This is a genomic window from Alteromonas sp. R7 (assembly GCF_055755235.1).
This window is the reverse complement of record NZ_JBVTQX010000014.1, coordinates 1-57671: the sequence shown is the minus strand read 5'-3', so window position 1 is coordinate 57671 and position 57671 is coordinate 1. Positions and strand designations below refer to the sequence as shown.

Genomic DNA, 57671 nt, shown 5'->3' with positions numbered 1-57671 from the left:
TCTTGTCGTCGTCTTTCACTTCTTCGAATTCAGCGTCAACAACGTCATCGTCTGCTTTACCAGAAGATGCTTGCTGCTCTGCACCTTCTGCGCCACCGGCTGCAGCTTGCTGAGCTTGCGCCGCTTCCATCAGCTTGCTAGATGCTTGGATAAGCTCTTGCGTTTTCGCCTCGATGTCCGCTTTGTCTTCGCCTTTAACTGCAGTTTCAAGTGCTGAAAGTGCTTCTTCGATTGGCGCTTTGTCTTCTGCACTTAGTGCATCGCCAACTTCTTCAAGCTGTTTACGTGTGGCGTGAACCATACCGTCAGCTTGGTTACGCGCTTGAATCAGCTCTTCAAACTTCTTATCAGACTCTTTATTCGCTTCCGCGTCAGCTACCATTTTTTCTACTTCTTCATCGCTTAGGCCTGAAGAGGCTTTGATAGTGATCTTCTGCTCTTTACCTGTGTCTTTGTCTTTCGCAGACACGTGTAGGATACCATCAGCATCAAGATCGAATGTTACTTCGATTTGCGGTACACCGCGTGCTGCTGGACGAATACCTTCTAGGTTGAACTGACCAAGAGACTTGTTGCCACTTGATTGCTTACGCTCACCCTGTAGTACGTGTACTGTTACCGCAGACTGGTTGTCTTCAGCAGTTGAGAACGTTTGCGACTTCTTCGTTGGAATTGTCGTGTTCTTCTCGATAAGCACAGTCATCACGCCACCCATAGTCTCGATACCTAGAGACAGAGGTGTAACGTCTAGAAGTAGTACGTCTTTAACGTCACCTGACAGTACGCCACCTTGAATTGCTGCGCCTACTGCAACTGCTTCGTCAGGGTTTACGTCTTTACGTGGCTCTTTGCCAAAGAATTCAGTCACGTACTTTTGTACTAGCGGCATACGAGTTTGACCACCAACTAGGATGATGTCGTTAATGTCGCCTACAGAAAGATCTGAATCAGCTAGTGCCTTCTTAAGCGGCTCAAGTGAATTCTTAACTAGGTCTTCAACCAAAGACTCAAGTTTTGCACGAGTAAGCTTAATAGCTAAGTGCTTAGGACCTGTTGCATCAGCAGTGATGTATGGCAGGTTAACTTCAGTCTGTTGTGAAGAAGAAAGCTCAATCTTCGCTTTTTCACCGGCTTCTTTAAGACGCTGCATAGCAAGCGGATCTTTACGAAGGTCGATACCTTGGTCTTTCTTAAATTCTTCAACTAGGTAGTTGATAACGCGGTTATCGAAGTCTTCACCACCAAGGTGAGTATCACCATTAGTTGCTAGTACTTCAAAGGTGTGTTCGCCGTCTACTTCATCGATTTCGATGATAGAGATATCGAACGTACCACCACCTAAGTCGTATACTGCAACAACGTTGTCGCCTTGCTTTTTGTCCATGCCGTAGGCAAGAGCAGCTGCAGTTGGCTCGTTGATAATACGCTTAACTTCAAGACCAGCAATGCGACCCGCGTCTTTAGTTGCTTGACGCTGAGAATCGTTGAAGTAAGCAGGAACAGTGATAACTGCGCCAGTAACTTCTTCACCAAGATAATCTTCAGCTGTCTTTTTCATTTTCTTAAGTACTTCAGCAGAAATCTGCGGAGGCGCCATTTTCTCGCCTTTCGCTTCTACCCACGCATCACCATTATCAGCACCTACAATTTTGAAAGGCATGATGTCGATGTCACGCTGTACTTCTTTATCTTGAAAGCGACGACCAATTAGACGCTTAATTGCGAATAATGTGTTAGTCGGGTTAGTTACCGCCTGACGCTTTGCAGACTGACCAACTAATGTTTCCCCATCGTTTGTGTAAGCGATGATTGAAGGGGTTGTACGATCGCCTTCCGCGTTTTCAATTACGCGAGGTTTGTCGCCGTCTAGAACTGCGACACATGAATTCGTTGTACCTAAATCGATACCAATGATTCTACCCATTTCGTGTCTCCGAAAAAGTTTCTTAATTCTGTACTTTTAGTGGGGTTATTCCCCAGCCTTTTCAATAGATGTCAGTAAAAAAACTGACATTTTTGTGTGTTTATCGCAAAAAGCGTGACTTACGCTTGCGTGTCCACACCACCACTTGGCGCACGCGATACCATAACCATGGCAGGGCGTAACAAGCGGCCGTTAATTTGATAACCTTTCTGCATAACCGCCATCACCGTATTTGGCTCGTGGTCTGCACTTTCTTGCATAGACATTGCCTGATGCAAGTCAGGGTTGAAGGTTTCGCCCTGCGGATCAATAAGGCTTAATCCAAATTTCTCAATAGTGCTTAAGAAAGTTTTGTGGGTCATTTCCACACCTTCTAAAAGCGGCTTAACCGCTTCATTGTCGCCATCGGTCATTTCGATAGCACGCTCTAGGTTATCGATAACCGGAAGCAACTCGCCAGCAAAGCGTTCAAGGGCAAATTTACGCGCCTTTTCTACTTCACCTTCAGCACGACGACGTGCGTTGTCAGCATCTGCACGCGCGCGAAGCACGCCATCTTGCTGCTCTTTGATTGTGGCTTGCGCCTCAGAAAGTGCCGTTTCTAGCTCGTAAATGCGTTGTGCATTTTCATCAAGCTCTACGCCTTCTGCTTGTGACGCTTCTACTTGCGCTTCTTCAGCATTTTGTACAGTTTGATCAACTGTATTTTCTTGTTCTGCCTGCACGTCGCGATTATCGCTCATGCCTACCTCCAAACGTTTTTCTTAATTAGGCATTGCCCAATAACGTTAAAATTATTGGGAATAAGTCTGTTGCGCTTAGTTATGGGGCTAGATTTAAGGTGATCAAGGGTATCCACATTATTTTTGTGGGTGATTTTAAAAAAATATAAAAAAAGCCAAACTTCAATACTAAGTTTGGCTTCCTAACGCTTTAATGAGTTTCTTTAATTTAGTTACCTAGTGGTACCAACTTGCCAAAATGTTGGCGTTCGTATTGAACCACTATCTAGGATAACACACTGAGGGTCACCTCTTTTGCAACCATTCCCTTTTATCCTGCTTCCCGTTTGCCCATGGTGCTTTCTGAGTTCACTTAGCATCAACCCGTGAACATCGCCCATATTGATACTAATTCCAGTCACCGTAATAGTTTCAATGCTGCTATCGAGACCAGCAGTAGACTTAGGGTTCTCATTATCCTGCGCTATAACTTTCTCTCCACTTAATTGTTGAAGTAGCTCTACCGAATTGGCGTATTTACCTGACGCTGGAAATGCTAATAGAGACTTCGCTTTCACCATATCCTTTTCCACAAACTCTCCATTGATATAAAGAACGGCTAATACATAGTTAGCGAGGTAGCTCATTCCTTCTTCAACTTCGGCTTCCAAAAATTCAACCGCAGTCGCTTTTTCTTCGTCGGTAGATTCATTATCAGAAAAGACGAGAACAGCATATTCCTCTGCCGTTCTATTAACGCCTTCATCTGCAGCAAATTTCATCAATCGCTTGGCTTCAGCCATATTCTTTTGTGTACCTATTCCCTGTGCAGCCATCCCCGCTGCTTGTCGGTAAGCTGGCAGGAAGCCCTGTTTGGCAGACTTATCAAAATAATAATAGGCATTTTCTAAATCTGTCTTTACCCCAGATTCAGGGTTCATAAAGATGTGACCAAGGGAGAAGCTGGTTTGTTCATGACCTCTGGACGCCAAAGCTCGAAGTGTATTCAGCTTAGCAAGTGAACAATCTTCGTCTGCGCATTCAGGTTGATTCGGAATAGCCCAAACAGATGCAGATATTATAGTTGAAATTAGTAGTGAGATTCGCAGAATACGTGTGCTTGCTGAGTTTTGTTTCATTAAATTCCCTTTTTATTATTTCGGTCATGGCTAAGACCGACTTATGTGTAAATCCTACTGCTCAAAAAGACGTCGCCTTGTATAAAAACCTATCACTTATCGTTCAAATTGCAAATAATTAACTCCGAAATATTGCTTGTGTACCAACAGAAGATACCTCGCATGTGAAAACTATGTTAATGTAAATCAACAATAAAACGCGCTTTCAATTGCGCTAATAAATGCGTTCAACTACACGGAATATCTATGCTAAGTATCTGGACGGTTGGCACTATTGTTGGTTGTTATCTCCTCGCGCTTTTCGCTTTAGCATTTTGGGGCGATAAGCGTTTACGTGACAACCGGCAACACCCAATATTGTACAGCCTTGGATTGGGCGTGCATTGTACATCTTGGGCATTTTTCGGCACTACCTCTCAAGCAGCACAATATGGCTGGGCAGTTATCCCTACTTATTTAGGGATTATGCTGACTATGGCATTTGCGTTTCCTGTGGTGCTTCATATAAGCAGACTGTGTCAACAACACAACATCAGCTCTTTAGCAGACCTCATCTCACTTAAATACCAGCACTCCCACTTGATTGCCGCGCTTATCACTTTACTGTGTTTTTTCGGTGTAGTGCCCTACATTGCCCTGCAGTTAGACGCCATTACGAAATCAATAAATTTGTTGACTGACGACGCGCATACAAGCACGCCATGGTTAAGTATCTACGTAGCTATCTTGCTCGCATTATTTGCCATTATCTTCGGTACCCGTACACTCAACTTGACCGACAAACACCCCGGTCTGCTACTTACTATAGCGTTTGAATCGGTTATAAAGCTTGTTGCCCTGTGCGCTGTAGGTGTTTTCGTTTGCTTCTACCTGTTTGATGGTGTGTTGGATTTGGTGTCTAACGCCGCTTCAAATGCCAGTGCTCGAGAAGTCATTTATGCTGATAGCGCACCCTGGGTTTATGTATCACATGTTGTTTTGGGCGTTTGCTCTATGTTCGTTTTGCCACGACAGTTTCATATGAACTTCGTTGAGCAGAACGGTGAGGGGGAGCTTAGAACAGCAAGGTGGCTATTTCCCCTCTATTTATTTGGCATGACCCTTTTTATTATTCCTATTGCACTTGCAGGAAAAATGCTGCTGCCAGTGGATACGAGCTCTGATGCGTATGTGCTTGCCCTACCTTTATATGCTGAAAATATCGCGCTGTCGTCATTTGCTTTCATAGGAGGTCTTTCTGCAACCACCAGCATGGTGATTGTTGCAACCTTGGCGCTGGGAATAATGATCTCGAACAATGTTGTTACGCCACTTTGGCTAAAAGCGCGACTAAAGACTTCGCCCAATCGTTCAATGCAGCCAAACAAAATACTGTCTATACGTCGTATTACCGTTGTGGTCGTACTTAGCATTGCGCTCTGGTATCACTTGAATATAAGTCAGGCTGCACCTCTGGTTAAAAGCGGGGTGATTGCTATTGCATTATTAGCACAGTGCATGCCTGCACTTATGTTTGGTCTTTACTGGCCGAAAAGCAACAAAGCTGCCGCTATTTGCGCCTTATTGGTAGGGTTCACATGTTGGGCAGCATTCCTCCTCTACCCAAGCTTACTGTCGAGTTATTATTTCAACCCAGCACCCACTGACCAAGCGCTTGGTTTGGGCTTTGCCTTTTCCTTATTGGCTAATTGCCTAACATTCGTTACGGTTGCATCGATTACATCAAGACGTGGCATGAAGCCAAATGATACGCTCCTCACAGATCACGACACACCTCGTTTACTGGTAAAAGTGAGGGACTTAATTGCACTCACCGAACGTGTGCTCGAAAGTGCCACGCACTCTCAACTGGTTAAGCAGCTATCAGTTGACGTCAATCGCGCCGCTAGCAGTGGTTATGCCAGTCAGGCGCTTATCGACAGGGTAAATAAGTTGCTTGCCGCACAAGTAGGAGCACCTAGTGCTCGTATATTACTGGGTGCCATCGCAGATACAGGCAGCGATAGCTTTCCAGAACTGGTTGACTGGGTAGAAGAAGCTTCTCAGTCATTTCAGTTTAACCACGAGGTACTTCAATCGTCAGTGCAAAACATTGAGCAAGGCATAAGTGTGCTTGATGACAAACTGCAGCTACTGGCGTGGAACGAACGTTACGTGGAGTTATTTGCCTACCCTAAAGGATTTCTAAAAGCGGGCATGCCCATTACCGATATACTTAGCTACAACGCAAACCGAGGGTTGTTTAGCCCCTCATCTATCGAAAAGCGCGTTAGCTACATGCTGGAAGGCACCCGTCATAAACATATTCGCAAACAGCCTGACGGAAAAGTGATTGAACTTAACGGCGCGCCGCTACCTGGTGGCGGCTACGTGACTACCTATAGCGATATCACTGAATACATAGCAATTCAAAAAGAATTAGAAAGTGCAAAAGAAGACTTGGAGGCAAGGGTTGCGCAGCGTACAGCAGAATTAGAAGAAGCCAAACAACACGCTGACAAAGCTAACGAGAGCAAAACCAAATTTCTTGCCGCGGCTGGGCACGATCTCATGCAACCTTTCAACGCCGCAACATTATTTGCCAGCATGCTCAGCAAAAAGACGCAAGGTAGTGAACTGGCCACACTATCTGAAGGCGTGGTGAATTCTTTGGACAATGCTCAGAGCTTACTTTCAATGCTACTTGATATGACGAAATTAGACGCTGGCGTACTTACCCCTCAAAAGACTGAATTTCCAGTCAGTGATATGTTGTCTTCATTGGTGCAGGAATTTAGTGTCATTGCAAAGCAAAAAGGTATTGAGCTCAGGTATGTACCGACCAGAGTTATGGTGTACTCGGACAAAGTGCTACTGCGACGGGTGCTTCAAAACTTGCTGTCCAACGCAGTCCGCTATACCGCAAAAGGCCGTATTTTGGTGGGCGTGAGACGCACAAGAGTCACAAATACCGAGCAGGTTATAAAGCTTTGTGTTTACGATACCGGACTAGGTATCGCCGACCACCAACAGCATGAAATATTTAGTGAATTCCACCAGCTAGAGAGCAACAACAAAGGCGAAGGAATTGGATTAGGCCTGACTATTGTAGATAAGATATGTCGACTACTCGGTCATGAAGTCGGGCTGACTTCATCGCCAAATAAAGGAAGCTGCTTCAGTGTGGCTGTATCTAGAGCATTTCAAAGCGAAGCCTCGATACCCACCGCGCACGTAAGTAACACTAACCATGTTGACTCTCCTTTTAATAACTCGGTATTAACGAAGAACTCAGCAAGTGCGCCAAATAATTCAGTAAGCGTTCAAAAAAGCGCATTAGACAGCCGTTCTCGCCCTGTCTCCTCGCACTCCCATCAAATGCCCTCTTTAGACTCAGCGAATAAAAACAACAATGCATTTTTAAAAGACACCCGTTTTCTACTTGTAGAAAATGACGAGCAAGTGGCAAATGCAATGTGTACCTTACTGAGAGATTGGGGAGGGAGTACAACATTGATAGCGGGCGGAGCAGAAGTGTCGAGTATTTCACAAGAACACTTTGATGTGCTCGTCGCCGATTATCACCTAAATTATGGCGAAACCGGTTTTGACGTTGCAGCGATTCTTTCTGAAAATAACGTGAGTTTTGCCTTAAAGATTTTAGTCACTGCCAATAGAAGTAACGATATAAGAGAAGAAGCGGCGGAGCAACAATTTAGCTACCTGCCAAAACCGTTAAAGCCTGCGGCACTTAAGCGACTGCTAAAGCAATCGCTTGTTTAATAGAGAACTCGTGATCGCATTTGTAGTACGGCAGTAGGTATTTCGCCTTCTTTTGATAGCAGGTTTGCATCAAGATGCGTTTTACTTTTGCGGTAACGCGATGTGAAGTTTCCCGTAACGATAATCAAGTGTTACAACGAAGTCTTTCAACAAATCATAGCCTATTAAGCCAACTACCCGCTTTCCACCTATCCGGCTACCCGTTCTTTCATACTGACTTTCTAAGTTTGTCTTTTGCCCTTCAGCAGGAAAGCTAACCTTAACGTCACTAATCTCGAATGGACCAAACTTCACGACATCAGACGTAGCGAACTCATTGACCCCAGAACTATTGGCACCAAATGACGTGCTTGCGCCTTCCACTTTTTCAAGCAACCCAACCTTGGACGCCGCTCGACGGTTAATCAAAATTGTACCGGCGTTACCAGTATCGACTAATAGCCACAACGCAACACCGTTAATTTCTACTTGCGCGATAGGCATTCCACTACCCTGTTGAGAGTTGGCTCGAACATTTGCCACCTCCCCCATATCTATCGAATCACGCGTCACCAGACGAATTTTTCTGTGGGGGTAGTCCAATTGAACGATGAAGTTATTGAAAAAACCTGCCCCCAGTAACATACCATTGGAGTGATGACCTAAGCTGGATTCGACAAGGGAATCCAGCTCGAAATCACTACCAAATATTTCAACGTTTACATTGTTGTAAGCGTTTCGCCTTTCAACGTCGTACACCCCTTTAACGGTCACGGGGCGCCCTTTATCAAGGTCTAAATTATGCTTCCCGATAAACGCGCGATTGATACTGTTTATTTGTGCTCCTGAATCCAGCATGACCCGAGATTCGATGCCTTCTATGGTAACAGGCAAAAAAACGTGACCGTTGTCTAGGGTGAAATCTGTCCATACTGTAACGGCACTAAACGCATTGAAAGAACTAAAAAGAAGGGAAAGTAAAATAAATCGCGTCATAAATATCCTTTTACGCCAGTAAACTAATCCTTTGAAATCTTACGCTAGCACATGAGCTGATTGAGATCGAATTAGCACGATGAACCGAACGTGCGAAAATCCCTAATCTAGTGGAAAGCATCTAATACATGTTAGTGCTTAAACGATATCAATATGATCATAGTCTTGAAGACGTCTTTCGCTTTCCGTTTAGCTTAAATGCATTGCATTTTTGAACGCGATACCGGCCTTGGTTCTGTTAATAACACCAAGCTTTCTCAATACTGCAGATACATGCTGTTTAACGGTGGACTCAGAAATGGCCAGTTCGTAAGCAATCTGCTTGTTAAGCAAGCCGTCTGATACCATTCGCAACACTTTAAGTTGGTGAGGGGTAAGTTGCTTTAATCGGTTTGTGAAATCATCTTGGCCAGAGTGGCCATTCGCATTCGATGCAGTGGCATTTGGCATCGTAGCTGATGCATTGTGAACTGAAGGCGGGATCCAAGTTTCACCGTCTAACACCGTGTTTACCGCGTCAATAATGCAATCGACCGAAGCTGATTTGGGTATAAAGCCGCTTGCGCCTAACGCAAACGATTTTGCCATAACATCAGGCTCTTCTTGTGCGGTAATAACAACAACAAGTACATCAGGATAGAGCGCATGTACCTCAGCAAGGCCATTTAACCCTTCATTGCCTGGCATAGTGAGATCTAAGAAAAGCAGATCGATGTCGTCATTTTCTTCAAGACTAGCGAGCGTATCGGGGAACGTGGAAGTTTCTACAAGTTCGATATGCTCCACACTAGCTAACGCATGGCACATCGCAGCCCTGAACAGAGGATGATCGTCAGCAATCAAGATTTTCACAGACATAATGCTATCAACTTGTAACTACCTTGTTAATCAACATACTATCACGCCGGTAAAAAAAGGTTAATCTTATTGGCGTATCTGTTATTGGTGCATCTGTTATTGAGTAAGGCTCCGCACCACGCCCTTCACTACTCGACATATCCGCCGGCCAACACAATCGAAAGAGGTCGAGCAAACGTCAGCACGCCTAAGCGCAATTGCCTAGGCGTGAAACGTGTTGCTGGTCTTCTTCAGAACATACCGTTTAGAATCGATAACCTACCGTAAGGTGAACTGTACGTGGGTCACCGTAATAACCGATAAGTGTCGTATCGCCACCAAGGCCCGGACCAAAGTTACCTTCATCGTCTTGCGTGACAAAGTCATAACCACCAACCAGATACTCTTCATCGGTCAGGTTTTTGACGTGTAGTCCAGCATACCAGTCGCCTTCAACGCTTTCCCAGCGCGCGCTTAAGTTCACCATACCATAGGCATCTTGTTGAATAAGATCGCTGGTTTCAAAGATAAGATAATCATCGCGATAGTAGTAGTTGGCGTTGAAAGTAATATCCCCGAAACTCGTTTCTAGTAGGTAGTTGGCATTAAGATTAAAGGTATTCTCTGGCGTACTTGCTAGACCAATCAACGGAGGGATTGCATTGTTTTTCTTAATCTCAAAGTCAATATAACCATAAGCAACGTCAAACTGAAGGTTATCCGTGGCTACCCACGTCATCTCCAACTCGGCGCCTTTTGCAGCCGTTTCTGCAGCATTGCGCAGTCGCTGGTCAAGGGCTGTTGGATCAGACAAATCTCCTTCTACACCAATATACTGACGATCTTTGTGGTCGTAAGAGAACAATGTGATATTCATACGAAGTGCGTCGGTTAAGTCACTCTTCACACCCACTTCGAAGCTGTCAACGACTTCTGGTTCAACACCAGGCTCATTAGTCTGAGCACGAGGGTTAAACGTGCCCGATTTGAAGCCTTGTGAATAGCTCGCGAAGAACATGGTATCGCGGTCCATTTGATACTCCACGCCCACTCGAGGGGTGAAGCGCGACCAACTCTCTACCGCTGGCGCATCTAACACGTCATCGCCATCGGTGTCTGTCCCAAGTACTTGAGGTACTAATTGTCCGTCGGGACGTACGTACCCATCAATCCAGTCGGTATAAGGATAAACATTGGCGAATACCAGACCGTTATTTACAAACGCGGTCTTTTCTTCATCGGTGTATCGGGCACCAAGCGAAAGCGATAGCTTATCGGTTACGTCATAGTTCATCTGCGCATAGGCAGCCCAGCTTTCTGAGTTGTTGCAGCCCGTCACTTCCCGCGTCAAGCCTGGGGCGCCAAGCGATTGACCTAACACACCTAAAATGGCATCAAAATTACCGCAACTCTCACCATCGTAAAAATAGAGCCCTGACACTAAGCTAAACGCGTTCCCGGTATAATTCGCTTGAATCTCGTGAGTATCATTACTGTCGTCATACTCTGCCGGTACATCAAAAATAGGCAGAGGCGTATTGTCAAAATCAATGTTGGTAGGTGAATAGCTCTCTCTATGCGAACCAATATATTTAAGCTCTAAATCATCATTCACTCTGTATCGTGCCAGCCAGTTATAGCCTTCTAACTCGACTTTATTCCATGTAGGTAAGCTGGTGTACGAATCGAAAACCGAATCAGGCACGGGCGCATCAGTTAATATACTTGGGATTAAACGGTAGCCGCCTTTCGCATTTGATGTGTCTTCGGTCTTATCCCACCCAATACGGAAAAACAAATCTTCACTCGGGTGAACTTCTAGCGTTACACGGGCTGCCCAGAGATCTTTGTTGTAGTTCTCTTTATCTTGATTGGGCAACGCGCTTACCAGATATTCGCCGAAGCCGTCGCGGTTTAAGTTGGCATAACCCACGCCTAGATACACCGTGTCTTCAATCAGCGGTATTTGACCTGTCACTTTGATATCACGCTGACTGTAACTACCTACCGTAGCTTCAACGTTCATCTGTGTATCGCCGGTCATTTCTTTCGTAACGTATTTAACCGCGCCACCAATAGTATTCTTTCCGTAAAGCGTCCCCTGCGGGCCACGTAACACCTCAATACGCTGTACGTCTAACAAATCAAGTACGGCCCCTTGTGGGCGAGCAATATAAACATCGTCAACATAAATACCCACGCCTGGTTCATAGCCCCAAAGCGGGTCTTGCTGACCCAATCCGCGAATAAATGCCGTCAAGGTGGAGTTGGTACCGCGACTGGTTTGTAGCGTAGTGTTGGGCGAAAACTGCTGCACTTCAGTCAGCACGCTAATCCCTTTCTCGCCAAGTTCAACCGCACCAATAGACGTGATAGCTACCGGCGTTTCCTGTAGCGACTCTACAGTTTTTCGCGCTGTCACCTCAATGCGTTCTAATTTTCCTTTTTGCGCTTCGGCATCGGCATCAGCTTGACTATCCTGAGCAAATACTGGCGCTGTGCTTAAAACGCTAGCCACCGCTAGGGCACAAAGGCTGCGAATGGGGAGCCTAACTGAATCGCCTTTGCGTTCTACTGTGCTAACAGAGGCTGAATGTGATTGGTAGGGTAAAACCAAGCCATTTGTGTGTATTGATTGAGACATAGTGAGTCCTTGTTGTTCTAAGTTCTGGTCACTGCCGGATGTATTGCCTACGGTCAAAATCACTTTAGTTAATTAATTGTTAATAGTATGTAGTACCATCGTACTATGGGATTTTGATAAAAGTAACGTCAAACTTTATGTCTGTTATGAACGCTTTTTATCTGATTTGTATACACTTTGTGGTTTTAAGTGTAAGCAAATCTTAAATCGACTTAACTGTTTCGGATCATCTGCGGTCACAGATTTTTTAAGGAATAATAACTATGTTAAGTATGATTGGCTTAGTAGGCGGTCTGTTGTTGCTTATTGTTTTGACAATACGCGGAATGAACCTCTTTATTGCCGCACCTTTGTGTGCGCTTGTAGTTGCCATTACCAATAATATCGGCGTCTTCACCGGCGACGTAAACTTCGTTCAAACCTATATGAGTGGTTTCTCTGGCTTTATCGCCTCTTGGTTTTTCATGTTTTTACTTGGTGCGTTATTCGGTAAATTCATGGAAGACACAGGCGCAGCAGATGCTGTTTCTCGCTGGATTATCACCAAAATTGGTTACAAGCGTGCCGTATTAGCTGTTGTGCTAGCTTGCGCTATTTTGACTTACGGTGGTGTAAGCGTGTTTGTGGTAGCGTTTTCTGTTTACCCTATGGCGGTGAGTTTGTTTAAAGATGCCAACCTACCCCGTCGCTTCATACCTGCTGCCATGGCATTCGGGTCGGTAACATTTACGATGACCTCCGCGGGCTCGCCAGAAATCCAAAACTGGATCCCTATAAAGTATTTGGGCACCTCCCCTTTTGCCGCGTGGGAAGTTAGCCTTGTCGTCGCCATATTCATGGCATGCTTCGGGTACTGGTGGCTTGCTAAGATGATCAGAAAAGCCGTTAATAACGGCGAGGTGTTTGAAGCCAGAGCAAGCGACCCTGAAGTGCGAGACAGAGCGCTACCCCACCCGCTTACCGGAATTGTGCCGTTAGTCGTGGTGTTAGTCATTTCGTTTCTATTTCATGAAGAACTCGCTCAGCTCGCGCTTATTCTGGCGTTAGGCGGCGGCGTACTGTGTTTGCTGGCTATTAACTACAAACATTTTCACAGTTTACCGGTTGCCATAAATGCGGGTACCACCGGCGCATTGATCGCCATAGGTAACACCGCCGCTGTTGTAGGTTTTGGTTCAATAGCAAAAAACACCGAAGCGTTTCAAACAACAGTAGCGCTTATGACTCAAATTCCTGGTAACGAGCTTATTGGCGCGGCCATTGCCGTAAGCGTGATTGCAGGGTTAACAGGAAGTGCATCTGGCGGACAAGCCATTGCCTTGCCCTTGGTGGCTCCGCATTATCTTGACCAAGGCGTAGAGCCAGAGCAGCTACATAGAATTGTGTCTATATCATCAGGCGCATTAGATTCGTTACCTCACAATGGCTATGTGGTTACTACCATACGCGCCATTTGTAACGAAACCCATCAGGCTGCTTACTGGGCGGTTGGTGCGCTAACTGTTGTGGTGCCAGTCATTGGCCTTGCCATGGCCATTGGCCTGTTTAGCATTATGTAGCATTAGTCAAAGCCAACGATATGGCCTAAGGCCGCACGATATATAAGTCACTTTAGCAAAACATTGCCATCTAAAAATGCGGCCAGAGAAAGGGATAAGAAAGTATGAATTGGAAAAAGACGCTAGCTTCCACGTTAGTATGGAGAAAGAGCAAAGGCATCAATAAGCTATTGAAACAGCTCAGCTCACAACGAGTGCAGAAACAGTTAGCATTAGCAAATTTGTTTGAGGTGTATTTAGTTAAAAAGCAGCGCTCCTTGGTGGGGTTATTTGCCACACTAATGTTGACGGTACATTGCCAGGGCATTGCTGGCGAATCCGACGATGCATCGCCATTGCTCAGTTCTTCAAAAGCACCTACTTCTGAGCCCGTTTCTTCCTTGCCAAGCGCTTCGCTGATGGTAGAAAAACGCGTTTTTGAAATGCCTCATTTCACAACCTTTGGTGGTAAACAAATTAAAAACGTAAAAGTTGGCTGGGAGGCGTACGGAACACTAAATGATGCTAAGAGTAACGTTATACTGATTACCCACTATTTTTCTGGATCTTCTCATGCCGCTGGAAAGTACGATGAAAACGATCCAGCGCCAGGCTACTGGGATAGTATTATCGGCCCCGGCAAGGCGATTGATACAGACCGCTTTTATGTAATAAGCGTTGATACGCTGGCCAATCTAAATGCTTACGACCCTCACGTTATTACAACCGGTCCTACGTCAATAAATCCAGATACAGGCAAACCCTATGGCTTAGACTTTCCCGTCGTGACAATACGTGATTTTGTCAATGTTCAAAAAGCACTTCTCGAAAGTTTAGGTATTAGCAAACTGTATGCGGTTATTGGGCCTTCTATGGGCTCTATGCAGGCTATCGATTGGGCGAGCGCTTACCCAGACTGGGTTGAACGTATGATTTCAGTTATCGGCGCAGGTCAAAGCGATGCATGGACTACCGCGGCATTGGAACACTGGGCAACGCCAATCACTCTAGATAAAAACTGGAACAACGGCACTTATTCCAAAGAGCAAGCGCCTCTTAATGGCTTAGCTGCCTCGCTCATGTTAATTACGCAAAATGCCCTTACCCCTTCTTTTTTCAACCAAACCGGCAACACGTTAGGGTATAAAAATGTTGAGTCGGCGCCGCTTAATGACATACGTCAATCACACAGTATTGTGAACTGGCTGCGTGAGCGAGCAAAGACCCGGGCAAAATCCATGGACGCAAACCACCTTTTATATTTGGTTCGAGCTTGCCAGCTCTTCGTTGCTGGACATCAAGGTAATCTTGAGCAAGGGCTGGCGTCGATAAAGGCGAAAACGCTGTTTATTCCAGCTCAAACTGATTTGCTTCTTATGCCCTACTTATCGCAAAGTGCACACCAAGGTTTAACTGCAATGAATAACGACAGCACATTGGTTACGCTAAATGGCAAATTAGGTCATTTAGAAGGCGTGACGAATGTATCCGCTCAGGCTCAGGCTATTCGCCAATTTTTAGAAAATGATAAGGCAGCAATGCAATGATGAAATCTACCCCCTTTTTACGCCACGCGCTTTGTCTGTCTGTATTAAGCGCACTTGCCGTTAGTGTACCGGTATACGGTAACGAGTCATCTGCGCAAGACGCGCTCCCTTCACTCACCATTGATTTAAATAACGTTACCGTATCTGGCTTATCGTCAGGCGGTTACATGGCAACACAATTTCAGTTAGCACACAGCGACTGGGTAAAAGGCGTTGGCGTTATTGCTGGTGGCCCGTACTTCTGTGCACAAGGTGATATAACCACTGCCCTGGCACAGTGCGTGAACAAGGTAGAGGGAGAAATTAACCTTGAAGCGCTGAATGAAAAAGCCAAACAGTATGAAACTGAAGGAAAAATTGCGTCGCTTTCCAATATGAAAGACACAAAAGTCTGGCTTTTTCACGGTACGCAAGACACCAGAGTGATTGCACCAGTGAGCGATTTATTATTTGAGCAATACAAATTGTGGACAGACACACAAAATATTGCCTATATCAATGACAAACCGATGGCTCACCTTTTTCCCACCAAAAACAATGGGGTTAACTGCATGAAATCAGAGAGCCCCTTCATTGGAAACTGCGATTACGATGCAGCAGGTGCCATGCTCTCTCATCTTGTTGAAGATGTTTCGACACCCGACGAGTCACTGTCAGGGCAAATTCATTCAATTGATCAGCAAAAAATAGCGGGTGGCGATGCCAAAACATTAGCAAGCGAAGGTTTTGTGTATGTGCCTGAAAGCTGTGCACAAGGCGAGCCGTGCAGAGCCCATATTAGTTTCCACGGCTGTAACCAGTATGCCGATGCCGTAGGCGATGCCTACACTACACAAACAGGGCTGAATGAATGGGCTGATGACAACCATATTGTTGTGCTTTATCCGCAAACTAAGAAGTCGTTATTCATGCCGTTAAATCCACAAGGCTGTTGGGATTGGTGGGGCTATGCCTCTGGCGATTACGCCAACAGGAACGGCGCACAAATAAACGCAGTAAAACAGCTGCTGTTTTCATTAAATAGTGCACCTTCACTAAATAAATCCAACGGAAGTAACAATGACTAAGCGCACAATATTTATCACGGGTGGAGCAAGCGGCATTGGCTTTGGCATTGCTGAGTCAATGATGAAACAAGGGCACCATGTGATCATCGCCGACATAAACGAACAGGCAGCAAAAGAGGCTGTGACTCGACTTGCGCATTTAGACGGATCGGCCAGCGCAGTAGCGGTAGACGTATGCGATGCAGAACAAGTCGCAGCGCTACCTGAGGTACTAGGGAAACATACCGTTGATGTGCTTATAAACAATGCCGGTATTCAGCACGTTTCGCGCATCGAGGACTTCCCTGCAGATAAGTGGCAGCAGCTTATAAATATTATGCTTGTTGGCCCTGCTCTTTTAACCCAAGCGTTTTTACCTGCCATGCGTAAGCAAAATTACGGGCGCATTATCAATGTAGGATCTATTCACTCGTTGGTAGCCTCGCCCTATAAGTCTGCTTATGTAGCGGCGAAGCATGGGCTCTTGGGTTTTGCAAAAACCATCGCCCTTGAAACGAGTGACTGTGATGTGACTATCAATACCCTTTGCCCTGCCTATGTGAAAACACCATTGGTGGAGAAACAAATTGCAGCACAGGCAAAAGAAAATAACCTTACCGAGGAAGAGGTAATAACAAAAATAATGTTAGAGCCCATGCCTAAAAAGCAATTTGTTAGCGTTGACGAACTTGCAGATACCGCAAGCTTCTTAATGTCGCCCAGTGCTCGCAATATCACAGGGCAAACCATGGTGCTTGATGGGGGCTGGACGGCTCGATAACCCTCAAGCTTTTTAACGCTTAGCTTTTAAAGAATATTTCTTTTCACATAAAAAAGACTGCAATGAGCAGTCTTTTTTTCGTTTAATGTTTTCGCAAAAGCGTTATTCCCAAAGAGATACGTAGATGGCAACCATTTCTTCAATGGTAGGGATGCGTGGATTATTGCCGGGAGAACCTGATGCCAGAGCTTGTTTTGCCATTGTTGACGTCGCTGCAAAAAATGCCTCTTTATCAATACCGAAGTCGGCAGGCGTAGGTACCTGCAAATCTGCATTGAGCGCTTTTAGTTCGTTGATAAGCTTTTGATTCGCCACCTCATCAGAGTCACTTTGCGTAGCAACACCCATGGCGCGAGCACATTGTGCATAACGCACTGATGCACTTGGAATAGAAAAGGCGGTAACCGCGGGCAACAACATGGCATTCGACAATCCGTGAGGCACATGGAACGCTGCACCGATAGGCCGGCTCATTCCATGAACAAGGGCCACTGAAGCATTTGAAAAGGCAATGCCCGCGAGCGTTGAGCCCAGCATCATTGATTCTCTCGCCGTTTCATTTGTTGGGTCTGCAAATACAGTGCGTAGATTAGGCGCAATTAACGCCATGGCTGATAACGCCTGTGCATCACTGTAAAGATTAGCTTTGCGGCTAACAAACGCTTCAATAGCGTGAGTAAGCGCATCAATGCCTGTATCGGCTGTCACGCGGACAGGCAAACTTTGCGTTAATGAATAATCGATTAAGGCTGCCGTTGGCATAAACCCTAAACCAACACACAACATTTTTTCTGTGGTATCTTCGTCGGTGATAATGGTAAATCGCGTTGCTTCTGAGCCCGTTCCCGCTGTTGTGGGAATAGCAATGATCGGCAGCCCCGCTTCATCTACAACCCGCGGGAATTTGTAGTCTCGCATTTCGCCACCGTACTTACCCAAAATAGCGATGGCTTTTGCGCTATCGATGGGGCTTCCACCACCTAAAGCAATGATGCTGTCATAAGCGTGGGTTTTGAATGCATCCACACCGCGATAAATAGACCTCACCGTGGGCTCTGGCACCGTATCTGAAAATACATCGGCGCTTATTCCTGCCTCCTCCAGCACTTGCACTATGGCAGCACTATATCCCAACTCGACCATAACTTTATCGGTAACCAGTAAAGGTTTATGGCAGTTGAGTCCTTTTAGCGTTTCAGCAACCCGCTGACTCGCCCCTTTCCCTATGTGCATCACTCTTGGCAGAATAATTTGATGAGACATGTTTCCCTCGCTGCGAATTCTTTTCATCAGCATACCTAGTACAACGCCCAAAGCAATGACAATGTAAAAATAATGTTACCGCCCCACTACCTCTCCAGCTTTCCTCCAAATACATACAAATGCGTGGTTGTTTCCATTGCCAAGCGTTAATGGTTAATTATTAACATCACCGTACGTGAAATGAGTGATAAACTGATTAGAACTTTTCTGTGGACTACGATTATGAAGAAACTCGGTATGATTTCGTTGCTTATAGCAATTATCGCTATAGCGATATGGCAATGGCCGAAACCTGACGCTCCTTTACTTTCATCAAACAACGTCATGCCCGCCATGGAAAATTTGCCCGACAATTTCTTTGACACACAAGTAAACCCAGTACTAACGCAGCGCTGTGTTGTCTGCCACGCCTGTTACGATGCGCCATGCCAACTAAAGATGTCATCTCCAGAGGGTATAGCCAGAGGTGCTAACAAAGAAAAAGTCTATGAAGGGACACGACTCACCGCTGCCCAACCCAATAGAATGTTTCTCGACGCCCACAACGTAGACGCATGGCGAGAGCGTGGCTTTTTCGACGTGCTCGAATCGAAAGAAAAACCTAACGCTTCGCCGACCCAATCTTCGGTGCTAGCGCAAATGCTTTTACTAAAAAAACAGCACCCTTTGCCCAACACCGCTCATTTAGGTGACAATTTCGATATAAGCTTAAATCGACAAAACCAATGCCCAACAATAGATGAAATGGGCGGGTACATAGCAGGCCAGCCCCTGGGAGGCATGCCCTACGCACTGCCAGCCCTGTCGGATGCAGAGCACACTACACTCATTCAGTGGTTAAACCATGGTGCGCCGTTACCTTTACCCAAAGCGCTCTCACAAGAACTGAATGAGAACATAACTGATTTGGAAGTGTGGCTTAATGGGGATAGCAACAAGATGCAGCTTTCCGCACGCTATATTTACGAACACTTGTTTACGTCTCACCTCTATTTCGAAGATATTTCAGAAAAAGGTAAAACGCCTCAGTTTTTTAATCTAGTGCGCTCGCGTACACCACCCGGACAAGCGTTAGATATTATTGCTACTCGCAGACCCTTCGACGATCCGGAGGTCGAGCGCGTTTACTATCGTCTACAGCCAGTGCATTCAACTATTGTGAGTAAAACACATCAAGCGTACGCCATTAATAAAACACTGATGGATAAATGGCAATCGTGGTTTGTCGACGCAGAATTTTCTGTAGAAACATTGCCATCATACAAACCCCAAGTGGCGGCCAACCCATTAACGGCCTTTACCTTATTGCCAGTAGAAAGTCGTTATCGATTTATGCTTGAGCGCGCGCAAAACACCATTATGGGTTATATCAAAGGTCCCGTGTGCAGAGGACAAGTCGCGCTTAACGTCATTAACGATCGATTCTGGGTGTTCTTTGTCGACCCAGACATTGCAGCATCTGAAAAAGTAAATGCTTTTTACGCTTCTCAAAAAGAAAACCTTCACCTTCCCGCTGAAAAGGATAGCTCAGCCCTTGCGGTAAACTGGGTTAAATACGCAAAGCGCCAAGGCGAATATATGCGTGCAAGAACCACCTTTTTGAACAATGAATTCAAAAATGAAGAGCATTTGAGTGTGTCGAGTATATGGGATGGCGACGGCGATAATACTAATGCTAGCTTAACCGTATTTCGTCACTTCGATAATGCCACAGTTGTTAAAGGGATGGTTGGCCAGCCAACTAAAACTGCATGGGTGATTGACTATGCCTTATTAGAGCGAATTCACTATTTACTCGTGGCGGGCTTCGACGTTTACGGCAACTATGGTCACCAACTAATGACCCGTTTGTATATGGATTTCTTGCGCATGGAAGGTGAATCGAACTTCCTTAATCTACTTCCTCCAACTACCCGCCATGACCTTCTTGACGATTGGTATCAAAACGCGAGCCCTGAACTTACCGATTATTTGGAAGGCGATATCAACAGTTTCGAACAACCTTCTGGCATAGCGTTCGAAACAGATAATCCTCAACAAGAACTTTATCAATTGTTATCGCAATACTTGGCTAAGGTTCAACCGAACGCCTCAACCTACAATAAACGTTTGCTATCAGCTGAACAGCTCGAAGCATTAGAGCGCTTAGATTCACTTCCTGCTCAACAAGCGACGTTGATGCCTGAAACTACCATGATTGTGATTCAAGACGACAAAAACCCAGACAACATTGATGTATTCACTGCCCTTAGAAATAGCGCGCATTACAATGTAAATAGCCTATTTGAAGAAGAGGAAAACCGGGAGCCTTCTAAAGATTCAATCACGCTAGTTCATGGTTTGTTAGGCAGTTACCCTGACGCATTCTGGTATATCAATGCCTCAGAGATAACGTCTTCGATTGAGAAGCTTAAATCCATTAAAAGCGAAGCCGATTACAAAGCCCTGCTCGACGATGTTGGCATGCGCCGAACCAACCCTAACTTTTGGGCGTTTAGTGATAAATTAATGCAATGGTCTAGCGAGCGCTATCCTATTGAAGGCGGTCTTCTCGACTATAATCGGCTAGAAGATCGCTAAACCTTGCGCTGTGTGCCGTTTAACGCTTTTCTTTTGCAAAAAACCTGTGCTAATGTCCAACCATTGGAAATGAAAGGACATTAGCATTCCATGCCCTATCAAACCGTTGCTTTAATTGGAAAACCTCAGCACGCTGCAACCCACGACAGCCTGAACATTCTTGCCGAATATTTATTGGCAAAAGGCTGTAAATTATTGGTTGAGGAAAGTATTGCTGAAGAACTTGAAACCGAAAACTTCAAAAGCTGTAACCTTGTCACTATTGGCAAAGAGGCTGACCTTGCCGTTGTGGTAGGTGGTGACGGCAGCATGCTTGGTGCAGCACGTGTGCTCGCTCGCTTTGACATTCACGTTGTCGGTGTAAACCGCGGAAATCTCGGCTTTTTAACTGATATCCACCCCGATGATATTGTTCAACAACTTGACCTTATCTTTAACGGTGAATGCGTAGTAGAAGAGCGCTTCTTACTTGAAGTAGAAGTTTATCGACACGAAAAGCTTAAAAGTAACAACTCTGCTGTAAACGAAGTGGTACTTCACCACGGAAAAGTTGCCCATATGATGGAATTTGAAATTTACATCGATGAGCAATTTGTATTCAGTCAGCGCAGCGACGGATTAATAGTAGCCACACCTACAGGTTCAACGGCTTACTCTTTATCAGCGGGCGGCCCTATTATTATGCCCAAACTAGATGCACTTACGTTGGTACCCATGTTTCCTCACACACTTAGCAGCCGTCCAATCGTTGTTGATGCTGACAGTCAGGTATCGATGAAAGTATCAAAGGTTAATAGTGACTCGCTACAAGTGAGTTGCGATAGCCATATTGTCCTGCCGGTGCTACCTGGCGATGAAATTCGAATAAACAAAAGCGTAGACAAACTCCATCTTGTTCACCCTAAGGGCTACAGCTACTTCAATGTACTTCGTAAAAAGTTAGGTTGGGGTAGTAAGCTTTACTAACCTCCCTGCTCCATTTAGTTGATTCCATGTGCATTTATTACATAAGCCTGTAGCATTTTCTTGATTGCTACAGGCTTGAAAAATAAAGATTTTTTAATCTTCTCTAATTTCCTTAACGAAAACCAAGACTTATAGAAATATAAGTTTTCGGCATACCTGTTGCACCTATTACAACAAGTCGTCAGCACAAGGTCTTTGTTATTTGGCCTAAATGATGTTTCGCATCCCGCTGACTTATTTGCATTCAATAGGAGATATCATGAGTAACACCAATATCAAATTTACAGCCCCTGGAATGGATAACGATGCAGCTGCCAAAACAATCAAGGTATTGGATCAGCGATTGGTTGCACTATTAGATTTACAGTTAACGTTGAAGCACATTCATTGGAATGTAGTAGGACCAAATTTTATCGGTGTGCATGAAATGTTGGACCCGCAGGTAGATGCGGTACGCGAAATGACCGACACAATTGCAGAGCGAATTGCCACGTTAGGTGGCGTACCTAAAGGTACACCGAAAGCCATTGTTGAAGGTCGCAGCTGGAACGATTATGAGTTGGGTAAAGGTTTAGTACTTGACCACCTTAAGGCGCTGGATGCCGTATATGACGGTGTAAATGGTGACCATAGAAAAGCGTTAGAGCTTTTAGGTGAAATTGACCCAGTATCGGAAGATATGATCACCGGCCAACTTGCAGATTTAGAACAGTTCCAGTGGTTTGTGCGCGCGCACATTGAGTCTGGCAGCGGTGAACTTCAGCAATAATGTATAATTGCTGGTAAACCACATAGTCATTCGGACTACCTGCTATTTAATTGAAATTGAATTTTAAGGAGAGCTTACGCTCTCCTTTTTGCTATCAGGTTCTCTACTGCGTTGTGGAATTGTTTACCGCTTGCTTTTGAGTTATTCAGCTACTTAGCATTGAGCTAATTTACTACTGTATAACCACTGTAACGAACGCATCTAGCGCAGCCTATTATTAATGGGTTACTCATAACCACTCCTTTTTAAACGCTCTATAAACTATTGATTTATTTAAACTTTTAACAATCCACTTTAATTTTTAAGTAAAATATTTACGACTTAACTTTACACGGAAAAAATACTGTATATATTATCAGTTACTGTATATATCATCATGTTCAACTTTTTTCGAGTGTGGTTATGTTAGCGCATCTTTCTATTTCAAATTTTGCTGTTGTAAAACAATTATCGGTTCAACTGGAAAACGGGTTGACTGCTATAACCGGCGAAACCGGTGCTGGTAAATCCATCGCCATTGATGCTTTAAGTTTGTGCTTAGGCGAGCGCGCCGACGCAAATGCGGTGCGAAAAGGCAGCGCAAAAGCGGAGATCATTGCTCACTTTTCTCTAAACGGCAATGTATTAGCTAAAGCCTTCCTCGATGAACATGAGCTCACCTCAGATGAAGATGAGAATAGCTGCTTTATTCGCAGAGTTATTTCAAAGGAAGGCCGTTCAAAAGCTTTTATCAACGGTATTCCCGCCTCACTTCAGCAGTTAAAAGGCTTAGGCCAGTTTTTGTTGGCCATTCACGGTCAAAATACTCACCTACAGTTGCTGAAAGAAGACCATCAAAGGGAATTAGTCGATGGTTACGCTAAGCACAACGACATATTAGTGCAGGTTAGAGAAACCTACTCTCTTTGGCGTGATAAGCAGCGCACGTTAAAGGCGCTTCAAGAACAAGCCCAGCAGCGCGAAGACAGAATTCAGCTGTTAACTTATCAGGTTCAAGAACTTGATGAATTCGCCATTGAAGAGGGTGAATTTGAAGAGTTAGAAATAGAGCACAAACGCCTGAGTAACGGGCAAAGCCTTTTAGAGCAAGCACAGACTAGCGTATACAATTTATATGAAAGCGATGAAGGCAACGCACTGTCAGTTATACAAAGCAGTATTGAACGTTTAGGCGAATTAGAGGCGCACGACGCTAGTTTAACGCCAATCATTGCAATGCTTAATGATGCAGCAATTCAAGTAGAAGAAGCGGCAGGAGAGCTACGTAGCTACTGCGATCACTTAGAGATCGATCCACTTCGCTTACAGCAAGTTGAGGCGCGCTATGCGAAGGCGATGGAACTTGCCCGTAAACATACTGTGATGCCAGAGGGACTTTATCAGCATCACCAAGAGCTAGCCTCCGAATTCAATGCTTTATCGGAACAGGAAACACTGTTAGGTACGCTTGAAGGCGAAGTAGAAGAAGCACGAGCAACGTATTTAACCGCGACCAAAGCGCTTTCTGAGAGCAGACAACGTGCTGCTGGTAAGCTAAGCGAAGATATTGAAGTGCAAATTCGCCAAATGAATATGCCCCACGCAAAAGTGGATATTCAGATTCAATACGACGAACTTAAGAAGCCGGTGAGCACAGGTCTAGATACCGTAGAATTTAAAGTGTCTACCAACCCTGGTCAAGATGCAGACAAATTAGAAAAAGTCGTATCAGGTGGTGAACTTTCTCGTATAGGACTGGCTATTCAGGTTATCGCGAGCGGCCATCACGCTACCCCTACTATGATTTTCGATGAAGTCGATACGGGCATTAGCGGCCCAACAGCATCAATCGTTGGCGGGCTTTTACGTAAATTAGGTAAACAATCGCAAGTAATGTGTGTTACCCATCTACCTCAAGTAGCGGCACAGGCACATAATCAATTGTTTGTTACCAAGCTTACCGACGGGGAAAGTACTGAAACCCAGATGTTGGCGTTGACGAAGCAAGACAGGATCGATGAGCTTGCAAGACTATTAGCCGGTGATAAAGTAACCAAATCGGCGCTAGCGAATGCAAAAGAACTGCTTAAAAGCGCAGCATCGAACTAAAATGCAGTTGATTGGTCATAGTTGTCAATGTAGCATGCCTTCGCGCTTGCAATAAAACAGTCTCGAAATTCGCTTTAGCGAAGTTCATTGACACTAACAAAGGCAATACTGGACAAATTAACGCATGAAGTTGCAACACCTATTAGTAATTCTTGGTATCACACTAACATCAACCGCTTGCTCGAACTGGATTTATCGAATCGACGTTCCTCAAGGGAACTTCCTTGATCAAAGAGATGTGGAAAAGCTGCGCGTTGGAATGACAAAAGAACAAGTTATTTATGTACTAGGTAACCCTGTTGTTCAAGACTCATTCGACGATGACACTTGGTACTACGTTTACGATATGAAGCGCGGTATGAAAAAGCGTGGTGAAGATTTTCAAAAGCAAATGGTGATTAACTTTGTAGACAACAAAGTGACAACGGTTGAAGGTGACTTCGAGTTATCTGAAGACTTCAATACACCGCTTGATAACTAATTTTGTTTAAAAGGTAGCGTTTCTCGCTACCTTTTTTTGTTTCTAATACCCTTCATAAAAACGTCTGTTTTTTTAGAGATATATCGCTTACTTACTTGAGGTTTATATGGAACATAGTTTTTGGCACAGTAAATGGCAAAAGAACGAGATTGGATTTCACGAACCTGAAGGGAATGCACTTCTGGTAAAGTATGCGTCTTTTCTGTTTGGCGACGATAGTCCTAGCACATCTTTAAAGCGCATTTTTGTACCACTATGTGGAAAGACCCGAGATATTGGTTGGTTACTCTCCAAGGGTTGTGAAGTGGTTGGTGCTGAGCTAAGCGAAGTGGCTATTATACAGCTGTTTGAAGAGCTAGGTGTAGAGCCTACTGTTACCACTACTTCCAACGGTAAAATTTACGCTAAAGACGGTTTAACCATTTACGTAGGTGATATCTTTAAACTTACATCAAGCGACTTAGGTGACGTTACGGGCATTTATGATAGAGCCGCTTTAGTCGCGCTGCCTAGCCCGCTTCGCGAGCAATATGCTGCGCATTTAATGGCCATTACTCAATGCGCCCCCCAGCTAATCATTTCTTTCGAGTATGACCAGAATGAAATGGCCGGCCCTCCCTTTAGCGTAAACGAAAAAACCGTCGACGCTCTTTATTCAGCGGACTACAACATTCAAAGGTTAGAGCGCTCGGTGCTTGAAGGCGGTTTGAAAGGCAAAGTAGACGCTGATAATTTGGTATTTGCACTAACGGCGAAGTAGACTTTTTTAAGACTTGTTGCCAATAGAAAGCGTTGAAATGGTTGCTTTATAGTTTGCGTTTTAGCGCTGATTAACAGCGACACTAAAGCTATTCATACCCACACCAGCTAATGCGACTTGCTTAAATAAATGACTAGAGGCCAAGCAGTGCCTCTATGCCAAACAATATTGCACCTATCAACCCGCCTACGATCGTGCCGTTTATGCGAACTTTTTGAAGATCGCGGCCAATATTCAACTCTACCTGCTCAGCCATTTCACGTTCATCCCAACTATTGATGGTGTCGCGAATGTGACGGGTTAGAAATTCAGCCAACTCAGGCGCCATATATTTAGCCGCTTCTCCAATGTGCTTATTGAACGCTTTTGCTAGCTCACTGTCTTGCGTTAACGTGGTACCCAAATCGTTTAAAAGGCTCGACACCTTTGTTTCTGCTTTACCATTTTGCTGTTCAAGAGACGTTAAAAGCCATTGATGAAACTTGGCCCATGATTGCTGAACATACGCGTTTAACGCTGGGTCATTAATAATTTTTTCCCGATAGCTGTTTACCTTTTTCTCCATTAACGGGCTGTGCTGTAGTTCGTAGAGGAATTCGTGTACTTGCTCATCAAATGCATGGCGAATGGGGTGATGCTCATCTTCGTATACATCTTCCAAAATACTTGAAACCGCTTTAACAGCAATGAGTGCCCCCTGCTCGCTTAGCCAACTAGACGGCAATAGCTTTTCGATACGACTGTATTCAGTTTTTAGCCAGACTACTAACGTATCTGCTATGTAGATTTGGGTTTCTGGCTCTGCAAGCAGTGAGGCCAATTTCCCTAACACCCTATCAAGCACTACCTGATGCTGGCGCTCTTTCGTAACGGCGCTTAACGAGGTTGCCATCAATTGCCTAAGATCAAGTTGGTTAATGCCCTTCTGTGCGGTTTTAGCGATAAACGCTTTCACAGGTTTGTCATCGAGCACACGCAGAACGCCTGCAAAAGCATCGCATAGAAAGCGACTTAAACGGGTAGCGTTTCTATCCTGTGACAACCACCTTCCCGCGCCCTTAGCAGGGTCGCTGTCCCGAATTAGCTTCTCTATTGCTTCAGGATGAAAGAACTTTTCCTTAACGAACAATGACAGGTTATTAGCAATAACAGACTTGTTACTAGCCACGATATTGGTGTGCGGAATGGGGTACTTCGCTGGAATTGGCTTAAATAATGCTGTCACTGCAAACCAGTCAGCTAGACCACCGATGAGCGCCGCCTCACTGGCCATCTTAATAAGCCCCAACCACCATGCTCCTTGCAAGTTTGGATAAAACTTGGGTAGTAAAACCGTTAAAACAAATACACTTGCGGCAAAAATCAAACAGGCCAATGCAAGCCTTTTAGCCTTATTTAATTGCGTGTACTTGTCCTGCATAAACTACTCCGTTTAAATTACTCGTTTACCATCTTGGTCTATAAGTGGTGTGCCGTCTTCTTTAGCAAAAGGGCCTTGCGGCCATACAGGCAAAATATCCAGTACAGCTTCACTTGGCCGGCATAATTTCACTGTTTCTTTTGCGTTATTCGAATAGGAATTACCTTCAACTCTCCCAAGAGGTAAAGAAACTGCTTTTTCGTGTTCACCTTCGGGAATGCAAACAATAGGCCTATTCACTAAAACGGGATGTTCCAGCATCAATTCAAAGATGATTTCGTTACTCACTGTTTCATCAAGTAACCCTAATTCAGCAGCAGGAGACTTTGTTGTGCGAAGCGCTTGTCGAGGGTTAAGGTTAGCTGCATTCAACAAATAAGTTAGTTGTTCACGTTCCCACCCAACACGTAAATACTCAATAACCTGCACCTCATACCCAGCGGCCTTGATCACCGCCAGTACATTCCTAGACGTGCCGCACTCTGGGTTGTGATAAATCTTTATCATGCCACCTAACCTCACTAAAAAGTAAAAACCACATATACCAACATACTATTGAAATTCGAGGACAGACACTCGCAAAGGCTAAAACCTTGCCTGTACTCGTCGGACACACACTCAAAAAAGCAGCTTGTAACCAAAAAGATGTATTCACATTGAGTGTCTGTCCATTTCTTTAAATAATTTCTTCAAGCGAGTGTCTGTCCCCTTCTGAAATCCCTTCTGAGCTTAGAGCCATGTGGTACAAAATGGTCAAATTCGCCATCCGATAGCAGATGAAACTATAAAATTAGCCATTACACTATTAAGGCAGCCTCCCTCCTTTGGCATATTAAACTAACCTTTTGATTTAAAATACTTTTTAAGAGTGGCATGATACGTGAAATGTATTTTATAAATACACAATAAAATTTGTGTTTGATATTAATACCGTTAAAGCGTGTTATTAAGTATTTATAAAATAATCAAGGATATAAGAATATGAAAAAGTCTATTATTGCTAGTGCAGCTATGTTGCTTTCAGCCTCTTTGCTTACTGGCTGCGTTATCCATGTTGGAAACGCTAGTGCATTAGAAGGCAGCGATTTCAGTTCTATTCTAGGCAATATTGACATAGCTGAAGGGAAGCACGCTGGCGATATTTCTTCTGTTAATGGCAATGTGGAAATTAGCGATCATGGTGGCGCGGATGAAGTCAGCATCGTTAACGGAAATCTTGAAATGGGTAGCCATGTGTCTGTCCGAAATATCGATATTGTAAATGGCGATGTAAGTGCAGCTTCACACCTCAATGTGCTTAAGGGTGTAGAGACCGTGAATGGAAATGTTACGCTTCCTACGCAAAGTACAATTGGCGGTAGCGTTGAAACAGTGAATGGAGACATAACAGCCGTTGATACAACCATTGAAAAACACATCAAAACACTCAACGGCGATATTACTTTGTCTGGCTCTTCTCACGTTTTAGGCGATATCGTATATAAGGAAAGTGAAAGCTCTTGGGGTAAGAAATCAGACAACAAACCTACCCTATCGATTAGTGCATCGGTTACTGTGGACGGCAACATTGTTTTGCACCGTCCTGTTAACTTAGATATTGAAAGCGACGAACTTAAGCAAAAAGTCATTGTAAGCTACAGTGGTGCGCAGTAACGTATCAGCTTAATCATTTAAGCTAACATTCTGGAAATGCATGACTGAACAAGAAAAGATGCTTGCTGGCGATTTATACTTTCCGTCAGACAAAACATTATCGGCATTGCGCAAGCAATGTCGTATGCAATTAGACGAGCTCAACACAACTTGTCAAAGTGACCACAAAAAGCGTACAAGACTACTAAAAGCGCTGTTTGGTAGTACTGGAAAAAGGCTTTACATTGAGTCTTCATTTAAATGTGATTACGGCGAAAATATTCACGTAGGCGAAAATTTTTTCGCTAACTTCAATTGTGTGATTTTAGATGCAGCGAAGGTCACAATAGGTGATAACTGCATGATTGCGCCTCAAGTCGGTTTGTACACCGCTACGCACCCATTAGATCCGGTACAAAGGGCAACCGGCATCGAGTTTGCCAAGCCCATTACTATTGGCGATAATTGCTGGATTGGTGGTATGGCGGTCATAAACCCTGGCGTAACGTTGGGAGACAATGTGGTTGTGGCCTCTGGCGCGGTGGTAACTAAGTCTTTTGGGGACAATGTGGTCATTGGTGGTAACCCTGCCAAAGTCATCAAAGAAATAGAGCAAGCCGAATAGAGCATATGATGTTTTCGGTATCACATGCCTTAAAAAACACCTTTACACGAGTCCATACCAAGTCACATCTATCGATTTAATCTGAACCGGTAATTCAAAGACTCTTCAAGGGCCGCCATTAGTACCTCAAAGGCGGCCCCTGATTTTAGCCCAGTATACAGAGCTAGGTAAAATTAAACGCTATCCCGTTAGTAGTCTAAAGACAAACGCGCTCTATAAATCGTTAATCCCAGTCTGGAGCAAAATCTGGGTTTACAATTCGGTCGCCGTTATCAAGATCATCAATAAGCGCGAGCTCTGAATCAGTTAAATGTACACCACCGTAAGCTAAATTCTCTGCCAAGTGTACTTTACTGGTTGATGAAGGGATTGCGTAAATGTGACGTTTCTCCATCCACGCCAGAACAACTTGCGCTGGCGTCGCATCGTGGTTTTGCGCTATTCGCAATAAAGTTTCGTCCTTCATTACTTTTCCTACCGCAAATGGCATATATGCAGTCGCTTTTATGCCTTTTTCCTTACACGCTTCAACAACTTTCTTATTTTGCATGAAAGGATGGATTTCAATTTGGTTGGTGTAAATCTCGCCTTTACCAAGAACCTTTTCGGCCTTATCTAACAAATCAATAGTGAAATTAGACACCCCAATATGACGAGTAAGCCCTTGCTCTTTCGCCTTCGCAAGATTGCCTAAGTAACTTTCGAGTGAAATATCAGTGCCAGGATATGGCCAATGAATAAGAAGCAAATCAACATATTCTAGCTTCAGTTTTTCTAAGCTTTCGTGAACACTTGGAATAAAATGGGTATCGCCCAATGACTCGTGCCACACCTTGGTGGTGACAAACAGTTCGCTTCTATCAAGGCCGCTGGTTTTTATGGCATCGCCAACTTGTGCTTCGTTGTCATAAAATTGTGCGGTATCAATGTGTCTGAAACCAACCTCTAGCGCTTTACTTACTGACTCACGGGCCTCCTCACCTTTCAATCGAAACGTTCCCATTCCTAACTGAGGCATATCTTTCATTACTCTCTCCTTTTCCGTGTTGGTCTTACCCTACTTGACGTAGCAGCTTCACACTTTGCTACGCCATCGCTTAGAAAGAAGATCGTAATCATCGAGACTGAAATCAGAATTAAATGGGTGACTAACTTAGTGACTAAGTTGAAGAATACACGTCGCTAAAATAAAAAAGCCGCTAGCGAACGCTTGCGGCTTTGAGTAATCACTTACACGTGATGGATAAATAAGACATTACTTACGTTTGGCGGGACGCCCAGCTCGTTTATTCAAGCTTTGTTGCTTACGCACTTTATGCTTTTTAACCGAGCGACGCATGCGGCTTAATCGCGCGTGGTCAAGTTTACCCTGGCGTACATTAACCATAGTTTGCGTTTCATCCGGCAATTGAACATGGCTACGAAGCGCGTTCACGTCTTCTAATCCCAGTTCTACCCACGCACCTTGCGGTAGACGCTTTTGCAGTTCAATTGGGCCATACTTAACACGGATCAGGCGGCTAACCTGCACGCCTTGCGACTCCCAAAGACGACGCACTTCGCGATTACGTCCTTCTTTCAACGTTACGTTGTACCAACGGTTCATGCTTTCATCTTCAGCATGCTGCGGCGTAGGCGCCCCTGAAATTGTCAGGAACTTTGCTTCGCCGTCTTCCAGCTCTACACCTTTTTGAAGGGTATGTAGCGTTTTGCCCGTTACCTCACCGAATACACGCACTGCGTACTCGCGTTCTACTTCACATTTTGGGTGCATTAGGCGGTTGGCTAGTTCACCATCGTTGGTGAATAACAGCAGGCCACTGGTGTTCATGTCTAGACGACCAACGGTGATCCAGCGCCCTAATCGAATAGCGGGTAGACGGTCAAATACCGTATCGCGACCTTCAGGGTCGTGACGGCTACACAATTCACCTTCGGGTTTGTTGTACATCAACACTCGGCAAATTGGCTGTTCTGTTTGACGAGATAGCAAATGACCATCAACACGGATTTGTGCAGTGTGATCGACTCTATCTCCTAATGTTGCTTTGGTGCCATCGACCGATACTCGGCCTTCTTCAATCCAACGTTCCATTTCTCGTCGCGAGCCTAGCCCTTGGTTAGCCAGTACTTTTTGCAACTTTTCAGTCATGGGTTTTCACTCTTTAATTGCTTGTTTACGGTCGCACGGTCTATTCAGACGGTGCCTCATTTAACACCTTAAGCGGCGAGTCTGACGCAACGCTTTCAGCCATGTTTTCGAAAGCATCAGCATTGGGCAAATCGCTCAACGACGTCATCGAAAAATAGTCTAAGAAGCCTTTGGTAGTTGCATAAAGCGCTGGTCGCCCAGGCACTTCTTTGTGACCTACTACCTTTACCCAGTCTCGTTCTGTGAGTGTCTTTATAATATTACTGCTTACCGCCACGCCCCTGACCTGCTCTATTTCTCCGCGGGTTATAGGTTGACGATAGGCAATGAGTGCCAAGGTTTCGAGCATTGCTCTAGAATACTTTGGCGCATTTTCCTGCCACAATTTGCTTAACCACGGGCTTAATGCATCTAACGACTGAAAGCGATAGCCACTTGCTACTTCCACCAGTTGAATGCCTCTTGGCTGATAGTCTAACTTTAGCTCGTTAATCACCTTACTCAAGGTTCTATCAGCGACGGTAAACTCATTGAGTACCGTTTCTTTTAAATGCTGCTTTGAAATAGGTTTGTCAGCGACAAATATTGCTGCCTCTACCAATTGTTTAAGCTGCGCCGTGTTAATTTTCTTCATGGGCACCTAATTTTACATGAATTTTTGCATAAGGACCTGCCTGAATGCATAAAATTAGCTGTTCTTTTACTAATTCTAAAATTGCTAAGAAGCAAACCACTACGCCAGCTTTACCTTCTTCAACCGTAAATAGGCGTTCAAGTGGCGTATATTCTGTTGTTGTGAGTAACGACAAAATGAGCGACATGCGCTCTCGCGTGCTCAGTGCTTCCCGTGCAATGGTATGGTGTTCAAACGCTTCAGCGCGCTTCATGGCCGCACTGAACGCCAATACAATTTCAGCTAAAGACACATCGGGCTCAATGCGAATTGGCGCCACATTCTCACTTAGCTCAACGTGAGTGGTGAAAATATCCCGTTCAAGTCTAGGCTGAATATCTAAATCTTCTGCCGCTTGCTTTACTAGCTCGTATTCTTTTAATCGGCGAATAAGCTCTGCGCGAGGGTCTTCTTCTTCGTCAGAATCGTCACTGCGTTTGGGTAGTAGAAGCCTGGACTTAATTTCTGCCAATATGGCTGCCATCAGCAAATATTCTGCCGCCAGCTCTAATTTTAGCGACATCATGGCATCCACATATTCCATATACTGCTTGGTAACATCGGCGATGGGCAGTGTGGTGATATCAAACTTTTGTTTTCTAATCAGATAAAGTAGTAAGTCGAGCGGCCCTTCGAAGGTTTCTAATATGACCTCTAGGGCATCGGGGGGAATGAAGAGATCTTCAGGCTTTTCAATTAGCGCTTCGCCATTAATAAATGCAAGTGGCAACGGCTGCTGAACAGGTGTCGAAAGCCCCTTCTCAACAGAGGCATCATTATCGTTATTATTGTCTTTAACAAGCTCTGACACAGTTCCACAACCGTTTTTACGCGCTAACAAAGCGGCGATTATTGATATTATTATTTACGCGTTCACGCGAGAACTTGCAGCGCTTCGCTGCAAACCGAAGCGCTACAGGCCCTCGCAACATAGCTTACGGTTTCCTACTATAACTTTCACCTGCAACAAGCAAAAGAAACTAGTTAAAATAGGCTATCTACAACAATCTGTTCAAAAAAACAGTAAAACGAAAGTTACTCGAAGGGAGACGGATCGCCCGTGCCATGTCGCACAATTACCGGCGTGTCTTCCGACAAATCAACCACGGTAGTGGGCTGCTCACCAATGTAACCACCGTGAATAATAAGCCCTACTTGCTTTTCTAAGTTGTCGCGAATGACATCTGGGTCTGATTCAGCCATGGTATTGCCTGGCAAAATCAAGGACGTAGACATCAATGGCTCGCCCAGCTCCTCCAATAATGCAAGTGCAATGGCGTTATCGGGCACGCGAATTCCAATGGTTTTACGTTTAGGGTTTTGCAAACGCTTTGGTACTTCGCGGGTCGCTTTCAACACGAAGGTGTAACGCCCTGGTGTGTTGTTCTTAATTTGCCTGAACGCCGTGTTGTCTACCTTTGCGTAAATTGATAGCTCAGACATGTCTCGACACATTAAGGTAAAGTTGTGATCTTTATCGATTTGACGAATACGACACAACTGCTCAAGCGCCTTTTTGTCTTCCATTTGGCAACCTATGGCGTAGCCTGAGTCTGTCGGATACACCACCACTGCTCCCTCTCGAATTAACTCACAAGCCTGACTAATTAGGCGCTTTTGCGGGTTGTCGGGGTGCACATAGAAAAATTGACTCATAATTACTTCCTTTTCTTAAACGCGCAGAACGATACTACTTTGCCAACGAGGTAAGTGTCTGTCCACTCGTAAAGCTTGCTGGTTAAGCTCGTTGGTTAAACTCGTTGGTTAAATTAGCTTTTGAGCTTTTTACCAACCAACTCTCGGCATTTTAAGTAGCTATAGCGCTCATCAACCGTACGTGAACCATTTGCCTTACCTTGCCCATTTATACCGAGAGCGTTGCAAATTAGATTGCCTTAGCTCTCGGCCATCTGCCCTTCAAATTGTTTCCAATTATGCCATACGGGTGTGAGCTTACTGCTAATGCCGAGGTTCTTACCCAGCTCAGTCCAACGAGACGGAAAGTGAAAATCAGAGCCCGCCGATGCTAACAACTGATGGGTTTGTGCAAGCTCATTAATAAGCTCTTGTTTGGTTTTATTAATACCTGGAAATGCGGTTTCAATGGCGTCACCACCAGCTTGTTCGAACAAGGCCACTAAGCGCCGTAGCCACTTCGCTGTCATATCATAATGAGCGGGATGAGCCAGTACAGCTTGTCCACCTGCATCGTGGATCCACTCGATAGCCGTTTCAATACTTGGCCACTCTGCTTTAACTGCAGCTCGTTTGCCTTTGCCAAGATACTTTTTAAACGCGGCGTCCATACTTGGCACACCGTAGTTGTTTACTAATACGCGCGCAAAGTGCGCCCGTGTCACCTGGCCAACGCCCGCTAGCGCTTTTGCTCGCGTTAGAACACCTTCAAACCCACACTTTTCGAGCTTATCAGCAATTTTTTCAGCTCGGGCTTCTCGGGTTTGAGACTGGCCTTGCAGCCGCTCAAGAAACGTTGGGCAGTGTCTGTCCACATTTAATCCAACTATATGGATATCGAAACTGTGCCAAGTGGTGGAAATTTCAACACCATCAATAATGGTTAATGCACGTTTTTGCTTCGATTGAGTGGCATGTGCTTCTTCCAAACCGGCTACGGTATCGTGGTCGGTAACGGCAAGCGCATCCACCTGCATGGTGTGCGCGCGAAGGATTAATTCTTCTGGCGTTAGATGGCCATCAGAGAATTTTGTATGACTGTGTAGATCTATTTTCAATGTCTTATGCAAATTTTAGGTTGACACAAACGGCAATTTGTTTTCTTCTATACACACAAAGTATACGTACTAACCGCTTCAAATCCTATTGAAGTTTGGAAAAACAACGAGTAATTCATGCATTCATACAATATTTCAACAGCAATGACAGTTGCAGCTTGGTGGTGGCACTCCCTAACTTAACGGGCGGTGTGCACTGTAGTGCGTGAATGAATACACATAAAGGCCCGTTTATACGGGCCTTTTTTTTGTCTTTTTGCAGTTGGAGAGTAGCAAAAATGAGTTTAGCGGAACTGGGGATTTCTCCAGGTAAGGTAGAGACAATTGAGCAGGTGGGACACTATGTCGATGATCCACTTGCCGCGTTTGCCCACCTTTGTGGCAATAAAAATAACGCATTGCTTTTAGAGTCGGCAGAAATTGATTCTAAAGACGATTTACAAAGCTTGTTAATGGTTGACGCAGCACTGCGCATGGAATGCCGGGGCAATCGTGTTGAAGTGAAAGCACTGACAGGCAACGGCGCTTCAGTGTTACCTTTATTTGTTGACCACGCCCCTGACGGCCTACACATCAAAGAAAGGACAGACACTTCAATTACGCTGGTGTGTGATGAAGCCGACGGTGAACTTGACGAAGACAGCCGCTTAAAGGCCGCAAGCGTAATGGACGCGCTTCGCATTGTTATCAATAAGATAACGCCAATCCGCCAACATCCCCACGCGGTTTTCTTAGGCGGTGTATTTGCCTATGACATGCTAGCAGGCTTTGAAAAATTACCTAACGTTCCAGAAGGTGAAAATGACTGTCCAGACTTTGTATTTTACTTAGCAGAAACTTTAATTACCGTTGACCACCAAACCCGCGAGACCCATTTAATTGGCAGTGTTTTTAGTGGACAAGACGTTGCCCAGCAATACTTTGCCATTGCACAGCGCTTAGAAGCAATTCATCAGCAGCTACACGATATGCCCGCTGAGCCAGTACTAGTGGGTGCAAATACAGCAAAGATTGCTGATGTAGAAAGTGAAGCTCAAAGCGGACAGTCACTCGTTTCCGACTCAGAAAACCCAAACGAAACTCAAAACGGACAGTCACTTTCTTTTGACCCAAGCGTTGAAGTTAGTGTTGATTTAAGCGATGAACAGTTCTGCAACCATGTGCTGGACTTAAAGCAGCACATTTTAGCCGGCGACATTTTTCAGGTTGTGCCCTCGCGCACATTCTCTCTCCCCTGCCCGTCGCCACTACTTGCATACGCTAAACTTAAAGAATCAAACCCAAGCCCTTACATGTTTTACATGCAAGATGCCGCTTTCAGCATATTTGGTGCCTCTCCTGAATCAGCGCTTAAATACGAAAGAGAAAGCAATCAAGTAGAAATCTACCCTATCGCCGGTACCCGTCCACGCGGCAAGCGCCCTGATGGCAGTATCGACAGAGATTTAGACAGCCGTATTGAGCTTAACCTTCGCGAAGACACCAAAGAAAAGTCTGAGCACATTATGCTGGTTGACCTTGCCCGAAACGATGTGGCAAAGGTGAGTCGCCCAGGTACGCGCTATGTGAAAGACTTGCTAAAAGTTGACCGTTACTCTCACGTGATGCACTTGGTGTCGCGCGTGGTTGGCCAGCTACGTGACGACTTAGATCCACTGCACGCTTATCAAGCCTGCATGAATATGGGCACCCTAGTCGGCGCACCAAAAGTAAGCGCAGCGACGTTAATTCGCGAAGTAGAGAATAAACGCCGCGGCAGTTATGGCGGCGCGGTTGGCTACTTGAATGGTCAAGGCGATATGGACACTTGTATTGTCATTCGTTCAGCGTTTGTGAAAAACGGCACGGCTTATATTCAAGCGGGTGCAGGTGTAGTATATGACTCGGTTCCACAAGCTGAAGCTGATGAAACCCGCGCTAAGGCACAAGCGGTAATTGGTGCAGTAAAAGCAGCGCTACAAGAAGAAGCTGAAAGTATCAACGTTGTATTAAATGAAGGAGGCAACGCATGAATCAGCAAGTGACCACCCTATTTTTGCTCGACAATGTAGACTCATTTACCTACAACCTTGTGGATGAACTGCGTACCTTAAACCTAGATATTAAGGTCTATCGCAACACGGTTTCAGCAAATGCTCTGTTTGAAAGAATGCAGGAACAAGCAACGAAAGGCCCAGTGCTTCTTATGCTGTCGCCAGGCCCAGGTGCACCAAGTGAAGCTGGCTGTATGCCTGAGCTACTTAAAAAAGTACACGGCGTGTTCCCCGTAATTGGTATTTGTTTAGGCCATCAAGCTATTGTTGAGCATTATGGCGGCACCGTAGGTCGCGCCAGCCAAGTTATGCACGGCAAGTCTTCTGCTATTACCCATTCTAAAGACGCCATGTTCAAAGGCTTACAGCAGCCCTTACATGTCGCACGCTACCACTCTTTAGTGGCACATTCATTGCCTGAAAACCTTACTGTTTGCGCATCTACAATAAACGATGACGGCAGTGAGGCCGTAATGGCAGTTTACAATAGCGAAGATCGCATGTTGGGTTTCCAATTTCACCCAGAATCTATTTTAACAGCCCACGGCAGTTTGCTGTTAAAGCAAAGTATTGACTATTTAACGTTACAGGGAGCGAACCATGCTTAACGCAGGCCCTCTACTAGAACAAATTATGTTGCGAGAATCACTGTCGCAAACCGAGGCATACAGCTTGTTTAACAGCATCATGCACGGTGAGCAAAGCGAGGTGATGATTGCTTCAGTGCTGACTGCGCTGAAAATGAAAAAAGAATCACCCAGCGAAATTGCGGGTGCAGCGAGTGCCATGGTTGCCAATGCACTGCCCTTTCCCACACCGTCTTATGAGTTTGCAGATATCGTTGGTACAGGCGGAGATGGCCACAACACCATTAATATTTCCAGTGCAGCCGGTGTAGTTGCCGCATCTTGTGGCGTGAAGGTGGCGAAACACGGTAATCGCAGTGTATCGAGTAAGTCTGGCTCTGCTGATTTGTTTCGCCAGTTTGGTCTTAATTTAGAAATTAGCCCAGAAACATCCCGCAAGTGCTTAGATGAAGCAAATTTCACATTTCTTTTTGCACCGGTTTATCACGCCGGTATGCGCCACGCAGCCCCCGTGCGCGCTGCGATGAAGACCAGAACCTTATTTAATATACTGGGGCCGCTGGCAAACCCGGCGGGTCCAACTCATGGCGTTTTCGGCGTATACTCTCCTGAACTGCTTGAACCTTACGCAAAAACCCTTATGCTGCTTGGCCAACACCGCGCAATGATAGTGCATGGCGATGGCTTGGATGAACTGGCGCTTCACGGCGAATCAATGATTTACGACCTTGAGCATGGCGATATTCGCAAGCTTACCGTTACCGCCGAAGACTTCGGTTTACCTCATTATCCTCTTTCTGCGATTGAGGGCGGTGAACCTGAAGAAAACAGACAATTTGTTGAAGCAGCGCTAAACGGCGAAGGTAAAGAGGCGCACCGTGCCGCTATCGCCATGAACTGCGGGGCACTGTTGAAAGTAACCGGCAAAGCCTCAACCTTCAAAGAAGGGGCTGAAATGGCGATGAACGCTATGGCCGAAGGGTTACCCATGCAGTTATTAACGAAGGTTGCCAAAATTACTCAGGAGGTAAGCACGAATGGCTAATGTGCTTGAGAAAATTGTTGCAGACAAACGAGAAGAAGTGGCCGCACGCAAAGATGCACTGCCGCTGGAAAGCTTCAAGGCGAATCTAGTTCCTTCCGAAAAGAGTTTATTTGCCGCACTTAGTGAGCCAAACGCAGGCTTTATCTTCGAATGCAAAAAAGCATCGCCTTCAAAAGGCCTTATTCGAGAGCATTTCGATTTAGACGAGATCTTAGCGGCTTACACGCCTTATGCTGCCGGTATTTCTGTGCTGACAGACGAGAAGTACTTCCAAGGTAAATTTGAGTACTTAGCTTATGTAACTGAGCGTGTTGGTCAGCCTGTGCTTAACAAAGATTTCTTCGTTGATACCTATCAAGTGTATCTAGCCCGTCACTATAATGCCGACGCAGTGCTATTAATGCTTAGTGTGCTAAATGATGACGAATATCGCGAGTTGGCAAGCGTTGCCAATGCTCTGTCATTAGACATTCTTACCGAAGTAAGTAATGAAGAAGAAATGGAGCGCGCTATTGCCCTTGAAGCCAACATCATTGGTATCAATAATCGCAACTTACGAGACCTTTCTACCGATTTAGCCACAACCGAACGCCTTGTGCCCATGCTTGAAAAAGCCACGCACGACTACGTGGTTATTTCAGAGTCGGGCATATACACACATCAAGACGTGCTTCGTTTAGCGCCTGTATCCCAAGGCTTTTTGGTGGGCAGTGCGTTAATGGCAGAGGCTGACCTACCGCGCGCTGTGAAAACGTTAGTGAATGGCGCAGTTAAAGTGTGCGGGCTTACCAACCCCGAACAAGCGCAAATGGCGTTTGATAAAGGCGCTAGCTTTGGCGGGCTTATCTTCGCTGAAAAATCGCCACGCTATTTGAGCGAAGCACAGGCTTTGACGATAACGCAGAGCATTGACGGTGCTTTTGTGGGTGTGTTCGTTAATCACGACATTGATGAAGTGGCATCACTCGCCACCTCGCTTAACCTTTTTGCCGTGCAGCTTCACGGCAGCGAAGATGACACCTACATTTCAGCGCTTGCTGCCAAGCTTCCAGAAAGTTGTGAAATTTGGAAAGTCGAAGGTGTTAAAGCAACCTCTTCTGACGCACTTCCAGACGCAGTGGACAGACACTTAAATAATAACCTTGTAAGCCGTGTTCTTCTGGATTGCCAAGTGGGTGATGCCAAAGGCGGTACAGGCGAAGCGTTCAACTGGCAGCTATTAAACGATATCGAAGCGAAGCATAAGTTAGTGCTTGCTGGCGGTATTAACGCCCAGAATGTTGCAGAAGCTATTGCAACCGGCTGTGGTGCTATTGATGTGAATTCAGGCGTGGAAACCGCACCCGGTGTGAAAAGCGAAGAAAAACTCGACGCGCTTTTTGCCATTTGCCGCCGTTACTAATTTAAATACAGGACAACGTAATGAACCAGTTAGATACAAAATTTGGTGAATTTGGTGGCATGTACGTGCCCGAGCTACTTATTCCAGCACTAGACCAACTGGAAAAAGCATTTTTGGATGCCAAGGACGACCCGACATTTAACGAAGAGTTTTTATCTCTGTTAAAAGACTACGCCGGTCGCCCAACGTCAATGACGTTAACTCGCAATCTGGTAAGTAACCCAAAGGTGAAGTTATACCTAAAGCGTGAAGACTTACTACACGGTGGTGCACACAAAACTAACCAGGTGTTGGGCCAAGCGCTACTTACCAAACGCATGGGTAAAGAAGAAGTTATCGCCGAAACAGGAGCAGGCCAACACGGTGTTGCAACCGCGTTAGCATGTGCATTATTGGGGCTAAAAGCACGTATTTATATGGGTGCGAAAGACGTTGAGCGTCAAGCGCCAAACGTGTTCCGAATGAAGCTTATGGGCGCAGAGGTTATTCCTGTAAACGCAGGCTCAGGTACCCTTAAAGATGCCGTAAACGAAGCCATGCGCGACTGGTCAGCAAACTATGATAAAGCGCACTATTTGTTAGGCACAGCCGCGGGCCCACACCCGTTCCCTACTATTGTTCGTGAATATCACCGCATGATTGGTGAAGAGACTCGCGCTCAAATTATGGAAAAAGAAGGTCGCTTACCTGACGCCGTAGTAGCATGTGTGGGCGGAGGCTCAAACGCTATCGGTATGTTTGCAGACTTTATTGATGAGCCTTCTGTACGCCTAGTTGGCGTTGAGCCTGCGGGTAAAGGTGTGCACACCAAAGAGCACGGCGCCACTATCGTGACGGGTACAAAAGGTATTCTTCACGGTGCTTACACCTTCATCATGCAAGACAAAGAAGGCCAGATTGAAGAGAGCTACTCAGTATCTGCTGGCCTCGACTACCCTGCTGTTGGCCCTCAGCATGCTTACCTTCACGATATTGGCCGAGCGGAATACGTTGCCGCTACAGACGAAGAAGCGCTGAACGCATTCCAATTGCTTGCAAGAAAAGAAGGTATTATTCCTGCCCTTGAATCGTCGCATGCCTTAGCGCACGCGCTTAATATGGCAGATGAAGCGGAAGAAGAAACCATCATCGTAGTTAACTTATCAGGTCGTGGCGACAAAGATTTAGCGCACGTTATCAACATTTTAGGGGACGATTTATAATGGATAGATATGCACAAATGTTTGCCGGGCTTGATAAAAAGAACCAAGGCGCTTTCGTACCTTTTGTAATGGTAGGTGACCCCGATTTAGCGCAATCTGAAGCCATTATTTGCCAGCTGGTAGAAAGCGGTGCTGACGCACTTGAGTTAGGTATACCTTACTCTGACCCCATCGCCGACGGCCCCACAATCCAAGCTTCTGCCATTCGCGCATTAAGTAATAAGGTGACGGTAGCAGATTGCTTGGGCGTTATTTCACGTGTTCGCGCAAAATATCCTAATGTGCCTATCGGCTTGCTACTGTACAGCAACTTAGTAATGGCCCAAGGTATTGAGAACTTTTACAATAAAGCGCAAGAGGCAGGCGTTGACTCAATTTTGGTCGCTGACGTTCCTATTCGCGAAGCGGCACCTTTTCAAAAAGCAGCCGAAGCCACTGGCATTTCACAAATTCTGATTGCACCACCTAATGCTACTGACGAAACCATGGAAAAAATCGGGGAATACTCGAAAGGTTACACGTATTTGCTGGGTCGTGCTGGCGTTACTGGCGCAGAAACTGCCGCAAACGTGCCTGCTTCAGAGCTTATTGAGCGCTTGAACAAACACAAAGCAGCACCAGCATTGTTAGGTTTTGGTATTTCTACACCGGAACAGGTTAAATCTGCTATTGACGCTGGTGCCGCTGGCGCAATTTCAGGCTCGGCGACAGTGAATATTATCGCTGCCAATTTATCGGACAGTCACAAAATGCTAAGCGAGCTCGGCAGCTTTGTTGAAAGCATGAAAGCCGCTACGGCGAAAGGATAAACGCATGCTATATATGATTTGTGCAACCGATGTTGCGGACAGTCTAGAAAAACGCTTGGTAGCGCGCCCTGCTCACCTTGAACGTTTGAATGTATTAAAAGATGCGGGCCGTTTAGTCATGGCAGGCCCCTTCCCTGCTGTAGATAGCCCAGATCCTGGCCCAGCCGGCTTTACCGGCTCTCTAGTAGTAGCAGAGTTTGATTCACTAGAAGCTGCTCAAGCATGGGCAGACGCTGATCCGTACATCGAAGCTGGTGTTTACGAAAGTGTTGTAGTTAAACCTTACAAAAAGGTCTTGCCTTAGATTTTGAGCTAAGCGTTATATCGTAATTAATGTTAAATAGCGAAAGCCCCTGAAAATCAGATTACTTTGGTTTTCAGGGGCTTTTTTGTTTCTTCAACAATAATGAAGCTAACTTTGGACAGACACTTATTTACCGAAATAATGTGGACACACACTTGTAATCGTTCACCAAGCTTCACATCATTGATAGTGGACAGTCACTTAATAATCAGCCAACAATCGCAATAAACAATCCCTTGTGGACAGACACTCGCTCCTCTGAGTAAGTCTCCTAACACCTCCAAGCTTCGCCATAAAATTGGCCCAAAATGCTGCGTTTAAAGTTCGACCTTTTCGTGTTCACCCATCTCTTCTGGCTTTACCGTTTTACCAGTGAGCATTTTAAACATGCCTTTTAGCGAAGGATCTGCATCCCACACTTCTGCATCTATAAGTTCAAAGCGAAGCATTAATAAAGAAGGATCATCTTTACCTTTCTCGAACCATGCTTCTACTGGATTAGACCAGTATTTATCAATCACGTCTTTACGTGATTCAACAGTGAGGTTGCCTCGGATACAAGCAAATACATCATGACCTTTGGATGCAAAGTGAACCATGGCTTTTCCACCTTTAGCAATGCGGTTGTCTCGACTAGTGTAAAACCAAAACTCACTATCAGCGTCTTTATCAAGTTGGGCGTACATAGGCTCGGCATGCATATCCTCACCAACCAGACTTACCATGACTTTTGGACTATCTGACATTGCTTTCCACATTGTTTTCTTAATATCGCTAGACATAACTTCTCCTTGTTGAAAATGAATGTCTGTCCGACTTTACTATCTAATTAAGTAGTTGAGCTGAACAGCTTATTTTCGTTTTGTTGATTCATCTGAAGCTTATGCCTCGCACGTGGCATGCCAAAAAAGTCAATATCATCCCGCTCAGCTGCCAAAAGAGTTATTGAGAAACGTAAGCTCTTCACTACACACTAGTTAGGTACAGCTTTGGACACACACTCGTACATCCATATGAGCGTTGAGAACTAATTTACAAAAACCGTGGACAGTCACTCGTTTGCACAATAAACATTGGTCCCCCTTAATAACAATCAACAAAGTGGACAGACACTTTTTCAAAGTAGAAGTAAAGATTACTCAATATGACTTACTAACGAGAGCACTTAAATATATGCGTCACTTTGAAGCTTAGAAATAGACTTGTGGACAGACACTCTCATTTTGACTTGTGGCCTCTTAGCAACTAAGTGTCTGTCCACAATATTTGCTCTTTCGTAAATGCCATTTACTTAAGGCTTATATACAGCTTTTGCTCCGCAAGGTAGACTAAACCCAGTTCAGAATCGGTTCAGTTAACCAAGTTATACTTATCTGTAGTTTGGCCTGAGTGGGATAATAATTGTGAGGTTGTATGAAATTATCGCTTCGTGTTGCAGTAGTTTGTTTAGTGTTAGCTTTGTCTAACACAGCGCCAGCTTTGGCGTTTCAAGACTCTGGCGGCGATATATCAAAAAGCGAAGCTGCTGAGCGTGCTCGCGTTGCTGTAAATGGACGCGTCTTAAAAGTTGAACAGACCTCAAAAAACTACCGGGTAAAAGTACTTAAAAAGTCAGGGCGAGTAGTATCAGTAGATGTAGACAAACGCTCAGGCAAGGTAAAAACAAATAAAGATAAGGACTAACATGCGTATCCTCGTAGCCGAAGACGATAGCAGATTATTAACCCAGCTTGATGCGCTCCTTCAGCAAAATGGCTATAGCGTAGACCTCGCAGATAATGGTGAGCACGCGCTTTTTCTCATTAAAGAATATAGCTATGACCTGGCTATCGTCGACATCGGCATGCCAAAGCTAGACGGATTTGAGGTTATACGAAAAGCCCGTCAAGCTGATATTTCCTGCCCTATACTCATTTTAACTGCTAGAGATAGGTGGCAAGAGAAAGTGGAAGGCCTTGATGCCGGAGCCGATGACTACCTCACCAAACCCTTTCACAACGAAGAGTTACTTGCTCGAACAAAAGCACTAATTCGACGAGCTTCAGGACAAGCGAACCCAACCATTCAGTTCGGCCCTATCTCGCTGGATACCGTTAGTGAAGAACTATCGTTAAACGGTCAAGCTCTGGATCTAACAGCTTACGAATACAAAGTCATGGAGTACCTTATGCTTAACCCGCAAAAGGTCATCTCAAAAACAGAGCTAACCGAGCACATTTATGACCAAGATTTCGATTTAGATAGTAATGTCATAGAGGTTTTCGTTGGAAGACTGCGGAAAAAGCTGGACCCGACCGGTGAGTTAAAGCCAATCGAAACCCTTCGAGGTAGAGGCTATAGGATAAATAGAAGTTTATGAGGCAATTGTCGCTACGTCTTCGGAGTATCTTTCTAGCGATTGTTCTTCTAGCGTTATTTGCGCCCTTTACTGTTGTCATTTTAGACGAGGCATATACTGATAGCCTTACGCAAGCCAAGATGAGTGAGCTTAGGTTGATGAACTTAGGTCTGTTATCGGCTTTCGAGTTAGATGGCGACCTGCCCTATATGCCTGAAATTTTATACGAAGAGCAGTTAAACCTTCCGGGATCAGGTTATCTTGGCGTGATTGTGTTTCGAGACGAAGTAATTTGGCAGTCAGCTTCAGCTCTTGAATATACCTTTTTACCACCTGAGATAGACGTTGCAGTCGGTAACGAGTTATTTTTGGATTCTCATACACCTAAGTTTGAAGAAGATTCCGAGTTTTTTGTATACGCCTTTACTGCGGAATTTGCTTCAAGTAGAGACTTCGAGCCTGTTCGGTTTTATATATTTAACAATAAAGCACTTTTTGAAGCAGAGCGGAATACGTTCTTAGACACGACGTGGCAGTGGATTTTCACGCTCTGTATAGCACTCCTAATTTTTATTATTATCGGGATTAGCCTAGTACTTCTTCCTGTTAGGAAGTTAATTGACGAAATTTCACAAGCCTCAAGTGGACATAAACGTCAGTTAGAATCACGCTATCCAGTTGAATTCGATTCCTTAAAACAATCCATTAATGGTTTGCTTCAAACTGAGGCCGCTCAGAGGGCGAGATATAAAAACAGTTTAGGAGACTTAGCACATAGTTTGAAAACGCCTTTGGCAGTGGCATCGGGCACTAGCGGTTTACCTACTGAGGTAAACGAAGCATTACAGCAAATTGACCGAATCATTAAACGCCAGCTGAAAAGAGCGAGTGCTGGAAAATCTAGCTGGCAACAAGCTATCTATATACTACCCATTTTGCACAAGCTTGCCGATGTAATGGACAAGGTCTATCAAGATAAAGCCCTTGCTATTGAGTTTGAACTGGATGAGGATACTCAGTTTAAAGGAGACGAGACCGACTTCATGGAACTATGTGGCAACCTTCTAGACAATGCATGCAAAGCAGCGACCAATAGAATTATCGTATCAGCGTCGAAGCGTGCTGGTTGGCTAACAATTAAAGTAGAAGACGACGGCCCTGGTATTCCTGACGACAAAAAAGTGCTTTTGTTAGAGCGAGGAACTCGACTTGATACCTATACAGAAGGCCACGGAATAGGCATGGCGTTGGCGGCCGATTTAGTTTCAATCTACGAAGGTAGAATGCTCATCGAGGACAGTTCGCTTGGCGGTGCTCGTATCGTTATTCAATTTCCCAATCACGAATAGTGCTTTAAAAAGTACAACGAAGTTTGTGTATGACCGTTAAATCCTTGAGCTTTCAATTGCTCAAGTATGAAAGTGGACAGACACTTGAGTTCCTACAAAAGTTGGGGCGTATGGAAAGTGGACACACACTTAATCTTGCACAAAAGTTTGGGGGGACTGACACATTCTCGATTGACTGTTTAGCTAGAGACCAATGAGAGTTTTTTTTAAATCGATTGAGTGTCTGTCCACTATCGACTTTCAAACAAGTGTCTGTCCACTTTCTACTTACACTAAGTTACGACGCAGACTTCTCACCTTCACTCGATAACAGCACCGCAAGCCACTTGCTCTCCTCGCGAGACTCTAATGCTATTTTTACCACCATGGTTAACGGAACTGAGAGCAACATTCCAACGGTGCCTAGCAGCCACCCCCAAAATATTAACGAAAGGAATACCACGAGCGTAGAGAGCCCCATGCCCTTACCCATCAATCGAGGTTCAACCATATTACCCATGATGGTATTAACAAGCACAAAGCCAAGCGCTGCAAAACCTGCTGAGGCAGGCCCAAGTTGAACAAAGGCTATCAACACTGCGGGCACAGCAGCGATAATTGAGCCAATGTTAGGAATAAAGTTGAGCATGAAAGCCAACACAGCCCAAAGCATGAAATGATCTACTCCCATCACATACAGCCAAATACCAATAATCAGACCTGTTCCTAAACTGACCACAGTTTTTATCGCTAAGTAACTGTTCACAGAACGAATAAATCTGTCGATATGCTTTAGTTTCATTCCTGGATCGGCAAGGGCAATATGCAACCGGCGTGGAATACTGTCTGCTTCAAAAAGCATGAAAATGACAGTAAGAAGAATAAGGAAAAGGTTTGAAAGTACGCCGCCCATTCCGCTGATGAAATTTGTTGCTACAGACATAGCCGTTGCTGGATCAAGGTGCGAAGCGATTAACTCTCTATTGATGTGAATATTAAATTCAGCCAATTTAGACACAACCCAGGCAAACTCTGTATCAAGCTTACTTCTATATTCTGGCAAATTTTCTCGAAACTCGGTCATAGACTGGCCAACTAAGCCAGCTAAAAGAAAACCAAAAACAACGATAAGCAGTATAACAAAAGTTATAGAGAGCCATTTAGGCACGCCAAATTTCGAAGTCCAACGTATTATTGGGCTACACGCGATCGCTATAAAAATAGAGAGAAAAAACGGTACCATGATCGTACTGGCGGCTTTAATACCAGCCATTACCACTACTAAACATGCTAAAACGATTAGAATTTTTGCTGTTGGCGAGCGTAGTTCCATTGACATTTTGTGCTACATTCCTGACTGAAACGACAACACTTTACAACGACTTATAAACAACTACAAACAAGAGACTTCAATGAACTTTAATCTCGCCACTATTAAAATTAAAAACTTAAGACTACGCACATACATCGGCATCAATGAAGATGAAATAAAAAACAAGCAGGACGTTGTTGTTAACGTGAAAATTGATTACGACGCTGAAAAAGCGACGAACACCGACGATATGAGTGATGCGCTTAACTATAAAACGATTACAAAGGCAATCATCAAGCTTGTAGAAGACAACCGTTTTTCTCTTCTGGAAAAACTTACCGCCGATGTGCTAAGCATTGCCGCAGAACATTCTTCGGTGCGCTACGCTGAGGTTGAGGTCGATAAGCCACATGCCCTTAGATTTTCTGATTCCGTGTCCCTGACACTATCTTGCAATAAGACGGGATAAGGTCATACCTCGAGGAGCTAATTGTGAACATTCTTTTGACCGGTGGAACAGGGCTGATAGGAAGCGAATTTATTCGTCAATATTCTCGAGAACATGAATTTACGGTGACTTCTCGCGACTTTACAAAAGCAAAGAGCAAATTGGGGGATAACGTCAAAATCGTCGAGAACGTTTCTTCGATAGAAAATTTTGAAAGTTTCGACGCAGTAATTAATTTAGCTGGTGAGCCTATCGCCGATAAGCGCTGGACAGACACTCAAAAGAAAATAATTTGCAATAGCCGCTGGGACATCACTTCTGAGCTAGTCTCAAAAATAAATAGTTGTGATGCACCTCCGTCTGTTTTCTTATCGGGCTCCGCGATTGGTTACTACGGCAATCAAGGAGACAAGCTTGTAACTGAAGAAACTCCTCCTCATAACGAGTTCACCCATGAACTGTGCGCTAAATGGGAGACTATTGCCCAAAGTGTAGATCAAGCTAAGACACGTGTCGTAACGCTTCGAACTGGTGTAGTTTTCACCGAAAAAGGCGGAGCGTTAGGGAAAATGGCACTACCGTTTAAATTGGGGGCCGGAGGTACACTTGGTAGTGGTAGTCAATATTTGGCCTGGATCCACTTACAAGATATGGTGCGTGCTATCTCGTTCTTGCTCGAGAATAGCGCATGTTCTGGTGCATTTAACTTAACGGCACCGGAGCCTGTTACGAACAAGATGTTCTCTAAAGCGCTCGCAAAATCACTTAACCGGCCTTGCCTGTTCAATGTCCCGGGCTTTGTTATGAAAGTAGCAATGGGCGAATCGTCGACGATGATACTTGAGGGGCAAAGAGTCATTCCTCAAAAGCTTACTACCGCCGGCTTCAGTTTTGACTTCCCTTCTATCGACGAGGCGCTAAGAGAAATATATCGCGCATAGTTGAATTACTGAAATTCGTTATGTGCCTTGTGGACAGTCACTTGAATTGCTAAGCAAGTGTGTGTCCACATTTATTGCACAACATTATCGCGAGGCACTTTGCTTAGTCACAGGCCTCAAAAACATCTATTTACTATCAAACCAGAGCACTTCTCAAACTCTTCGCGAAAACCATTCCTTTGTAATTAGTGAACTTTGCTGTGAAATGCACAGTGGACAGACACTCATTTGAATTGAGTGACTGTCCACTGCCCTTAATCTAAACGGCACTCAACCGAGTGTCTGTCCACTGCCCTTAATCTAAACGGCACTCAACCGAGTGTCTGTCCGTTTTGTATTAAAGCGCATTTTAAACTAACGCGAGAATACCTAAACCATATTCCGCAGCATCTGACTGGTATTAAGTGTAAGCAAACGCCAGCATCCAAACGCACCTAATATGCCTACAACGACAGCGCCAACGCTTGGCGCTATTGCCCAGTATTCTGGGTGTAAGCTTGCTTCCATTTGGAATACAGAGGTTTGAAGTAAATAAAGGCTCAACTCATTGGCCATTGCTGCCATAAAGCCTGCTACTACACCAATGATAACAAACTCAAAAATAACACTTTTTCTTATCAACGCCCCCTTTGCACCGAGCGTCCGAAGTATGGCTATTTCCTGTCTGCGTTCATCCATACTCGCCTGTACTTGTGCAATCAATACCAGACTGCCCGCTAACAATACCAGCACCAAAATAAATTCAACGGCAACAGACACCTGATCCACAATCTCTCGCAACTGATTAATTCGAGCATCAACGTCGAACATAGTTATTGATGCAAACGGTTTAAGTAGGTTAGTTAACTCTGCCTTTCTCTCGGTAGGAAGGTAGAAACTAGTAATATAAGTTGGGCTAAATGCGGCCATTGCCTCAGGGTGAATAACGAAGAAAAAGTTAGGCTGCATAGTCTGCCAATTCACAGTACGAATACTCGTTACTTTCGTTTCGACAATCTCGCTGCCCACATTAAAAGTAAGCCGATCGCCCATTTTAATGTTCAACCTTTCTGCAACGCCTTCTTCAACGGAAACCGGAAACCATCCTTCGCTGTATTGCTTATTCTCATCGCCATGCCAGTTCCCGTCAATGACCTCGTTTTCTTTTTGAAGCGTGTTGCTCCACGTTAGGTTTGCTTCTCTGCCTAAACCTCTCCGGCCTTCTCGATTCGGCTCATCTTCTTTAGAAACCTCGGTGTTTATCCCTTCTCCATTTACCGAAACAAATCGACCTCGAATGACAGGGTAAAACTCTTCGATTTTTACGCCATTGTCAGCGAAGTGTCTGTCCAATTCTGGTTGGATGTCTGGCGTAATGTTAATTAAGAAGTAATTCGGTGTACCTTCTGGCAATTGCGAGCGCCATTGTGAAACCATATCGTTGCGCATTACCAGCACCACTAAAAGCAACATAATGGTGACGGAAAAGCTAATAAGCTGCACGCTGTTGTCCATTGCACGTCGCTTAATACGTGCCCATGCCAACTGCCACGCCCCCATTCTTCCACTGCCCAGCTTGCGACCTACAGCAATTAAGATATACGTAGCACCAAGTAATCCGAGCACCAACGCAGCGCCGGAAACGAAAAGAATAGCGCTAATTTTTAAATCGCGGCTATACATCCACATCAGTAAAAATATCGCACCACCTGAAGCCACGAACTGAATGCTTCTGGAACGTAAATTCGCTGATATGTCCTTTCTTAATACGCGAAGCGGGGGAACTGAAAATAGCTGCAATAGCGGATATAAGGAAAAAAGCAATGCACACGTAGCACCTGTAGCAACGGCTATTAGAAGCGGGCGCCAATGCCACACGTCAAGAGATACATCCACTCTGTCCGCTACAAGTGAAACCACCACTTGCTGACCGATAAATCCTATAACGAGGCCAATAAAAATACCAAGCCCAGTGATAAATAGAATTTGGAACAAATAGACTTTTCGAATGGTGCTGCTTGTTGCCCCCAAGGTCTTCATTATTGCTACGGGATCAAAGTGACGTTGAGCATAACGCTGAGCAGCAACGGCAATGGAAACGGCCGCTAATACTATTGCTAACAAACTCGCTAACAGAAAATAGCGCTCAGCACTTGCGACAGAACGCCCTATTGCTGACTCGTCATCTTCGACTGTCCGCCACGAGTGTAAATCGTCATTTAATTGGGGCAATAACCAAGCATTGAAACTTTCTAAATCACCCGCAGCACCGGCAAAAAAGCCCACATAACGAGCGCGACTCCCTGGCCCGGTTATCGCAGTTTTTTCCAAATCATCTAAGTTAATCAGCGCGATAGGGTCGGTATTAAACACGCTGAATCCTGCATCTGGAATATCTACCAGTACATGCGTAACGGTAAAAGTGCCGTCGCCAATTTCGATACTGTCGCCAATAGAAAGCCCTAGACTTTGAAAAAGCCGAGACTGTACCCATGCTTCCCCAGATTGTGGCAATCCTGAAGTATTGCGTTTTTCTCCAAAAGGCTGGTCGGTAATATTGACTGTCCCTTTCAGTGGATAAGCGTCATTCACGGCTCGTAAATCAACAAGCGACATCTCGTCGCCTTTAAATACCATTGAACGTGTTGCCACCTGCTTTGCCGTCTCAAGGCCCTGTTCTCGGGCTCTAGCCAACCATTCCTCGTTTATAGGGTCATCTGAGCGAAGCTGAGCATCTGCTGCAATGAAGGCCGCAGACCGAGACTTTAGTGCGCCCTGTAAACGCTCACTGAAAAGAGACAGCGACAACACGGCCGCCACAGATAGCACAATGGCCAGCAATATGATGGTCAGTTCACCACGTCTAGCCTCATGCTTGAAAAGCCGCCAAGCTAAATTAAAAGACGTCGACATCTAAACCGCCTCTTTTTTATTCATTGTGTTCGCGCCCGTCGTTTCAATGAGTTCTCCAGCATTCATAGTGAGTTGCCTGTCACAATGTTCCGCAAGCTCGTTATCATGAGTTACGAGTACGAGTGTTGTGCCTTTTTCTCTATTCATCTCGAACAACAGCGCTTCGATTTTTTCACTATTTTTGGCGTCTAGATTGCCGGTAGGCTCATCGGCGAAAAGAATTTTGGGAGAGGTAATAAATGCTCGCGCTATGGCAACACGCTGTTGCTCGCCCCCCGACAACTGATTAGGGAAGTGATGTGCGCGATGTTTCAATCCGACTTGCTCTAGAATATCTAAAGCTAGTGCCTTTGGGTTATCAAGCCCTGCAATTTCTGCCGGTAGCATCACGTTTTCTAAGGCTGTTAAGCTTTGAACTAACATAAAGCTTTGAAAAATGAAGCCTACTTTATTTCCTCTTAAAATCGCGCGCTCTTCTTCATTCATGCTGTGAAGTGCTTCACCATCTAAGAAAATTTCCCCTTCTGTAACTTGGTCAAGCCCTGCTAACAAGCCCAAAAGGGTTGACTTACCCGAGCCCGACGCGCCAATAATGGCAACGGACTCACCAGACTTGACTTCAAAAGAAATAGGACGAAGGATCTGCAGTGAGCCTTCACTCGTATCCACTACTTTGGTTACAGCATTAGCTTTTATCATAAGAGGTCATCAATTCGTGTTTGTTAAATTTCGTTATTTGTTCGCTTTTTTACTTATTCTTTTAATACCCTTTCAAGCGCTATCAGATCAAGCCGAGCAGAGCGACACAAGCGAAAATGCGGTTTTACTTATCTTAGGTGACAGTTTGTCCGCGGCTTATGGATTACAGCAACATGAGGGTTGGGTCAGTTTGTTACAAAAAATGTGGCAAGACGACAACATTCCGATTGATATTGTAAATGCTGCGGTAAGCGGAGAGACCACTGACGGCGGTTTAGCGCGATTTCCCCGTTTATTAGAGCAACACAACCCTACCCATGTATTGATTGAACTGGGCGGTAATGACGGCCTTCAGGGCCATAATATCGGTAAGATTAGGGATAATTTAGATTCGCTGGTAAGTGTTGCGAAGGAGAGTAATGCCGTAGTGTTTCTGCAAGAAATGCAAATTCCTTCTAATTATGGCAAGCGCTATACGCAGATGTTTACTCAAAACTTCAATAAAGTAGCGGAAGCTCAGGACGTTCAAAAAATTCCATTTTTCCTTGAAGAAATAGCGCTAAATAAGGACTTAATGCAAAACGATGGTATTCATCCCAATGCTGAGGCACAGCCTTTGATCGCTAATTTTATGGACAGACACTTAAGAAGTTTAATTCTTAGCGCTCAATAATTGTGCTAATCTTATTAAGTGATTTTTTAAATGCGAGGTTTGTTTATGGACGTTTCTTCTGTTAATTCGTCTCCTGTTTCCACTGTCTTAGAATCGCCACAGCGACCTACTCAACAGGTTGAGCCCCGCAATGTGCAAGAAAGTCGCGAGACTCAGCCTCAGAGCACACAGCAGACCTCTAGCACTAACGATGGGCGTGTGGGTTCTAGGGTTGACGTGTTTGTATAACTTGCCTTTTAAATTAAATTGTTAGGGACAGACACTCGTTGGTACTTTTGCTTAGTCCTCTAGCTAGTAGAGGCGTTTTTGCAATAAGAAAATTAGAAAGGACAGACACCCGGTGAATAAGGGTGTCTGTCCTTTTTCTTTTGGGTCAAATAGACTTAACGATTGACGTCTATCCGTTATGAAATTCGAGTGTCTGTCCACGATTGCCAGTTCTGAGATTTGATCGAAAGAGCACTCATGAAAAATAACCGTCCCTAAAACTGTCCCAAAGACCACTTAAAATTGACGCCGTAAATCTCATAATGTCAATAAATAACTATGGGATACGGATATGCCTCTACCTCGTTACAAACAAATAAATACTGATGTTACACCTTATTACCACTGCATTTCTCGCTGCGTGAGGCAATCTTACCTTTGTGGTCGCGATGCCCGCACTGGCATAAACTATGAGCATAGAAGAAAGTGGATTCAAGACAGGCTCCATAAGCTTTCTCAAGCTTTTGCCATCGACTTATGCGCCTACGCTGTTATGCACAATCACATTCATGTGGTATTACATATAGCAAAAGGCAAAGCTGAAGGCTGGACGATGGATGAGGTCTTGCTTCGGTGGAGGATGTTTTATAAATGCCCGCCCGTAGTGCAGCGATATTTAGAAAATTTTGATTCTGTAACGTTAGATGAGCTAGCAGAATTAAAATCACTATCTGTTATATATCGAGAGCGACTTCAAAGCATCAGCTGGTTTATGCGTATGCTCAATGAATATATTGCTCGAAGAGCTAACAAAGAAGATGAATGTAAGGGCTATTTCTGGGAAAGAAGGTTTAGGTCGCAAGCTATACTCGATGAGAAAGCACTGGCCACTGTTATGGCTTACGTCGATTTAAATCCCATTCGAGCAAAAATAGCGACGACGCTAGACAACTCTCACCATACTAGTATCCAATATCGGTTGAATGCCAAACGCTCGAATAAAACGCCTAAGTTTTTGATGCCCTTTAGCGATAGTCACCACAAGAACACAGTGCCGTTGCCCTTCGCATTTACCGATTATTTGCAGCTTATCACTGATACGATGAATGCAGAGAGTAATACCAATACCTGCAAAGTCCCAAAGCTTCCCAACCGCTTGCTAAGTAAGCTTGGAATGACAAAAGAGAACTGGCAGCTAGTAACTAGTAATTTTGAAACACTTTTTACTGGGCCTGTCGGTTGCCCCGAGATGATGGAGAATTTCGCCAGATGCTGCCAAAGGGCATGTCGCCCAAACGTTGCAAATGCTCAAAGGTATCTGTCGTGAACCTCTAACACCATTGCAAAAGTACTTGGCTAAATATCGGCTTGGCGTGCAAGCACATCAACAATGTCCTGAGATTTCGTTAGGCGCCTTATGTCGTTGAACAGAACATCAGCTTCAGGGTATTGTCTTTTCAGATAGCCGCACCATTGCTTAATTCGGTTGGGGTAATATTTGCCCTTATCACCAAAAATCTCGTAGCCAGAGTACTGAATCAGCAAAGCAGCCAGTTCAGACCATGGCATAGGTGCTACACCCTCTTTAATACTCATCGCCAAATTAGGCATTGCCAATGCACCTCGTCCAATCATAAGGTTGGTACACTCTGATTGGCTCTGACAACGCTGAGCGTCTTCAGCGTTCCAAATTTCACCATTTGCGACAAGTGGAATATCGGTGTGTTGTTTTATCTTCGCTATCCAGTCCCAATACGCCGGTGGTTTATACCCCTCCGTTTTGGTCCGCGCATGAACAACGAGCTCAGAAGCGCCCGCTTCAGTGATAGCTATAGCATTCTCGATAGCTAAAGATTTGTCTTCAAAACCTAGTCTGATTTTGGCTGAAACTGGGATTTCTGCAGGAACAGCATCCCTTACAGCTTTCACAATGTCATAAAGGGTTTGGGTTTCTTTCAACAAAACCGCCCCACCCTTACTTTTATTAACTGTTTTGGCAGGGCAACCAAAATTTAGGTCAACACCAGGAGAGCCCAGCTCTATCGCTGTTTGTGCATTCTCTGCAAGCCACTGTGGATGTTGTCCTAATAATTGAACTCGGACAGGCACACCTGCCGGAGTTTTGCCGCCATTGTGAAGCTCAGGGCAAAGTCTATAAAACGTTTTCTTTGGTAACTTTTGATCGACCACTCTTACAAATTCAGTAACGCACTGATCGAAACCACCCACGCGAGTGAGCATATCTCTCATTAAGTGGTCGACAACGCCCTCCATAGGGGCAAGCATTACTTTCATTGCAAACGTCTCAGATTAATAGAACATAAAATTGGCGCGGGAGTTTAGCAAAAAGCACTTATATCAGCCAGGCTTTGATGCTTAGTTTTTCAACTTCTGTGACTGTCTATTTAAGGTGCATTTAAGGTGGTTTTAAATTGCAGCTATTTAAATTTAGTAAGTGTCTGTCCGCTAGACACTTTACTTCATGTGGGAGTGATGCAGGCTTCTAATTCTATACGAATAGAAAAGCTTGTGTGTCTGTCCATATGTAGAAAGTTCTTGATAGAAGTTCGCACTTAGCCTATTTACGAGGCTGTAACTGGGTAGCGGCTTCCTTTTCTAAATTTTCAAGGCGAGTGAATACGACCTTCTTTTGATTATCGGTGTATGTCCGCCAATTAATGATTTCTTCAATCGTACGTTTACACCCAATGCAAATGTCTTCTTCGGTTAATTTGCACAAGGCTACACATGGGGAAATTAAGTTCATAAAGCTTCTGTTTTATCCAGACCGTCTTTTTTACTCTGTACTCGCGAAGCTGCGATAGCTGCCATTGTAGTTTCTGATAGCTCTTTATTGGACCACAAACAGACATGACAACCAAAGCGCGATTCAAGATATGAGGAAAACTCAGTGTCTGTCCCACAGTCATACCTCACTAAATTTTGCTTTTTACCGTCGTAAATAACCGCAGAATAAGTAAACACAAAGAGCCTCCTAAAAAAGAGGCTCAAATATACATCTAGACGTCTAAACGTTCAAGCGTCTAATTTAAATAATCGAGTGCAGCGCAAATTGCGGCCACCTGAGCATCATTGCAATTTTCGGGTGTCGCATTATCGCTATCGGGATAGACTTCTGTAGTTGTGACGTACTTAGCATCTGTCATACCTCCACAAAGGTACAACGACTTCTTGTCATAGCAAATTACACCTTCACTCACCACATCTGCACCTATAATCTTTCCGTTTTCATCGGCCGGTGCGATATGCGTTACTTTTTTCACAGCCTCAATAACTGCTTTTTGAAACTCTATTTGGGGGCTTGGAGTATTAGCAACCGTATAGAAACCATCTGGAATGTTCCAGTTATCATGGCTCACCCCATCCCGTGCAGCTAGTGCTGGTCTAAACTCACTATTGTCCGTGTCTGTCGTTTCATGCAAATCAATATGAAGCGTAAGAGATAACGCTAAGTCAGATACTAATTGCATAAGCTGAGCAGACTCAGGTGCAGGAGAATCACTGTAAAACGAGCGATTCGGATCTAATGCCATTGGGTTCCATCGATTTATCGACTCGTATCCCCAGGGACTTACACATGGCACCACAACTATATTTACTTGCTCTGCGTACTGAGCCAACTTTGTTTCAATAAATTGAAGCGCTCCTTGCACACCACTCGTTTCGTAGCCGTGAACACCGCCTGTAACGAGTGCAGACGGCTTTTCAGCGTCAAAACTCTTGGGAATCACAACATATAGTGGGTAACGCGCTGCATCGTAAGGAAGTGCGCCATACTGCTTTAACTCAAAGCCTTCAGGGATAATGTTGAAGAGTTTATTAAGTACTTCTTCCTGATAACTTCTTTTCACAGTCTGCTGTGCTTTCCATTGGGCTTTTTCTTCTTCGCCCCACGGCTCACCAGGAGTTCCAATTGGATAATTCTGCATATAACACCTCTTTTGTATTTTTTAGATCATAACAGTTCAACAAGCTCACGTATCTATCACACAAAAGTTTCTTAAAGGGTTGTGACATGAGTTCTTTACGCATTGAACCTCTGAAAAGTGCTTGCGCGAAGGCATTGACGCCTCTTTTGTAAGAATTGCAAATTCCGATGAAAATGATCGGTGTATGTCTAGGTAGATGGTTTAAAGAGGGAAAGGAGAGTGTCTGTCCACTGAAGCTTTCTTAAAATGGCTTTGCATCTATTTGCTTACAGATTTAATTGCAGTGTCTGTCCACAAAGTTTTAAGCCAGAAACAAAAAAACCAGCCGAATGGCTGGTTTTTTCGATATGGCGTCCCCTAGGGGATTCGAACCCCTGTTACCGCCGTGAAAGGGCGGTGTCCTAGGCCTCTAGACGAAGGGGAC

General features: G+C 44.8%; 50 protein-coding genes and 1 tRNA gene (1 of these 51 running past the window's edge). 28 read left to right on the top strand and 23 right to left on the bottom strand.

Annotation, left to right across the window (positions count from 1 at the left end):
- The 3 genes from dnaK to AC0J2X_RS18475 all read right to left on the bottom strand — a co-directional run.
- Positions 1 to 1924, bottom strand: partial view of a molecular chaperone DnaK gene (gene dnaK / locus AC0J2X_RS18485; protein WP_014948972.1) — the 5' portion only. It extends 5 nt beyond the left edge of the window; only the first 1924 of its 1929 coding nucleotides appear in the window; its start codon is at positions 1922 to 1924; its stop codon lies beyond the left edge, outside the window.
- 119 nt (positions 1925 to 2043) lie between these two features.
- Positions 2044 to 2667 (bottom strand): nucleotide exchange factor GrpE, encoded by a 624-nt coding sequence (gene grpE / locus AC0J2X_RS18480; protein WP_014948971.1) that lies wholly within the window; start codon positions 2665 to 2667, stop codon positions 2044 to 2046.
- A gap of 212 nt (positions 2668 to 2879) precedes the next feature.
- Complete coding sequence (locus AC0J2X_RS18475; protein WP_049586796.1) at positions 2880 to 3785, bottom strand: tetratricopeptide repeat protein; 906 nt, start codon at positions 3783 to 3785, stop codon at positions 2880 to 2882.
- Positions 3786 to 4031: 246 nt separating this feature from the next.
- Between AC0J2X_RS18475 and AC0J2X_RS18470 the strand changes: the two genes are divergently transcribed.
- Positions 4032 to 7547: a hybrid sensor histidine kinase/response regulator gene (locus AC0J2X_RS18470; RefSeq protein ID WP_342317469.1), complete on the top strand. Its 3516-nt coding sequence runs from the start codon at positions 4032 to 4034 to the stop codon at positions 7545 to 7547.
- A gap of 81 nt (positions 7548 to 7628) precedes the next feature.
- On the opposite strand, the gene AC0J2X_RS18465 is transcribed toward AC0J2X_RS18470, so the two are convergent.
- From AC0J2X_RS18465 to AC0J2X_RS18455, 3 genes are all read right to left on the bottom strand, one after another.
- The gene (locus AC0J2X_RS18465) at positions 7629 to 8522 is read right to left on the bottom strand and encodes a retroviral-like aspartic protease family protein (protein ID WP_014976113.1); all 894 of its coding nucleotides are present in this window, start codon (positions 8520 to 8522) and stop codon (positions 7629 to 7631) included.
- A 189-nt stretch (positions 8523 to 8711) separates the two neighbouring features.
- Positions 8712 to 9380 carry a response regulator transcription factor gene (locus AC0J2X_RS18460; protein WP_239218319.1) on the bottom strand — a complete coding sequence of 223 codons (669 nt, stop codon included), beginning with the start codon at positions 9378 to 9380 and terminating at the stop codon, positions 8712 to 8714.
- 244 nt (positions 9381 to 9624) lie between these two features.
- Positions 9625 to 12003 (bottom strand): TonB-dependent receptor, encoded by a 2379-nt coding sequence (locus AC0J2X_RS18455; RefSeq protein WP_338853361.1) that lies wholly within the window; start codon positions 12001 to 12003, stop codon positions 9625 to 9627.
- A gap of 263 nt (positions 12004 to 12266) precedes the next feature.
- On the opposite strand from AC0J2X_RS18455, the gene AC0J2X_RS18450 reads away from it, so the two are divergent.
- The 4 genes from AC0J2X_RS18450 (at position 12267) to AC0J2X_RS18435 (ending at position 16915) form a co-directional block, all read left to right on the top strand.
- On the top strand, positions 12267 to 13562 hold the full coding sequence (locus tag AC0J2X_RS18450; protein ID WP_014976110.1) for a GntP family permease: 1296 nt from the start codon (positions 12267 to 12269) through the stop codon (positions 13560 to 13562).
- A 104-nt stretch (positions 13563 to 13666) separates the two neighbouring features.
- The gene (locus AC0J2X_RS18445; RefSeq protein WP_472996288.1) at positions 13667 to 15088 is read left to right on the top strand and encodes an E22 family MetX-like putative esterase; all 1422 of its coding nucleotides are present in this window, start codon (positions 13667 to 13669) and stop codon (positions 15086 to 15088) included.
- On the top strand, positions 15085 to 16155 hold the full coding sequence (locus AC0J2X_RS18440; protein ID WP_472996287.1) for an extracellular catalytic domain type 2 short-chain-length polyhydroxyalkanoate depolymerase: 1071 nt from the start codon (positions 15085 to 15087) through the stop codon (positions 16153 to 16155). Before AC0J2X_RS18445 ends, AC0J2X_RS18440 begins: the two co-directional genes overlap by 4 nt.
- Positions 16148 to 16915, top strand: a complete 768-nt coding sequence (locus AC0J2X_RS18435) for a 3-hydroxybutyrate dehydrogenase (protein WP_472996286.1) — start codon at positions 16148 to 16150, stop codon at positions 16913 to 16915. Before AC0J2X_RS18440 ends, AC0J2X_RS18435 begins: the two co-directional genes overlap by 8 nt.
- Before the next feature lie 102 nt (positions 16916 to 17017).
- On the opposite strand, the gene AC0J2X_RS18430 is transcribed toward AC0J2X_RS18435, so the two are convergent.
- Positions 17018 to 18178 (bottom strand): iron-containing alcohol dehydrogenase, encoded by a 1161-nt coding sequence (locus AC0J2X_RS18430; RefSeq protein ID WP_472996285.1) that lies wholly within the window; start codon positions 18176 to 18178, stop codon positions 17018 to 17020.
- 237 nt (positions 18179 to 18415) lie between these two features.
- Here AC0J2X_RS18430 and AC0J2X_RS18425 point away from each other — a divergent pair, with 237 nt between their 5' ends.
- From AC0J2X_RS18425 to tmpT, 6 genes are all read left to right on the top strand, one after another.
- Positions 18416 to 20758: a fatty acid cis/trans isomerase gene (locus AC0J2X_RS18425; RefSeq protein WP_472996296.1), complete on the top strand. Its 2343-nt coding sequence runs from the start codon at positions 18416 to 18418 to the stop codon at positions 20756 to 20758.
- A 90-nt stretch (positions 20759 to 20848) separates the two neighbouring features.
- Complete coding sequence (gene nadK, locus AC0J2X_RS18420) at positions 20849 to 21724, top strand: NAD(+) kinase (RefSeq protein WP_014948959.1); 876 nt, start codon at positions 20849 to 20851, stop codon at positions 21722 to 21724.
- A 259-nt stretch (positions 21725 to 21983) separates the two neighbouring features.
- Positions 21984 to 22493 carry a DNA starvation/stationary phase protection protein Dps gene (gene dps / locus AC0J2X_RS18415; RefSeq protein ID WP_014976104.1) on the top strand — a complete coding sequence of 170 codons (510 nt, stop codon included), beginning with the start codon at positions 21984 to 21986 and terminating at the stop codon, positions 22491 to 22493.
- A gap of 402 nt (positions 22494 to 22895) precedes the next feature.
- The gene (gene recN, locus AC0J2X_RS18410; protein ID WP_472996284.1) at positions 22896 to 24581 is read left to right on the top strand and encodes a DNA repair protein RecN; all 1686 of its coding nucleotides are present in this window, start codon (positions 22896 to 22898) and stop codon (positions 24579 to 24581) included.
- Positions 24582 to 24705: 124 nt separating this feature from the next.
- A complete protein-coding gene (locus tag AC0J2X_RS18405) occupies positions 24706 to 25062 on the top strand; it encodes an outer membrane protein assembly factor BamE (RefSeq protein WP_012517879.1) in 357 nt (118 codons plus the stop codon).
- Between the two features lie 106 nt (positions 25063 to 25168).
- Positions 25169 to 25822 (top strand): thiopurine S-methyltransferase, encoded by a 654-nt coding sequence (gene tmpT, locus AC0J2X_RS18400; RefSeq protein ID WP_049586815.1) that lies wholly within the window; start codon positions 25169 to 25171, stop codon positions 25820 to 25822.
- Between the two features lie 133 nt (positions 25823 to 25955).
- Here the strand turns inward: tmpT and AC0J2X_RS18395 are convergent, their stop codons facing one another.
- Both AC0J2X_RS18395 and AC0J2X_RS18390 read right to left on the bottom strand, forming a co-directional pair.
- The gene (locus tag AC0J2X_RS18395; RefSeq protein ID WP_061485351.1) at positions 25956 to 27242 is read right to left on the bottom strand and encodes a DUF445 domain-containing protein; all 1287 of its coding nucleotides are present in this window, start codon (positions 27240 to 27242) and stop codon (positions 25956 to 25958) included.
- A 12-nt stretch (positions 27243 to 27254) separates the two neighbouring features.
- Complete coding sequence (locus tag AC0J2X_RS18390; protein ID WP_039216282.1) at positions 27255 to 27749, bottom strand: arsenate reductase family protein; 495 nt, start codon at positions 27747 to 27749, stop codon at positions 27255 to 27257.
- A gap of 474 nt (positions 27750 to 28223) precedes the next feature.
- Here AC0J2X_RS18390 and AC0J2X_RS18385 point away from each other — a divergent pair, with 474 nt between their 5' ends.
- Positions 28224 to 28895: a DUF4097 family beta strand repeat-containing protein gene (locus tag AC0J2X_RS18385; RefSeq protein ID WP_472996283.1), complete on the top strand. Its 672-nt coding sequence runs from the start codon at positions 28224 to 28226 to the stop codon at positions 28893 to 28895.
- 40 nt (positions 28896 to 28935) lie between these two features.
- Complete coding sequence (locus AC0J2X_RS18380) at positions 28936 to 29499, top strand: sugar O-acetyltransferase (RefSeq protein WP_039225718.1); 564 nt, start codon at positions 28936 to 28938, stop codon at positions 29497 to 29499.
- A gap of 223 nt (positions 29500 to 29722) precedes the next feature.
- On the opposite strand, the gene dkgB is transcribed toward AC0J2X_RS18380, so the two are convergent.
- The 6 genes from dkgB to AC0J2X_RS18350 form a co-directional block, all read right to left on the bottom strand.
- The gene (gene dkgB / locus AC0J2X_RS18375; protein WP_472996282.1) at positions 29723 to 30526 is read right to left on the bottom strand and encodes a 2,5-didehydrogluconate reductase DkgB; all 804 of its coding nucleotides are present in this window, start codon (positions 30524 to 30526) and stop codon (positions 29723 to 29725) included.
- A 228-nt stretch (positions 30527 to 30754) separates the two neighbouring features.
- Positions 30755 to 31651: a 23S rRNA pseudouridine(2605) synthase RluB gene (gene rluB, locus AC0J2X_RS18370; RefSeq protein WP_377946651.1), complete on the bottom strand. Its 897-nt coding sequence runs from the start codon at positions 31649 to 31651 to the stop codon at positions 30755 to 30757.
- Between the two features lie 40 nt (positions 31652 to 31691).
- Positions 31692 to 32285, bottom strand: coding sequence for an SMC-Scp complex subunit ScpB (gene scpB, locus AC0J2X_RS18365; RefSeq protein ID WP_014948948.1), 594 nt, complete (start codon positions 32283 to 32285; stop codon positions 31692 to 31694).
- Positions 32272 to 33135 carry a segregation and condensation protein A gene (locus AC0J2X_RS18360; protein WP_061094667.1) on the bottom strand — a complete coding sequence of 288 codons (864 nt, stop codon included), beginning with the start codon at positions 33133 to 33135 and terminating at the stop codon, positions 32272 to 32274. The genes scpB and AC0J2X_RS18360 overlap by 14 nt, the downstream gene beginning before the upstream one ends.
- A gap of 224 nt (positions 33136 to 33359) precedes the next feature.
- Positions 33360 to 33980 (bottom strand): L-threonylcarbamoyladenylate synthase, encoded by a 621-nt coding sequence (locus tag AC0J2X_RS18355; protein WP_014948946.1) that lies wholly within the window; start codon positions 33978 to 33980, stop codon positions 33360 to 33362.
- Between the two features lie 239 nt (positions 33981 to 34219).
- On the bottom strand, positions 34220 to 35077 hold the full coding sequence (locus tag AC0J2X_RS18350; protein WP_110287860.1) for a PHP domain-containing protein: 858 nt from the start codon (positions 35075 to 35077) through the stop codon (positions 34220 to 34222).
- Between the two features lie 278 nt (positions 35078 to 35355).
- Here AC0J2X_RS18350 and AC0J2X_RS18345 point away from each other — a divergent pair, with 278 nt between their 5' ends.
- Genes AC0J2X_RS18345 through AC0J2X_RS18315 form a run of 7 tightly spaced genes read left to right on the top strand, consistent with a single transcriptional unit; the run spans position 35356 to position 42459 of the window.
- The gene (locus AC0J2X_RS18345) at positions 35356 to 37089 is read left to right on the top strand and encodes an anthranilate synthase component 1 (protein WP_472996281.1); all 1734 of its coding nucleotides are present in this window, start codon (positions 35356 to 35358) and stop codon (positions 37087 to 37089) included.
- Entirely contained in the window at positions 37086 to 37718 is a 633-nt protein-coding gene (locus tag AC0J2X_RS18340) for an aminodeoxychorismate/anthranilate synthase component II (RefSeq protein WP_283626357.1), read from the top strand. Before AC0J2X_RS18345 ends, AC0J2X_RS18340 begins: the two co-directional genes overlap by 4 nt.
- Positions 37711 to 38742 (top strand): anthranilate phosphoribosyltransferase, encoded by a 1032-nt coding sequence (gene trpD / locus AC0J2X_RS18335; RefSeq protein WP_014948943.1) that lies wholly within the window; start codon positions 37711 to 37713, stop codon positions 38740 to 38742. The genes AC0J2X_RS18340 and trpD overlap by 8 nt, the downstream gene beginning before the upstream one ends.
- Complete coding sequence (trpCF, locus tag AC0J2X_RS18330; protein ID WP_472996280.1) at positions 38735 to 40144, top strand: bifunctional indole-3-glycerol-phosphate synthase TrpC/phosphoribosylanthranilate isomerase TrpF; 1410 nt, start codon at positions 38735 to 38737, stop codon at positions 40142 to 40144. The genes trpD and trpCF overlap by 8 nt, the downstream gene beginning before the upstream one ends.
- 20 nt (positions 40145 to 40164) lie before the next feature.
- Positions 40165 to 41346, top strand: a complete 1182-nt coding sequence (gene trpB, locus AC0J2X_RS18325) for a tryptophan synthase subunit beta (RefSeq protein WP_472996279.1) — start codon at positions 40165 to 40167, stop codon at positions 41344 to 41346.
- Positions 41346 to 42155 (top strand): tryptophan synthase subunit alpha, encoded by an 810-nt coding sequence (trpA, locus tag AC0J2X_RS18320; RefSeq protein ID WP_014948940.1) that lies wholly within the window; start codon positions 41346 to 41348, stop codon positions 42153 to 42155. Before trpB ends, trpA begins: the two co-directional genes overlap by 1 nt.
- A 4-nt stretch (positions 42156 to 42159) precedes the next feature.
- On the top strand, positions 42160 to 42459 hold the full coding sequence (locus tag AC0J2X_RS18315) for a YciI family protein (protein WP_014948939.1): 300 nt from the start codon (positions 42160 to 42162) through the stop codon (positions 42457 to 42459).
- A 317-nt stretch (positions 42460 to 42776) separates the two neighbouring features.
- On the opposite strand, the gene AC0J2X_RS18310 is transcribed toward AC0J2X_RS18315, so the two are convergent.
- The gene (locus tag AC0J2X_RS18310) at positions 42777 to 43241 is read right to left on the bottom strand and encodes a pyridoxamine 5'-phosphate oxidase family protein (RefSeq protein WP_014948938.1); all 465 of its coding nucleotides are present in this window, start codon (positions 43239 to 43241) and stop codon (positions 42777 to 42779) included.
- A gap of 631 nt (positions 43242 to 43872) precedes the next feature.
- On the opposite strand from AC0J2X_RS18310, the gene AC0J2X_RS18305 reads away from it, so the two are divergent.
- The 3 genes from AC0J2X_RS18305 to AC0J2X_RS18295 are packed head-to-tail and all read left to right on the top strand — an operon-like array spanning position 43873 to position 46146.
- Complete coding sequence (locus AC0J2X_RS18305; protein ID WP_014948937.1) at positions 43873 to 44142, top strand: PepSY domain-containing protein; 270 nt, start codon at positions 43873 to 43875, stop codon at positions 44140 to 44142.
- A gap of 1 nt (position 44143) precedes the next feature.
- On the top strand, positions 44144 to 44818 hold the full coding sequence (locus tag AC0J2X_RS18300; protein ID WP_014948936.1) for a response regulator transcription factor: 675 nt from the start codon (positions 44144 to 44146) through the stop codon (positions 44816 to 44818).
- Positions 44815 to 46146, top strand: coding sequence for an ATP-binding protein (locus tag AC0J2X_RS18295; RefSeq protein ID WP_472996278.1), 1332 nt, complete (start codon positions 44815 to 44817; stop codon positions 46144 to 46146). The genes AC0J2X_RS18300 and AC0J2X_RS18295 overlap by 4 nt, the downstream gene beginning before the upstream one ends.
- Positions 46147 to 46423: 277 nt before the next feature.
- Here the strand turns inward: AC0J2X_RS18295 and AC0J2X_RS18290 are convergent, their stop codons facing one another.
- Positions 46424 to 47464 carry an AI-2E family transporter gene (locus AC0J2X_RS18290; RefSeq protein WP_014948934.1) on the bottom strand — a complete coding sequence of 347 codons (1041 nt, stop codon included), beginning with the start codon at positions 47462 to 47464 and terminating at the stop codon, positions 46424 to 46426.
- A gap of 73 nt (positions 47465 to 47537) precedes the next feature.
- Here AC0J2X_RS18290 and folX point away from each other — a divergent pair, with 73 nt between their 5' ends.
- Together folX and AC0J2X_RS18280 are read left to right on the top strand one after the other, a co-directional pair.
- Positions 47538 to 47906 (top strand): dihydroneopterin triphosphate 2'-epimerase, encoded by a 369-nt coding sequence (gene folX, locus AC0J2X_RS18285; RefSeq protein WP_012517852.1) that lies wholly within the window; start codon positions 47538 to 47540, stop codon positions 47904 to 47906.
- Positions 47907 to 47929: 23 nt separating this feature from the next.
- Entirely contained in the window at positions 47930 to 48826 is an 897-nt protein-coding gene (locus tag AC0J2X_RS18280; protein WP_283648270.1) for a TIGR01777 family oxidoreductase, read from the top strand.
- A 369-nt stretch (positions 48827 to 49195) separates the two neighbouring features.
- On the opposite strand, the gene AC0J2X_RS18275 is transcribed toward AC0J2X_RS18280, so the two are convergent.
- Together AC0J2X_RS18275 and AC0J2X_RS18270 are read right to left on the bottom strand one after the other, a co-directional pair.
- Entirely contained in the window at positions 49196 to 51718 is a 2523-nt protein-coding gene (locus AC0J2X_RS18275) for an ABC transporter permease (protein WP_472996277.1), read from the bottom strand.
- The gene (locus AC0J2X_RS18270) at positions 51719 to 52417 is read right to left on the bottom strand and encodes an ABC transporter ATP-binding protein (RefSeq protein ID WP_075176262.1); all 699 of its coding nucleotides are present in this window, start codon (positions 52415 to 52417) and stop codon (positions 51719 to 51721) included.
- Positions 52418 to 52433: 16 nt separating this feature from the next.
- Between AC0J2X_RS18270 and AC0J2X_RS18265 the strand changes: the two genes are divergently transcribed.
- From AC0J2X_RS18265 to AC0J2X_RS18255, 3 genes are all read left to right on the top strand, one after another.
- Positions 52434 to 53090 (top strand): arylesterase, encoded by a 657-nt coding sequence (locus AC0J2X_RS18265; protein WP_049586851.1) that lies wholly within the window; start codon positions 52434 to 52436, stop codon positions 53088 to 53090.
- A gap of 45 nt (positions 53091 to 53135) precedes the next feature.
- Positions 53136 to 53318, top strand: coding sequence for a hypothetical protein (locus AC0J2X_RS18260; protein ID WP_202940837.1), 183 nt, complete (start codon positions 53136 to 53138; stop codon positions 53316 to 53318).
- 331 nt (positions 53319 to 53649) lie between these two features.
- Positions 53650 to 54624, top strand: a complete 975-nt coding sequence (locus AC0J2X_RS18255; protein WP_423083687.1) for a transposase — start codon at positions 53650 to 53652, stop codon at positions 54622 to 54624.
- A 29-nt stretch (positions 54625 to 54653) separates the two neighbouring features.
- Here the strand turns inward: AC0J2X_RS18255 and dusC are convergent, their stop codons facing one another.
- From dusC to AC0J2X_RS18235, 4 genes are all read right to left on the bottom strand, one after another.
- Positions 54654 to 55592, bottom strand: coding sequence for a tRNA dihydrouridine(16) synthase DusC (dusC, locus tag AC0J2X_RS18250; RefSeq protein ID WP_472996276.1), 939 nt, complete (start codon positions 55590 to 55592; stop codon positions 54654 to 54656).
- A gap of 283 nt (positions 55593 to 55875) precedes the next feature.
- Positions 55876 to 56064 carry a DUF1289 domain-containing protein gene (locus AC0J2X_RS18245; RefSeq protein ID WP_069944019.1) on the bottom strand — a complete coding sequence of 63 codons (189 nt, stop codon included), beginning with the start codon at positions 56062 to 56064 and terminating at the stop codon, positions 55876 to 55878.
- 277 nt (positions 56065 to 56341) lie between these two features.
- On the bottom strand, positions 56342 to 57247 hold the full coding sequence (locus AC0J2X_RS18240; RefSeq protein ID WP_472996275.1) for a M14 family metallopeptidase: 906 nt from the start codon (positions 57245 to 57247) through the stop codon (positions 56342 to 56344).
- 348 nt (positions 57248 to 57595) lie between these two features.
- Positions 57596 to 57671: transfer RNA gene (locus tag AC0J2X_RS18235), tRNA-Glu, on the bottom strand.

Excerpts from the sequence above, each read along its gene's own strand:
- AC0J2X_RS18310 (WP_014948938.1), bottom strand. The coding sequence starts at position 43,241 with ATGTCTAGCGATATTAAGAAAACAATGTGGAAAGCAATGTCAGATAGT.
- AC0J2X_RS18455 (WP_338853361.1), bottom strand. The coding sequence starts at position 12,003 with ATGTCTCAATCAATACACACAAATGGCTTGGTTTTACCCTACCAATCA.
- AC0J2X_RS18240 (WP_472996275.1), bottom strand. The coding sequence starts at position 57,247 with ATGCAGAATTATCCAATTGGAACTCCTGGTGAGCCGTGGGGCGAAGAA.
- AC0J2X_RS18255 (WP_423083687.1), top strand. The coding sequence starts at position 53,650 with ATGCCTCTACCTCGTTACAAACAAATAAATACTGATGTTACACCTTAT.
- dkgB (WP_472996282.1), bottom strand. The coding sequence starts at position 30,526 with ATGAAAGATATGCCTCAGTTAGGAATGGGAACGTTTCGATTGAAAGGT.
- AC0J2X_RS18440 (WP_472996287.1), top strand. The coding sequence starts at position 15,085 with ATGATGAAATCTACCCCCTTTTTACGCCACGCGCTTTGTCTGTCTGTA.
- AC0J2X_RS18405 (WP_012517879.1), top strand. The coding sequence starts at position 24,706 with ATGAAGTTGCAACACCTATTAGTAATTCTTGGTATCACACTAACATCA.
- AC0J2X_RS18385 (WP_472996283.1), top strand. The coding sequence starts at position 28,224 with ATGAAAAAGTCTATTATTGCTAGTGCAGCTATGTTGCTTTCAGCCTCT.
- AC0J2X_RS18275 (WP_472996277.1), bottom strand. The coding sequence starts at position 51,718 with ATGTCGACGTCTTTTAATTTAGCTTGGCGGCTTTTCAAGCATGAGGCT.
- AC0J2X_RS18245 (WP_069944019.1), bottom strand. The coding sequence starts at position 56,064 with ATGAACTTAATTTCCCCATGTGTAGCCTTGTGCAAATTAACCGAAGAA.
- AC0J2X_RS18270 (WP_075176262.1), bottom strand. The coding sequence starts at position 52,417 with ATGATAAAAGCTAATGCTGTAACCAAAGTAGTGGATACGAGTGAAGGC.
- folX (WP_012517852.1), top strand. The coding sequence starts at position 47,538 with ATGAACTTTAATCTCGCCACTATTAAAATTAAAAACTTAAGACTACGC.
- AC0J2X_RS18290 (WP_014948934.1), bottom strand. The coding sequence starts at position 47,464 with ATGTCAATGGAACTACGCTCGCCAACAGCAAAAATTCTAATCGTTTTA.
- trpA (WP_014948940.1), top strand. The coding sequence starts at position 41,346 with ATGGATAGATATGCACAAATGTTTGCCGGGCTTGATAAAAAGAACCAA.
- trpCF (WP_472996280.1), top strand. The coding sequence starts at position 38,735 with ATGGCTAATGTGCTTGAGAAAATTGTTGCAGACAAACGAGAAGAAGTG.
- AC0J2X_RS18430 (WP_472996285.1), bottom strand. The coding sequence starts at position 18,178 with ATGTCTCATCAAATTATTCTGCCAAGAGTGATGCACATAGGGAAAGGG.
- AC0J2X_RS18460 (WP_239218319.1), bottom strand. The coding sequence starts at position 9,380 with ATGTCTGTGAAAATCTTGATTGCTGACGATCATCCTCTGTTCAGGGCT.
- AC0J2X_RS18260 (WP_202940837.1), top strand. The coding sequence starts at position 53,136 with ATGGACGTTTCTTCTGTTAATTCGTCTCCTGTTTCCACTGTCTTAGAA.
- AC0J2X_RS18345 (WP_472996281.1), top strand. The coding sequence starts at position 35,356 with ATGAGTTTAGCGGAACTGGGGATTTCTCCAGGTAAGGTAGAGACAATT.
- AC0J2X_RS18300 (WP_014948936.1), top strand. The coding sequence starts at position 44,144 with ATGCGTATCCTCGTAGCCGAAGACGATAGCAGATTATTAACCCAGCTT.
- trpD (WP_014948943.1), top strand. The coding sequence starts at position 37,711 with ATGCTTAACGCAGGCCCTCTACTAGAACAAATTATGTTGCGAGAATCA.
- dusC (WP_472996276.1), bottom strand. The coding sequence starts at position 55,592 with ATGAAAGTAATGCTTGCCCCTATGGAGGGCGTTGTCGACCACTTAATG.
- AC0J2X_RS18340 (WP_283626357.1), top strand. The coding sequence starts at position 37,086 with ATGAATCAGCAAGTGACCACCCTATTTTTGCTCGACAATGTAGACTCA.
- AC0J2X_RS18390 (WP_039216282.1), bottom strand. The coding sequence starts at position 27,749 with ATGATAAAGATTTATCACAACCCAGAGTGCGGCACGTCTAGGAATGTA.
- AC0J2X_RS18450 (WP_014976110.1), top strand. The coding sequence starts at position 12,267 with ATGTTAAGTATGATTGGCTTAGTAGGCGGTCTGTTGTTGCTTATTGTT.
- tmpT (WP_049586815.1), top strand. The coding sequence starts at position 25,169 with ATGGAACATAGTTTTTGGCACAGTAAATGGCAAAAGAACGAGATTGGA.
- recN (WP_472996284.1), top strand. The coding sequence starts at position 22,896 with ATGTTAGCGCATCTTTCTATTTCAAATTTTGCTGTTGTAAAACAATTA.
- grpE (WP_014948971.1), bottom strand. The coding sequence starts at position 2,667 with ATGAGCGATAATCGCGACGTGCAGGCAGAACAAGAAAATACAGTTGAT.
- AC0J2X_RS18295 (WP_472996278.1), top strand. The coding sequence starts at position 44,815 with ATGAGGCAATTGTCGCTACGTCTTCGGAGTATCTTTCTAGCGATTGTT.
- scpB (WP_014948948.1), bottom strand. The coding sequence starts at position 32,285 with ATGAAGAAAATTAACACGGCGCAGCTTAAACAATTGGTAGAGGCAGCA.
- AC0J2X_RS18355 (WP_014948946.1), bottom strand. The coding sequence starts at position 33,980 with ATGAGTCAATTTTTCTATGTGCACCCCGACAACCCGCAAAAGCGCCTA.
- AC0J2X_RS18435 (WP_472996286.1), top strand. The coding sequence starts at position 16,148 with ATGACTAAGCGCACAATATTTATCACGGGTGGAGCAAGCGGCATTGGC.
- trpB (WP_472996279.1), top strand. The coding sequence starts at position 40,165 with ATGAACCAGTTAGATACAAAATTTGGTGAATTTGGTGGCATGTACGTG.
- AC0J2X_RS18470 (WP_342317469.1), top strand. The coding sequence starts at position 4,032 with ATGCTAAGTATCTGGACGGTTGGCACTATTGTTGGTTGTTATCTCCTC.
- nadK (WP_014948959.1), top strand. The coding sequence starts at position 20,849 with ATGCCCTATCAAACCGTTGCTTTAATTGGAAAACCTCAGCACGCTGCA.
- AC0J2X_RS18305 (WP_014948937.1), top strand. The coding sequence starts at position 43,873 with ATGAAATTATCGCTTCGTGTTGCAGTAGTTTGTTTAGTGTTAGCTTTG.
- AC0J2X_RS18465 (WP_014976113.1), bottom strand. The coding sequence starts at position 8,522 with ATGACGCGATTTATTTTACTTTCCCTTCTTTTTAGTTCTTTCAATGCG.
- AC0J2X_RS18425 (WP_472996296.1), top strand. The coding sequence starts at position 18,416 with ATGATTTCGTTGCTTATAGCAATTATCGCTATAGCGATATGGCAATGG.
- dps (WP_014976104.1), top strand. The coding sequence starts at position 21,984 with ATGAGTAACACCAATATCAAATTTACAGCCCCTGGAATGGATAACGAT.
- AC0J2X_RS18380 (WP_039225718.1), top strand. The coding sequence starts at position 28,936 with ATGACTGAACAAGAAAAGATGCTTGCTGGCGATTTATACTTTCCGTCA.
- rluB (WP_377946651.1), bottom strand. The coding sequence starts at position 31,651 with ATGACTGAAAAGTTGCAAAAAGTACTGGCTAACCAAGGGCTAGGCTCG.
- AC0J2X_RS18445 (WP_472996288.1), top strand. The coding sequence starts at position 13,667 with ATGAATTGGAAAAAGACGCTAGCTTCCACGTTAGTATGGAGAAAGAGC.
- AC0J2X_RS18395 (WP_061485351.1), bottom strand. The coding sequence starts at position 27,242 with ATGCAGGACAAGTACACGCAATTAAATAAGGCTAAAAGGCTTGCATTG.
- AC0J2X_RS18315 (WP_014948939.1), top strand. The coding sequence starts at position 42,160 with ATGCTATATATGATTTGTGCAACCGATGTTGCGGACAGTCTAGAAAAA.
- AC0J2X_RS18475 (WP_049586796.1), bottom strand. The coding sequence starts at position 3,785 with ATGAAACAAAACTCAGCAAGCACACGTATTCTGCGAATCTCACTACTA.